Below are 57,671 nucleotides of genomic sequence, written 5' to 3'. Positions count from 1 at the left end.
CCCCCGCCCCCAAACCGTACCCATTTCTGCGCGCCCCGACCCTTGCGTGGTCAAGCATTGATCCGGCGTCGGGCATAGAATGTCGCGTCGGTCCGCCGGCATCCTCCATTCACTTCCCTCGCCGTTACGTCATGAAGCCCGCCCTGCTTGTCCTGATCCAGCTCGAACCCGCTCATCTTGAACTCGTCTCCGCCCAGTACGACGTCCGCTACGCGCCCACGGCCGAGGGCCGGGCGGCGGAGGTGGCGGCGCACGGCAAGACGTTCCGCGCCGTGTTGACCAATGGCACGGTCGGCCTGACTGCTGCCGAGATCGCGGCCATGCCGGCTGTGGAGGTGGTGTGCGCGCTGGGCGCCGGCTACGAGAACATCGACCTGGCCGCCTGCCGGGCGCGCGGGATTGCCGTAGGCAACGGCGCGGGCACCAACGACAGCTGCGTGGCCGACCACGCCATGGCGCTGCTGCTGGCCACCGTGCGCCGCGTGCCGGCGCTGGACCACGCCACGCGCGACGGCATCTGGCGCAACACGCTGCCGCTGCCGCCGAACTTCTCGGGCAAGCGGCTCGGCATCATCGGCCTCGGCACCATCGGGCGGCGCATTGCCCAGCGCGGCCAGGGCTTCGACCTCGAGATCGGCTATCACAACCGCCGGGCGCGCGAGGACGTGTCGTTCTCGTACTTTGCCGATGTGGGCGCGCTGGCCGAGTGGGCCGACTATCTGATCATCGCCACGCCGGGCGGCGCGGAGACGCGGCATCTGGTCGATACGCCGGTGCTGCGCGCGCTGGGGCCGCACGGCTACCTCGTCAATATCGCGCGGGGCAGCGTGGTGAACACGGCGGCGCTGGCCGATGCCTTGCGCGCCGGCGAGCTGGGCGGCGCCGGGCTCGATGTCTATGAGAGCGAGCCGCTGCCGCCCAAGGAATTGTTCGATTGCCCGAACGTCGTGCTGACCCCGCACATGGCCGGCTGGTCGCCGGAAGCGGTGCTGGCGTCGGTCAGCCAGTTCCTGGAGAACGCGCGCCGGCACTTCGCGGGCGAGCCGCTGTTCGCGCCGGTCGGCTAAGCACCGACAGGCTCAGGCCGCGACGGGGAAAGTCACGCGCACGCGCAGCCCCGGCGCGGCGTCTTCCAGCGCCACGCGGGCGCCGTGCGACTGGACGATCTCGGCCACGATGGCCAGCCCCAGCCCGCTGCCGCCCGTGGGCGCCTCCGGTACGCGGTAGAAACGGTCGAACACCCGCGCGCGTTCGTCGGCGGGAATGCCCGGGCCGTTGTCGCTGACCTGCAGTTCCACGCCGCCATCAGACAACCGCGCCACCCGCACATCGATCCGCCCGCCGGCCGGAATGTAGTGCAGGGCGTTGTCGATGAGATTGGTCAGCAGGATGCGCAGCGCGTCTGCATCGCCCCGCACCATGGCGCCTTCGGCATCATCGGCCTCCAGCCCCAGGTCGATATCCCGGTCGATGGCCGCCTGGGACATTTCCGCGATCACCCCCGCAGCCAGCGCGCGCAGGTCCACCGGCTCATGCGGCGGCGGTGCGGCGCCGGGCTCCTGCCGCGCCAGCGTCAGCAACTGCGCGACGAGGTGCGTCAGCCGCTCCAGCCCCTGCCGCAGCTGCGACACGGCTTCCTGCCGGGCCGGCGCGCTGTCGGCGCGCTCCACCAGTTGCGCCTGCAATTGCAGCGCCGCCAGCGGCGTGCGCAGCGCGTGGGCGGCGTCGGCCACAAAGGCGCGCTGGGTGTCGATGGCCTGCGCCAGCCGCGCCAGCAACTGGTTCAGCGCGTCGGAAAGCGGGGCGATTTCATCCGGCATCTGGCGCAAGGCCAGCGGCGCCAGCGTGTTGGCGTCGCGCGCGCGCACCTCGGTGGCAATCTCGCGCAGCGGGCGCAAACCCCGTCCCACCGCCATCCAGATCAGCCATGCCAGCAGCGGCAGCAGCAGCAACAGCGGGGCGACCGTGCGCAGCGCCATATGCGCGGCCAGCGTGCGGCGCGCGCTCATCGGCTGGGCGATCTGGACCACGGTCGGCCCCAGCTGCACGCTGTAGATGCGCCATTCGCCGGAATCCGTCAGCACGCTGGAGAAGCCGAGTTCCGCGCGTGGCGGGAGCACCGGGTGGGAGTGAGACAGGTAGAGACTGCGGCCCGTGCCGTCCCAGATGTGGATGACCACGTCCTCGTCCGCATGGAGCAGGTCCGCGCTGGCGCCGCTGCCATTGCCGCCGTCGAACGGCGGCGCCATCGGGCTCGGGAACTGGCTCGGCAACGCCGCCGCCACCTGCTTCATCTGGTAGTCGAACAGCGCGTTGGCCTCCTGCCGGGCCTGCGCATAGATCAGCCCGGTGGCCACGGCGATGCCCGCCGCCAGCCCGGCGGCCAGCCACCACAACAACGTACGTTGGATCGAGCGCATCAGGACGGATGCTCCTCGTCGGCGCCGTCTTGCTTCGGCACCATGTAGCCCACGCCACGAATATTGCGGATCAGGGCGGCGCCGAACTTGCGGCGCAGCGCGTGGATATAAACCTCGACCGTGTTGCTGCCCACCTCGTCGTCCCAGCCGTAGAGGCGCTCCTGCAGTTGCGCCACCGACCAGACCTGCCCGGGGCGCGCCATCAGCGCGGAGAGCAGCGCGAACTCGCGCGCGGACAGCCGCACCGCCGTGCCGGCCTGCGTGGCCTCGCGCGTGGCGGGGTTGAGCACGATGTCGCCGTAGCGCAGCAGCGGTTCGGCACGGCCCTCGGCCCGGCGCGCCAGCGCGTGCATGCGCGCGGCCAGTTCCTGGAGGTCGAAGGGCTTGACGAGGTAGTCGTCCGCGCCGGCGTTGAGGCCGGCCACGCGGTCCGCCACGGCGTCGCGGGCGGTCAGGATCAGCACCGGTGTGCGCACGTTGCGGGCGCGCAGCGTCTTGAGCACGTCCAGGCCCGAGCGGCGCGGCAGGCCGAGGTCGAGTAGCACGAGGTCGTAGCCGCCGTCGGCGCGGGGGCCGTGCTGGTCAGACGCGGCGTCGAGGCCGGCATCGCCATCGCGCACCCAATCGACGGTAAAGCCCTCCTGGCGCAGCGCCACCTTCACGCTCTCGCCAATCATGGCGTCATCTTCCACCAGCAGTACACGCATGTCGGGATCAATCAGTCAGGGGTGGGCGGCGCCGGCATGGCGCATGTCGCCCTCCAGGCGGTCTGCCAGCGCGCGCGCCAGCCCGGGCAGCGCCGGGTAGGCGGCCGTGATCACGTAGACCGGGATGTCGGCCAGATAGGCGCCCATGCGACCCTTGGCGGYGAAGCGCGCGGCGAACGGCGAGGCCCGGAAGGCATCGACGAAACGCGGCACGATACCGCCGCCGAGGTAGACCCCGCCGCGCGCACCGAGCACCAGCGCGACATCGCCCGCCACCGAGCCGAGCAGGCCGCAGAACGCCGCGAAGGCGCGCTGGCACAGCGGGTCGCCGGTCTTGATCGCACCATCCGTGACCTCGGCCGGCGTCAGTGGCTGGGCCAGGGGCGTACCCGTTTCTGCGACCAGCGCGGCATGGATCTGGGACAGGCCCATGCCCGACAGCATCCGCTCCGCCGAGACCCGGCCCAAATGCTGATGGGCGTAGCGCCAGGCGATCCACTCGTCGTCGGTGTCCGGCATGATTTCGATATGGCCGCCCTCGCCGGCCAGCGCCACCGCGCCGCCGCCGGGCGCGGGAACCAGTCCCGAGACGCCCAGCCCCGTGCCCGGCCCCAGCAGCGCGCGTGGCGCCGTGGGCACCGCCGTGCCGTCGCGCACCAGCGCGAGGTCCTCGGCGGGCAAGTAGGGTAGCCCCAGCGCCAGCGCGGTGAAATCGTTGATGGCGACCAGCGTGTCGAAGTTGAGTGCGCGGCGCGTGGCGTCGATCGAGAACGCCCAGTTGTGGTTGGTCAGCTTGACGTGGTCGCCGGTCACCGGATTGGCCAGACCGATGGCCGCATGGCGCGGGCGCGGCAGGTCGTGCAGGCCGCGCAGGTACTGCTGCATGGCGGCTTCGAGCGACGGAAAATCCGCCACCTTCAGCGCGGTGACCGCACCAATTCGCAGCGGCGCCGTCTCCAGCGCCATCCGCACGTTGGTGCCGCCCACGTCGGCCAGCAGGCGGGGAAACGAGTCGGCTTGCGAATCAGGAGGAGACATCGGGACCCTTTGTCGAAAACGAACGTTGGCGGGCGATCAGGTGCGGAACACATCCACGCCATGGCGGTGCCGCGCCAGCACCAGGCTCACCGGCAGCGCCGGCGTGGGCGCCTGGAGCGCGCGGGCCAGCACCTCGGCCTTCTTCTCGCCCGTGATGGCCAGGAAGGTGCGTTCGGCGGCCAGCAGCGCGGCGAGGTTCAGCGTCACGCGGGCGTGGTTCGCGCTGGTCGGATGGGTGACGAGGAAACCGGGCTTTGGCTCGGACAGCGCGGTCTGCAGCTCGGGCGCCTCCGGGAACAGCGACGCCGTGTGCCCATCCTCGCCCATGCCCAGCACCACCACGTCCGGCTGCTGGAAGCGTTCGTTGAGCCGCGCCACGGCGCGCTCCGGCTGAGACGCCTCGGCGGCATCCTCCACCAGCGGCACCCAGGCCGCCACGCCCGCGGCCTCGCGCAGCAGGTTGTGGCGCACCAGCGCGCCGTTGCTGTCGGGATGGTCGGGCGGCACCGCGCGCTCATCCACCAGCGTCACGGTCACGGCGTCCCAGCGGATGGGCCGATAGCGCAATCGCTCGAACATCGGCACCGGCGAGCGCCCGCCGGACACCGCCAGCACCGCCCAGCCTTTGGCCTGGATCACCAGATCCAGCGCATGGCCGATCGAGAGGGCCAGCGATTCGGCCTGATCCATCACGGAGGCATGTTCGTACTGGCGCATGATCGGTCCCTTTTATATATAGACAGGCGGTGGGTCAGACTTCCTCGTGCCAGAGCGCTTTGTCGCGCGACATCAGCGCCGACGACGCCGCAGGCCCCCAGGTGCCGGCGGTATACGACTTGGGCGGCACGGTGCTGTCGGCCCAGGTGTCGATGATCGGCTCCACCCAGCGCCACGCCTGCACCTGCTCGTCACGACGCACGAACAGGCCCAGCCGGCCGCGGATCACGTCCAGCAGCAGGCGTTCGTAGGCCCCGGCGCGGCGCACCTTGAAGGAGTTGGCGAAGTCCAGGTCGAGCGAGGTGGGGGTCAGTTCGAGGGTATCGCCCGGCTGCTTGACCAGGAAATACAGCTTGATGCTTTCCTCGGGCTGGAGCTGGATCACCAGCCGGTTCTGCGGCGACAGCGTCAGCGGCTTGGGGAAGATGGCGTGCGGCACATCGCGGAAGTGGATCACGATCTCGGCCACGCGTGACTGCATGCGCTTGCCGGTGCGCAGGTAGAACGGCACGCCCTCCCATCGCCAGTTGGCAATCTCGGCCTTGATGGCGACGAAGGTCTCGGTGCGGCTGTCCGGGGCGATGCCCGGCTCGTCGATATAGCCCGGCACCGGCTTGCCGCCGACCGCACCGGCGCGGTACTGGCCGCGCACGGTCTTCTCGGCCACGTCCTGCGGCTGGATCGGCCGCAGCGCCTTGAGGATCTTGATCTTCTCGTCGCGGATGGCGTCTTCCGACAGGCTCGCCGGCGGCTCCATCGCCACCATGCACAGCAGTTGCAGCAGGTGGTTCTGCACCATGTCGCGCAGTGCGCCGGTGCGGTCGTAGAAGTCGCCGCGCGACTCCACGCCCAGTTCCTCGGCGATGGTGATCTGCACGTCCTGCACCCATTCGCGGCGCCACAGCGGCTCGAACAGCGCGTTGCCGAAGCGGATCGCCATCAGGTTCTGGACCGWTTCCTTGCCCAGGTAATGGTCGATCCGATAGATCTGGTCTTCGGCGAAATACTTCGCCACGGAGGAATTGATGGCCTCGGACGAGTCCAGGTCGTGCCCCAGCGGCTTCTCCAGCACCACGCGCACGTTGGGCGTGTTCAGGCCGGTGCGGCCCAGCTGCTCGCAGATCGGCACGAAGATATGGGGGGCAGTGGCCAGGTAGCAGACCACCACCTCGGGCTTGCGGGCCAGCACCTTCTCGGCGAGGGCGTCGAAGTGGGCGGGCTCGCGCGCGTCGGCCTGGACGTAGCAGATGCGTTGCAGGAACGAGGCCCAGGCGTCGGGCGGCGCGTGCTCCAGCGCGGGCCGCACGGTGTCTTCCAGCGTGGCGATGTACTGCTCGGTGGTCTGGGCGTGGCTGCCCGTGGCGAGGATGCGCGCGGACGGATGCAGCACGCCGCAGCGGTGGGCGTCGAAGAGGGCCGGCAGCAGCTTGCGCCGCGCCAGGTCACCGGTGCCGCCGAACAGCACCATGTCGAAATCGGGCATGCTCACCCTGGGCTCCTTGCGGGGGGAAGTGGGCGCCCCGGCCTCTACTGAGTGCCGGCGAGGGGCGGATAAGTTCCGGCCATGTTACGTCACTCGCCCGGGATTGGGCAGTGGGCGGGGCGGATTCGGCCGGCGGGCGGACCCCGAGCGTACCCGTTTCTGCGTAGCGTCGCGGACGGCACACGGGGGTCGCACCGGGGTTCACACCGTTGTCACAGGCCGGCGCGGAACATCCGGGCGTGTGAGCGATCCGACCTGTATCCGCTCACTTCGCGCCCCAGCCGCCCCGGGGCGCATCCGGCCGATTTGGACTACGCTGATGGAGCGCCGCACGAAGCGCCCCACGCCTCACAGGAGAACACTCCATGCCACGCCACCCTGTCCTGGAGCGGGTTACGGCCCGCATCGTGACCCGCAGCCACGCCACGCGCCAGGCTTACCTCGACCGCACCCGCGCCATGGCCGGGCAGAAGGTCGAGCGCGCCAACCTGTCCTGCACCAACCTCGCCCACGGCGTGGCCGCCATGCCGGACGACGCCAAGATCCGCCTCAAGGCGCAGGAGCGCCCCAACCTGGCCATCGTCTCGGCCTATAACGACATGCTGTCCGCCCACCAGCCGCTGGAAGCGTTCCCGCGCTGGATCAAGGAGGCCGCGCTGGCCGCCGGCGGCACGGCGCAGTTCGCCGGGGGCACCCCGGCCATGTGCGATGGCGTGACGCAGGGCCAGGACGGCATGGACCTGTCGCTGTTCTCGCGCGACGTGATCGCCATGGCCACCGCCGTGGCGCTGTCCCACCAGATGTTCGACGGCGTGCTGTACCTGGGCGTCTGCGACAAGATCGTGCCCGGCCTGGTGATGGGCGCGCTGTCCTTCGGCCACCTGCCGGCCGTGTTCGTGCCGGGCGGGCCGATGACCACCGGCATCGGCAACGAGGAGAAGGCGCACATCCGCCAGCTCTACGCGGAAGGCAAGATCGGGCGCGTGGAGCTGCTGGAAGCCGAGACCCGGTCCTACCACGGCCCGGGCACCTGCACCTTCTACGGCACCGCCAACTCGAACCAGATGCTGATGGAGATCATGGGCCTGCACCTGCCGGGCACCGCCTTCATCAACCCCGGCACGCCGCTGCGCGAGGCGCTGACGCGCCATGCGGCCACCCACGCGCTGACGCTGGTGCATGGCGGCGAGCGCTACACCCCGGTGGCCGATGTGCTCGACGAACGCGCGTTCGTCAACGGCATCGTCGGGCTGGTGGCCACGGGCGGGTCCACCAATCACACGCTGCACCTGATCGCCATGGCGCGCGTGGCTGGCATCCAGCTGACCTGGGACGACTTCGATGAACTCTCCGCCGTGGTGCCGCTGCTGGCGCGCGTCTACCCGAACGGCAAGGCCGATGTGAACCAGTTCCAGGCGGCCGGCGGGCTGGCAGTGGTGATTCGCGGCCTGCTGACGCTGGGGCTGCTGCACGACGACGTGACCACCATCGCCGGCAAGGGGCTGGCCGACTACACGCGCGAGCCGGTGCTGCGCGACGGCAAGCTGACCTGGATCGACGGTCCCACGGCCTCGCTCGACGACACCATCGTGCGCCTGCCCGACCAGCCGTTCGCGCCCGATGGCGGGATCAAGCTGCTCGACGGCAATCTCGGGCGATGTGTTATCAAGACATCCGCCGTGAAACCCGAACATCAGGTGGTGGAGGCGCCGGCCATCGTCTTCGAACGGCAGGATGACCTGCTGGACGCCTTCAAGCGCGGCGAACTCGAGCGCGATTTCGTGGCGGTGCTGCCGTGGCAGGGGCCGGCGTCGTGCGGCATGCCCGAACTGCACAAGCTCACGCCTACGCTGACGCTGCTGCAGGACCGTGGCTTCCACGTGGCGCTGGTGACGGATGGGCGGATGTCGGGGGCGTCGGGCAAGGTGCCGGCGGCCATCCACGTCTGCCCGGAGGCGCTGCTGGGCGGGGCCCTCGGCAAGGTGCGCACCGGCGACATCGTGCGTGTGGACGCGCCAGCCGGCGTGCTGACCGTAAAGCTGGCCGATGCCGACCTGGCGGCGCGCGAGGCCGATCGGCCTGATCTCTCGCGCAACCGGCACGGCGTGGGGCGCGACCTGTTCGGCGGCTTCCGCGCCCATGTGAGCACGGCCGAGACCGGCGCGTGCTCGCTGTTCGCGGACGAAGGGGTGGAGCCGCGCTAGTTCGGCCGGCGCGGCGGGGTGCGGCGGGCGTCGTAGCGGTCCGCCTTGCCGTCGCCGTCGGCCCCGTCTGCCAGCGCCTCCTCATCCATCTCCGGCACGTGGACTTCCTGCACCGGCACGGCGATCCGGCAGCCGGCGGCTTCCAGCGTGGGCTTCAGCTTGCTGAAGAAGCCGAACTGCACGTTCCAGAAATCGTCATTCGAGGTCCAGTAGCGCGCGTTCAGCGCGATGCCCCGGTCGGTGTACTTCGTCACCATGACCTCGGGCCTGGGCTCGGCCAGCAGCCGCGGCTCCTTGGCCAGCATGGCCTTGAGGGCATCCAGCCCAGCCTGCACGGGGCTGTCGAAGGTCACGGCGATCTCGATATCCATGCGCCGCGTGACGTTCTCGCTGTAGTTCATGATCGAACTGCCCCAGAGCTTGCCGTTGGGCACGCGCAGGCAGACCCCGTCGAAAGTCGTCAGCTCGGTCATGAACAGCCCGGTCTCGCGCACGGTGCCGGCCACACCCTGGGCGTCGATGTACTGGCCGACGCGGAACGGGCGCAGCAGCACCAGCATGATCCCGGCGGCGATGTTCTGGAGCGTGCCCTGCAGCGCCAGGCCGATGGCCAGGCCGGCGGCGCCGAGCATGGCGATGATGCTCGCGGTCTGCACGCCGAACTGCGACAGCACAAGCACCACGGTCAGCACCCGCACCACCCACTGGGCCACGCTCGCCAGCATCGGCCGCAGTGTGTCGTCCACATGGGTGTGATGGAGGCCCTGCCTGACGGCCCGCGCGGCGCGGCCGGAGAGCCACCAGCCGGCAAGCAGGATGGCCAGCGCGGCGAGGCAGTTCAGCCCCTGACTGACCGCGAACTGGGTGAGATAGGCCCAGGTGGCCTGGACTTTGTCGGCGTCGATATACGGCAATTCCATGCGTTCGCTCCTCAGTGCAACCCGGGCCGACTTGCGAAGGACGTGCCAGCCAGCCCGCCGGGCAATCCCAAAGCGTACCCGTTTCTGCGTGGGCCGTTGCCACGCAATGGCTCACGGCGGCCCGCACGGCGCGCCGCTTACATCACAGTCGGGGGAGAAAAGGCAGAGGGAGTGCAGGGATTACAACTTTCGGCCGTGAGCCGTTGTAATCCCTGCATGGAGAGCGCGGGCAACAGGGCCCGGCGGGAAGGTGTGCGCAGAAACGGGTACGCTTTGCCCGGATCGGAAGCGGTCAGCGCGCCGGGGCCGGGCGGTCGTGGGGATGATCGTGCAGGCGGTCTCGATCGGCCAGCGCCGGGAACAGCCGCATCCACGCGAACACCACCAGCACCGTGCCGGCGCCGCCCAGCAGCACCGCGCCCACGGGCCCGAGCAGCGCCGCCGTGACGCCCGATTCGAACTCGCCAAGCTGGTTCGACGCCCCGATAAACACCGAGTTGACCGCCCCCACGCGACCCCGCATGTCGTCCGGGGTATCGAGCTGCACCAGCGTCTGGCGCACCACCACGCTGATCATGTCCGACGCGCCCAGCACCACCAGCGCCCCCATCGAGAGCGGCAGCCAGTTGGAAATGCCGAAGATCATCGTCGCCACGCCGAACAGCGCCACCGCGCCGAACATCACGCGGCCCACGCGCCGGTTCAGCGGGTTCCGCGCCAGCCAGAGCGCCGTGACCAGCGCGCCGATGGCTGGCGAGGAGCGCAGCAGCCCCAGCCCCCAGGGGCCGGTGTGGAGGATGTCCCGCGCATAGATCGGCAGCAGCGCGGTGGCGCCGCCGAGCAGCACCGCGAACAGGTCCAGTGACACCGCGCCCAGCAGCACCTGATGGCTGCGGATATAGGCAAATCCAGCAAACAGCGTCTTGATGCTGACCGGCGTGGTCAGCCGCTGCGCGGCCTGGCGCAGCTTGAGCGTGGCCACCAGCACGGCGGCGATGGCGAACAGCACGGCGCTGATGGAATAGACCACGCCCGGGCCCGCCACGTAGGCGAAGCCGCCCAGCGCCGGGCCGATGATGATGGCGGTCTGGCTGGCGGAACTGGCCAGCGCCACCGCGCGCGGCAGCTGGCGCGGCGTGACCACGCTGGGCAGCAGCGCCTGGAGCGTGGGCGTCTCGAACGCGCGACAGGCGCCGATGGCCGCCACGAACAGGAAGATGTACTCGCGCGTGATCCCGCCCGAGAAGCTCGCCACGGCCATCGACACGGCAATCACCGCTTCCAGCGCCTGGCAGGTACGCACGATCCGCCGGCGGTCGAAGCGGTCGGCCACGTGGCCGGACATCAGCAGCAGAACGATCGACGGCAGGAACTGCACCAGCCCGACCATGCCGAGCATGAAGGGATCGCGCGTGAGGTCGTACATCTGCCAGCCCACCGCCACCGTGAAGATCTGGTAGCCGATGGTCGTGCAGAGTCTGGCGAACCAGAAATGTCGGAAGGCGGGATCGCGGAAAACGGTGTCCGGCTCGGCGGCCGGCACAGGTGTGGCGGTGGACATGGGGGGCGGCAGGAAGGGATGCGATGTGCGCCGGATGACACACGTGATGGCAAACGGGCGCGCGGCTCGTCGGTCATCGTACAAAGCTGAGAATTCTAGCCGACCCGACCCGAGGGCGCTGAATTCTCCATGTATCAATGTTGATGCATTCCCGCCACACCGGGGACAAATTGCGCCGTCATCGGAATCATTCGTATTTATAAATCCGGGCAACTTTTGGCAAGTATTCCCTGGACTTCATCGTGCTACCCGCATTTCGCCTCAACGTCGCCGCCACTGGCGTCGCCCTGCTCTGCCTCTCTGTGTCGGTCTCGGCACAAACCGCTCCCAAATCCGCCGAAACCCCGAACGCCCCTGCCAACGGCAGCACGCTGAACGCCGTGACGGTGGTCGGCAACTGGCTCGAGGCGCCGAACGAGGAAAAGGTACTCGAGCACCCGGGCGCGCGGACCATCGTCGACCGCGAAGCGATCAAGGAGACCGGCGCGAACAATGTGCGCGATGTGCTGCGCCGCATTCCCGGCGTGCAGGTCCAGGACAGCAACGGTACGGGCGGCAGCGACATCTCGCTGAACGTGGGCGTGCGCGGCCTGACCTCGCGGCTTTCGCCGCGCTCCACGATCCTGATGGACGGGGTGCCGCTGGCTGTGGCGCCGTATGGCCAGCCGCAGTTGTCGATGGCGCCGCTGTCGCTCGGCAACCTGGAAGCGACAGCGCCGCCTGACCACGGCGCCGCGTAACTACCACGTGTTCGCCTTCGAGCCGCGCTACTCGCAGCTCTTCCGTACCGGCAGCGTCAGCAACGAAGTGAGCGTGGGCTACCGCTACCTGCGCGAAACAAGTGATGAACAAGCCACTCGCACGGCGTTCTATCGGCCCGGCTCGGTGAACGCGCCGGACCTCGCCGCGCCGGTCTACCAGTGGCGCACGGGCGGCACCACGGCCAATGCGGTCTATATCGATGACACGATCAATTTCGGCAACTGGACCATCACGCCCGGCCTGCGCTACGAATTCATCCGCTCGGACCTGACCGACCGCTTCACCAACGTGCGCACCGATGTGTCGTCGAACGAGCCGCTGCCGTCGCTGGCCGTGCTGTACCACATCAGCGACAACTGGACCGCGTTCGCCAACGCCGGCGTGTCGTTCGGGCCGCTGCAGTATTTCCAGATCGCCTCGACCACCAACGGCCTCGTGCCGGAGAAGGCCAAGACCTACGAGGTCGGCACGCACTTCAACAGCACCAACGGCTGGGGCGGCGAGCTGACGCTGTTCAACATCGACTTCGACGACGAACTGCAACTGCGCGGCGGCACGGGCGGCGCGCCGGACGCGTGGACCAACCTCGGCGCCACGACGCACCGGGGCGTGGAATCGTCGATCCGCTATGACTTCGGCACGCTGTCGAAGACGCTGGCCGGCCTGAGCGCGTACGCCACGTACACGTTCACCGACGCCACGTACAACCAGGGCAACTTCGCCGGCCGCGACCTGCCGTTCTACTCGCGCCACGTGGCCACGCTGGGTATGCGCTATGCGCGCAACCGCTGGGCGTTCAACCTGGATGGCTTCGCGCAGTCGAAGCAGCGTTCGCCGGGCGACCCCGCCACGGCCACCGCCTACCAGACGGCGGAGACGGCCGATGGCCGGCTGGGCGATATTCCGGGCTACGCGCTGATGAACATGCGCCTGGGCTACGACTTCGGCAAGTCGGCGCAGAACCTGAAGCTGGCAGTGGGGATCAAGAACGTGTTCGATCGCCGCTACTTCACGCGCTCGACCGACAACAACTTCGGCAAGTACGTGGGCATGCCGCGTACGTTCTACATCCAGGCATCGCTGGCGTATTGAGCGATTGTGCTGGCAGCTCAAACGCTGCCGGTTTGCTCCCTCTCCCGCATGCGGGAGAGGGGCCGGGGGAGAGGGATTGAGCCAGCGGCGCGATCCCCACTTCCCCAGGTCAGACGATCTCGCGCGTTTCCAGGAACTGGAGGTTCGGGAAGCGCTCCTGCGTCAGGCGCAGGTTGACCATGCTGGGTGCCAGGTAGACGTGGTCACCGGCGCCGTCCAGCGCCACGTTGTGGCCGGCCTTCTCGATCAGCTTCTCGATCTCGGCAGCATCGCCACGCAGCCAGCGCGCCGTGGCGCATTCATGCGATTCGAAGATCGCATCGACCCCGTACTCGTGCTCCAGCCGGTGCGCCACCACATCGAACTGCAGGATACCGACCGCGCCGAGCACCAGATCGTTCGACGCCAGCGGGCGGAACATCTGCGTCGCGCCCTCTTCGGCCAGCTGCTGCAACCCCTTCTGCAACTGCTTGACCTTGAGCGGGTTGTTCAGCCGCGCGCGGCGGAAGAACTCGGGCGCGAATGACGGAATCCCCGTGAACTTGAGTCCCTCGCCCTCGGTGAACACATCGCCGAGGCGGATCGTGCCGTGGTTCGGCACGCCGATGATGTCGCCCGCGTAGGCTTCCTCGGTGGTGTTGCGGTCCTGCGCCATGAAGGTGATGGCGTTGTTGATGGCCACCGTCTTGCCGGCCGAGACGTGCAGCAGCTTCATGCCCCGGTCGAACTTGCCCGAGCAGACGCGCACGAAGGCGATGCGGTCGCGGTGGCGCGGGTCCATGTTCGCCTGGATCTTGAACACGAAGCCGGTGAACTTGGCTTCCTCGGGCTCCACCACGCGGCTCTCGGTCTGGCGGGCCAGCGGCGGGGGCGACAGCTCGCACAGCGCGTCCAGCATCGACTGCACGCCGAAGTTGTTGATCGCCGAGCCGAAGTAGACCGGGGTCTGCTTGCCGGAGAGGAAGGCTTCCCTGTCGAAGGTATGCGATGCACCGCGTACCAGTTCGATTTCCACGCGCAACTCGTCCGCCTGGCTGCCCAGGATGCGGTCGAGTTCGGGGTTGTCCAGCCCGTCCAGGATCGCGGCGGTGCCCTTCTCGCCCTTGGGGTCGAACAGCTGCACCTTGTCCTCGATCATGTGATACACGCCGCGGAACGCCTTGCCCATGCCGATCGGCCAGGTCATCGGCGCGCACTGGATCTTGAGCACGTCCTCGATTTCATCGAGCAGTTCGATCGGCGAACGGCCTTCGCGGTCGAGCTTGTTGATGAAGGTCAGGATGGGCGTGTCGCGCAGGCGGCAGACGTTGAGCAGCTTGATGGTCTGCGCTTCCACGCCGTTCACCGAGTCGATCACCATCACGGCCGAGTCGACGGCGGTCAGCGTGCGGTAGGTGTCTTCCGAGAAGTCCTCGTGGCCCGGGGTATCCAGCAGGTTGACGATGTTCTCGGGGACGTCCGGCCGGCGGCGGTACGGGAACTGCATGACCGACGAGGTCACCGAGATCCCGCGCTGCTTTTCCAGTTCCATCCAGTCGGACGTGGCGTGGCGGTCGGCCTTGCGGGCACGCACTTCGCCGGCCACCTGGATGGCGCCGCCGAACCACAGCAGTTTTTCGGTCAGCGTGGTCTTACCCGCGTCAGGGTGGGAGATGATGGCAAAGGTGCGACGACGCGCAATTTCGGAAACGAGCGAGCTCACGGCAACGGAATCTGGTGACTGACAGGCAGGATCGGGGGGAGGGCCCCGGGCGGGGCACAGGGAATGGGGCGGTATTTTACCGGTTCGCGGCCCCCGGCGGGGTGGCACCGTGCGCGGCACCCGGCCCCGCGCGGTTTTCCATCGCCGGATCCCGCCCGCGCAGGCTGCCGAACTGCAACGCGTACTGGCGCGTCAGCTCGGCGCCGAAGAAGAATATTTGTGCCGAATAGTACACCCACAGCATCAGCGCCACGACCGAGCCGGCCGCGCCATAGGACGACGCCACCGCGCTGTTCCCCAGATAGATCCCGATCAGCCGCTTGCCTACGGCGAACAGCAGCGCGGTGATGATCGCGCCCATCGTCACATCCCGCCAGGCGATGCGTGCGTTCGGCAGCATCTTGAAGATCACCGCGAACAGGGCCGTAACCACCGAGAACGAGAACACCGTGGAAATGGCATCCGCCACCGGGGCGAACCAGGAGGCCGTCCAGAGCGCGCCCCAGAAGCGGTCGATGACGGCCAGGGCGGCGTTGACCACCAGCGAGACCAGCAGCATGAAGGCCAGCGCCAGCACGATACTGAACGACAACATCCGCGCGCGGAGCAGCTTCTTCCAGCCCGCGCCAGCCGGGGGCGGGGCGTGCCAGATGTCGTCCAGGCTGCTCTTGAGTTCGGCGAAGGCACTCGTCGCGCCGACGATCAGGATGCCGAACGCGATGGTCGCCGCCACGCCGCTACCCCCGGCGCGGTGCGTGGCGGCCAGAATCCCCTGGATGGCGGCGGCGCCCTGCTCGCCCACCAGACCGTTGAGCTGGGAGAAGATCTCGCCGCGCGCAGCCTCGGCGCCGAAGAACAGGCCGGCGATCGAGATCACAAGTACCAGGATCGGCGCGAGCGAGAACAACATATAGAAGGAGAGCGCCGCGCCCTTGCTGGCCGCGCGGTGCTCGAACCAGGACTGGATGGCGGCCGAGACCACGCGGAAGGTGCGCGCGGCCGTGTGGCGGTCGGGCAGGATGCGTCCACGCTGGGGCCGGGGCGGCGCGCCCTCGGGCGGCCGGGAAGCTTGTTCAGGAGGCATGCCGGATCTCGGATGGTGGAGGGTGATGACCTCGTCACGTTCAGAGCATGGACGACGCGGCCGGGGCTGTCTGTCCGCGCGCGTCCGACCTGCGTTCATGATAATGCGCATCCGGAGCGGCGCCGGTGCAACCTGCTACAGTAAGTTCAGGCACACCCGCCGGCGCGCGGACCCGCCGCGCCCGGCCAGGAACAGGAGACTTCCGTGATCCGCACCTCGATCAGGCGCCCCGTTGCCGCGCTCTGCCTTGGCCTGCTGGCGCTGGCCGGCTGCGAACAACAGCGTGGACAGCCGGGGCCGAAGCCCATTTCCGGCGCCACGTCCAATGTGACCCCGGGCGACCGTCCGGCACCGATGGCGCCGAGCGCATCGGTCCCGTCGGGCACCCCGCGCTAGCCGCCGGCGCCTCGCGCCCATCCTCCCCTGCCCTGCCACGCCGGCTCGACGCCCGGCGAGCGTACCCGTTTCTGCGTCGATCCTCCCCGCCACCCTCATGTTTCAGCCCTGCAACCGGGTGCACACGCGTGCCGCGCCTCCGTGCGGGCGCGTCCGGGCTGCGCATCAGGACGCGCCATCGGCCCTGCCGCCCCACCGGCACGCGCAACGGCGTGCCGCCGCGCGGTCATTCGGGGGCGACATGTGCTGCCGCCTCCCACTTTGGCAGCGTTGGCAAGGGCCAGGGCAACGCGCGATGACGCGCCGATCGCCCCAGCCGCCCTGCCACATGTCACACGACCACGCGCGCCTCCGTCCGCTTGCGTTACAGCGGCGAAACCGATCGACGCCGCCTGGCGTCGCGTTCCGGGGCTGGCACAGGTGCCGACGTCGCGCAGCCCCTATAAAACAAGCGTTCGGCGCGCATTGGCACACTTGTCGCTCTGTACCGGGCAGGGAGAAGCACGCGCCTTAGACAACTATTCGACTGACACGCAGGAGGAACCTCCGCCATGCGTCATCCGCCCGCGCGAATGACGGCACGCAGGCGCGCCCATCGGTTGGCGGGCCCCGCACCGTCCGTGATTGACCTGCTGTCGCCGCCCCTGCTTCCGTCGCCCCGCCAGCCACTGCGCCCGATCGCCTCGTATTGCGCCGCGGCCAGCCGCACGCTGGCGGTGTCCGCCAGCCGGCGCCGCAACGGGTTGCCGGCAGGCTGAGGGCACGCCGCAGGGACAACATGAGATGACAGCCGACATCGGCATTGCTTGCAGTATTTGAAAGCTTTACGTGCTCCGTCCCCCGGCGGGCACCTTTTTCCAGCAAGGGAGTGAGCCACCCATGAACGCCAGAGTCCCCGCCATCATCGCGCTGGCGCTGCTCTCGACCGCGACGACTGCCGCGTTCGCCGGCAACTACGCGTACTTCGACCGGCCCGACTGCGCCAACCTCAACAGTCACGCCGCCCTCAGCAACGACAGCTATGTGCGCAGCTTCGCCTGGGCCTGGGGCGATCTGACCTTCGCGCCCGACCAGAGCGCGAACCACCCCGACGAGCGCCAGGCGCGCGACAGCGCCGAGCCGCGCGACCCGCTGCCCACGCGCGGGCCAGTCGACGCCACGCCGCCAAGGCACCGGCGCGACAAGATCAGCATGAGTTGAATGGACTAAGGAACGAAGGGAGGGAGGCAGGAACGATTCTTGTGTGCGATCGAGATTGAGGACGATCTCCGCGCGGGCCAGGCCGCGCTAGCCTGCCGCTGCTGTCCGGGCGGTGGGACGAAGGGGGTCCGGCGAGCGGACGTCGCCGGGTTCCCCCTGGCACTTCGGCACGGGCGTGCCCGGGGCGAATTACTCCGCCACGGCGCCCGGTTGCGAATCGACGCGGATGTTGTGCTTGTGCATGAGCCGGTACAGCGTCACGCGTGACACATTGAGTTCGCGCGCCGCCGGCACCACGTGAAAGCCGTGGCTGGCCATCACCGTGCGGATCGCCTCGCGCTCCGCCTCCTCGCGGATGGCATCGAGCGTCTTGCGCGGCAACTCCACGCCCCCATGCAATTGCAGGTCTTCCGCAGTGATCTTGCGGTTGTCCGTCATGACGATGGCGCGCCGGACCCGGTTGATCAGCTCCCGCACGTTGCCCGGCCAGGCGTACTGCATCATCGCCTGCGTGGCGCACGCGGAGAAGCCGCGAATACGCCGGTGGGCCTCGTGCCCGTGCTCGGTCAGCACCGCGTTGGCCAGCAGCAGGATGTCTTCGCCCCGATCGCGCAGCGGCGGAATCGTCAGCGTCAGCACGCAGAGCCGGTGGAACAGGTCGGAGCGGAAGCGGCCGTCCGTCTGCGCCAGCACCAGGTCCACGTGCGTGGCCGAGATGATGCGCAGGTCGAGCGGAATCGACTGATGCCCGCCCAGCCGCGTGATGCAGCCCTGCTGCAGGAAGCGCAGCAGCGCCACCTGGCTCTCGAGCGGCAGGTCGCCGATTTCATCGAGGAACAGCGTGCCGCCCTGCGCCTGCTCGATCCAGCCGATCTTGCGCGCGTTGGCGCCGGTGAAGGCGCCTTTCTCGTAGCCGAACAGTTCCGACTGCACCAGGTGCGAGGGAATGGCGCCGCAGTTGATCGCCACGAACGGGCCCTTGCGGCGGCTCGATGCCTCGTGGACGGCCTGTGCGGCCAGTTCCTTGCCGGTGCCCGACTCGCCCGAGATGAAGACCGGCGCGTCGTTGTGCGCCACCTTGGCCAGCGAGCGGAACATCACGCGCATGACATTGCAGTCGCCGATCATCGGGCCGTGCGGCACATGCTCGGGCGCGCGCACGCCATGCAGGCTGGCCATGCCGTGGGCGTGCTTGAGCGTGTACGCCAGTTCATCGAACGAGAACGGGGTGCGCACGTAGTCCACGCAATAGTCGCGGATCATGCGGCGGATGCGTTCGTCCTCGATCATCTCGTTGGAGGTGATCGCCACCCAGGTCACGTGCAGATGCTGGAGGCCCTGCTCCAGTTGGGTCAGCTCCGCATCGGAATAGGTCGATTGCAGGTCGAGGATGCCCGCCATGGGGGCACTGCCCCGCACCACGCGCTCCAGGTCGCGCACCTGCTGCACGCGCCGGATCTCCCAGCCCTGGCCGAATTGCTCGGCACTGAATCCAAAATCTTCGAAACGCGACACCAGCACGATCTGTGCGGAGCGTGTCGACGCTTTGCACAGTCGGTCCATGCCGTTCTCCCTGACGTTTGTCTTTTTGTTCGCGGCGGCCACCCCGGCAATCGGGCCGGAAGCGGGCCACATGGCCCGGCTGGTTTCCGCCGGCTGCGGGGGCTCCCCCGCGCGCAACGTCGGCATCACGGTCTGGACAGACTGCGAGACTGTTCTTCGAGCACGCTGTCGTAGTCACGGCCGGCGTGCAGTTCGTCGCGGATGCGGCGGCGCACCATGTCTTTCTCGCGCATCAGGTCCACGCTGGGCGCTTCGGGCGACTGGCCGGAGTACTGGAAGTAAAGCGCCTTGTAGGTGAGCTGGCTCAGGATCCATTCCTGGAGCAGCGTGCGCTGGCGCGCGAGTTCCTCGGCCAGCATGCGATGGCGTTGCATCAGGGCCTCGACGGCCTGGCGCGTGCGCGGCGAAATCTCCGTGTCCTCGGCGAGCAGCACGGCGACTTCGGTGTCCGGGCCGCCTAGGTCGGCGTCCCGTAGTGAAATATCGGACGCGTCACTGGCCAATGGCGCGCGGTGATTCGATCGACTGGCGGATGCACTGATGGGCCCGAATTCGGGACGCCGGATCTCTCCTGCGGTCATGATTTGTTCCCCGTTGAACAACACCCCCGGCACTGCGTACGATTACCACTGTCTATGTTTGGTTTTGAGCTGTCTGTTGTCTGCCACACGTGTCGGCCGTGTGGTCTGTTATGACTTCTGTGACTTCCTGGTGGCCCCGCCGCCGCTGCGAGACGGTCTCGTTGGACGCTCTCGGCCGATGGCGGCCGCCGCGCGCGGGCCGCGGCCCTCCATATAGGCCGGAGTCAAGAAAGGGCGCTCTCACGCGCCCTTCTTCTACTTCGCCTCTAGTTCAGTGCATTTGAGACGGTTTGTCCAGCCCGAAGTGATCGGTTTCAGCCATGTCTCATACTTAAGTGTGAGATCAGAATCTCACACTGCAGGCGACCCGTCAGGTTAATGAGCGCTCACATTTAACGCAGAATCGGGTACGGCGTCGGACGTTTTCGGTCGGTTTCAGTGCCCCGGCAGGTAATAGAACTTGAACAGAAACACGGCGGCGATGATCCACGCCATGACCGGTACTTCGCGCGCGCGGCCGGTCAGCAGCTTCAGCACCGCGTAGGCAATAAAGCCGAACGCGACGCCATTGGCCACCGAGTACGTAAACGGCATGCCGAGGACGGTGAGCACGGCGGGGACGACCTCGGTGACATCGGTCCAGTCGATGTCGACCAGCTCGCGCAGCATCAGGCAGGAGACATAGAGCAACGCCGGCGCGGTGGCATACGCCGGCACCGTGCCGGCCAGCGGCGCGATAAACAGGCAGGCCAGGAACAGCACGGCCACGGTCACGGCGGTCAGGCCGGTGCGGCCGCCGGCCTGCACGCCAGACGCGCTCTCGATATAGGCGGTGGTCGACGACGTGCCGAGCAGCGAGCCGGCCATGATGGCAGTGCTATCGGCCATCAGCGCCTTGTTGAGCCGGTGCATCTTGCCAGCCTTGAGCAGCCCGGCGCGGTTGGCCACACCCATCAGTGTGCCGGTGGCATCGAACAGCTCGACCAGGAAAAAGACCAGCACCACGTTGATGATGCCGATGGACAGCGCGCCGGCGATATCGAGCTTGAACAGCGTGGGCGCGATCGACGGCGGGGCCGAGAACACGCCGTGGAAGGTGTTGCCGCCGAACAGGAAACTGAGCACGGTGGTGAGCAGGATGCCGATCAGGATCGCACCCTTCACCTTCAGGCGGTCCAGCGCGACGATCACGAAGAACCCGATAGTCGCCATGATCGCGGGAGGCTGGTGCAGATCGCCGATGGTCACCAGGGTGGCCGGGCTGGCCGCGATGATGCCGGCGTTCTTCAGCGCGATGATCGCCAGGAACAGCCCGATGCCCGCCGTGATCGCACCCCGAATCGCATGCGGGATGCCATTGACGATCATCTCCCGGATGCGGAACAGCGTGACCAGCAGGAACAGGCAGCCCGAGATAAACACCGCGCCGAGCGCCGCTTCCCACGGCAGGCCCATGCCTTTGACGACTGTATAGGCAAAGTAGGCGTTGAGGCCCATGCCCGGCGCCATCGCGATCGGATAATTCGCAAAGAACCCCATGATCAGCGTGCCGATGGCCGCGGCCAAGCAGGTGGCGACGAACACCGCGTCCTTGGGCACACCGGCATCGCCGAGGATGCTCGGATTGACGAAGATGATGTACGCCATCGTCAGGAACGTGGTCACGCCGGCCAGCACTTCAGTGCGCACGTTCGTGTTGTGCTCGGCCAGGCGGAACAGGCGCTCGGCCAGGCTGGCGCTGGCCTGGCTGGACTGGAAGGCGGGCGCGGAATCGCTTCCCGGCCGCTCGGCGGGGTTCGGTAGGGACATGTAGGGTCTCCTGGAATGTGTTGCGCCTGCTTTCGTCTGGCTCGCCCGGCCCGGGCGGCAGCCATGGGCTGCATGACAGACAATAGGCAAAAGGCGGGATGATCCCATAGGCCAACGTGACGGTGCCAGCCCCTGGCGGGGAATCCCCACCTTGACGAAGCCGCGAATCCCCCGTATAAACCACAGCTAGATTCAAGCGACGAGGCAACAGTTCATTCGTTAGCCACCGTTGGTACTTCGGTTGTCCATGGTGTCCTTTCCTTGAGTTGGCAGTGCGATGGTGTGTGCACCATCGGTTTCTTTTTTATCTTTTTTTGGAAAGCAATACCATGCAAACCGGTATCGTCAAGTGGTTCAATGACGCCAAGGGCTTCGGCTTTATCAAGCCGGACGCAGGCGGTGATGATCTGTTCGCCCACTTCTCCGAAGTGCGCGCCGACGGCTTCAAGTCGCTGCAGGAAAACCAACGCGTGTCGTTCGAAGTCAAGAACGGCCCGAAGGGTCTGCAAGCTGCGAACATCACGCCGCTGTAAGCCAAGGTAGCTCCGGCACGCCGCAAGGTGTGCCAGCAACCGAAAGAGCCCCGCCATCACTGGCGGGGTTTTTTTTCGCCTGTTTTCCGCCAGATCGGGCTTCCAGGTCGACCGGCTTCAATTTGTCGTGCGTCTTTTTTCGTGCCCCGCGCAGTCGCGCCGCAGAAACGGGTACGCCTTCCTGATTGATCTCCGCAGAAATGGGTACGGCTGGCGGCTAGCCGTCGCCTCGGCAGGCCGCTATCGCACGCAGAAACGGGTACGCATTGGCTTGTGGCGTCCCATCGCTCGAGGCCGGTTTCCTTCGATTTTTGCCTGGCTAGGGTGGGAATCCCCCGCGAGTTGTCCCCGCAGAATCGGGTACGCCGCGAAAGCCCGCCGTATACGGTCCGCAGCCTCGTATGGGGTCGCAGAAATGGGTACGGTTTCAGCAGCAGGTGACGTCGGAGGTGTGGATGCACGCGCAGAAACGGGTACGGTCGCTCAGGGCGCGGGAGATGTATACGTTCCGAGCGGCACTGCGGGGCGTCAACGTAGCGCAGAAACGGGTACGCAGCGGATTCCTCGGTTTGATTCGGTATACGTTGAGAGTGAGTACTGGCTTTTAAGCAAAGCCAATGCTATAGTCGGACTGGTTTTGCAGGCTGACGCATTGCGCCCGCAGTTTGCGCAGAATTGGGTACGCACTTGGCATTTGCTGGCGCTGGAATCGCCGCAGAAATGGGTACGGTTCCCGGCAGCGCAGCAAAATGCTGCCAACTCGCAGAATTGGGTACGCCGCAGAAACTGGTACGCAACGAGGCTGGGAGGCTTCGAACCGGCCCAGCGCAGAAATAGGTACGCTTTGAGCCGCTTGGCCCGCAGAATCGGGTACGCATCGACTGGCTGGAAACCTCACGGCGCACCCATTTCTGCGGGGATAACGCGGTTGTTCACAGCCCCTCCACGCAGGGAAACGGCCGTCGGGTACGGTTCGCGCAGAAACAGGTACGCTTTTTGCCCCTCCCGCTGTGGAAAAGCCTGTGGGATCAGTGAGTTATCCCCGCAGAATCCGGTTCGCTGTTTCCGCTGAAACGGGTTCGCCCAGCCGCAGATTCGGGTTCGGGGCTTCGCAGAATCGAGTACGCTTCCACGCAGAATCGGGTTCGCGGGGCGTACTTTTCCCTTTTGAAATCAACGGCGGTTTCCCTCCGTATACGGTTTACAAGTAGTTAACCCGTAACGGTATCGTTTACTTGTAGCTGATGCGCCGCCAACCGTGGACAACCCTGGCGGGTTGCCCACCGCATGCCGGCCATCCTGCCAGTCGTGAGAAACCCGACACCCGAAACAGATCGCTTGCAGACAAGCCGTCAGCGCTGACAGGGAACCGCAAGCTCGGGGGCAACGCGACCGGACAGCCAAAACACACAAAGAACGTATACGTACCTGTTTCTGCGTGACAACGTTTACGGGTTCGCGTAAAAAGGCGGGTAATCCGAAGCCCGTCAATATGCCCATCAAACGCTCCCTGGCCACCGAGGGGGATCGCTCCGTCCTGCAAGGGGATCACGAGCCTTCCCGCATCATCGTTCCCGGTAACGAGAACGTCCTGGTTCCGTCCGAGAAATTCCAGCGCCTCTTCGACGAGGCCCAGGCGATGGAGCGCGAGGACGCCTGGCACAGTGGCGAAGTGGGCTTCCTCAGCCGCGCCAGCGTGCAGGTAACCCTGCCGTATCGCGCCCCGAAGGGCGCGCCGCCCGTGTGGACGCGCACCAGCGGCAACATCTCGCTGATGATCCAGCCGGGCTACTTCACGCAGCAGCGCTCCGAACGGGCGGCCAATGGTCGTCAGAAGCTCGTCTCCGAAACCGTGTCGCTCGGGTATCCGTACGGCTCCTATCCGCGTTTGATGCTTGCCTGGATCGGCAAGGAAATCATGGCGAAGAAGAAGCGCGGCGAGTTTACGGGCACGGTCGAGGACCGCCGCATCTCGCTCGGCAATTCGCTGTCGGAATTCATGTACAACCTCGGCATTCCGATGGCCACCGGCGGCAAGCGCGGAACCATGACGCTGGTGCGCCAGCAAATGATCCGGCTGTTCTCGGCGACCATTGCGATCGTGCAGAACAAGTCGACGCCGACGCCCAATCAGACGCCGAATCACGAACCCCTGTCGATCGACCGTGTGGGCTACCTGCTGGCCGACCAGCTGTCGACGTGGTGGGACCCGATGCAGCCCGGTCAGGGCTCGATGTTCGAGAGCTTCGTGGTGCTCTCCGAGCCGTTCTTCAACGAGCTGGTGAACCGTCCCGTACCGGTCGATATGCGCGCGCTCAAGGCGCTCAAGCAGTCGCCGTTCGCACTGGACGTGTATTCGTGGCTGACCTACCGGTTCTTCACGATCCAACGACGCACCGAGATCCCTTGGGAAGCGCTCCAGATGCAGTTCGGTACCGAGACCGAGAGCGAGCGCAAGTTCCGCGCGCTGTTCCGCAAGGCGCTCAAGGATGTGCTGGTGGTGTATCCGGGCGCCAAGGTCGACGCCGATTCGTCGAAAGCCCTGGTCCTGCAGCCGTCCCGCACGAGCGTTCGCAAGCTGGCCTGAAGGCGAACTGACCGCTGGAACGAAAAAGGCAAGCGACGAGCGCTTGCCTTTTTCTTTTACCCGTCACGCGCTTGCGCGCATGGCAGGACGTTCAGTGAGACAGGGTCAGGCGGGCTTGATCGCCGATGCCTGCAGACCCTTGGGGCCCTGCTTCACTTCAAACGTCACACGCTGACCATCCTTCAGGGTCTTGAAACCCGAGCCCTGGATTTCCGAGAAGTGCGCGAACAGATCTGCACCACCGTCGTCCGGGGTAATGAAGCCGAAGCCCTTGGTCTCGTTAAACCACTTGACCGTACCGGTTGCCATAGGAATTTCCTTTCGAAGCAAGTTCTTGTACACAACGCAAACAACCGTTCAAGCACGTTGAGGTCTCGTAGATACCGAACGGAAGCCAACGAGGTTGACACGACTTGACTCGACTGTAGCGCGCATCATAACCAGTTTGTTCTGCTGTGTCATGTGCGGGGTAATGCGCACTATCTTTACTTTAGGCGGATTCTCTGCCTCTTTTCAAGAGGAAATCTCCGCAAATTTAAGGTAGGCGGTGTTTACCCTTTCACCGTGGCGTGGAGGTATCACGCTACGAGACATAAAATTTGAATAATGAAAAATGGGTTGTAGCGCACTGCCGATTTGGCTACAGTTCCGCCTGTAGAGAACTCGTCATGTGCGCTTTCAGCGCTGAAAGTGAGGCCAGTGTGGCAGCAAAAATCATTACCGTGTTCAACCAGAAAGGCGGCTGTGGCAAGACCACGGTAAGCATGCACCTGGCTGGCACGCTGGGCCTGCGCGGCGCCCGTTCCATGCTTGTCGATATGGATGAGCAGGGCACCGCCACGCGATGGGCCGCACAGGCGACCGACGAACGCCCATTTCCCGCTTCCGTGATCGGCCTGGCGCCGTCCGGCGGCGCGATGCACCGCGAAGTCCGCAAATTCATCCACGACTACGACTACATCCTTGTCGACTGCCCGCCCGCCGTGCATTCGGCCGCGCCGTCGAGCGCGCTCCTGATTTCCGACCTCGCGATCATTCCGGTTGTCCCGTCGCCGCCTGACCTGTGGGCGGCCGTCGCAGCGAAGACGCTTGCGCAGCATGCACAGGTCCAGAATGAGACCCTGCAGATACGCGTGATGGCCAATATGGTCCAGCGACGTGTCTCGATTGCCCGCCAGGCCATCGAGATCCTGGGGGATGACGGTGATGTGCCGCTGCTGAACGCCCTGATCGGCTCCCGTTCGGCGTTCCGGGAATGCCAGGCCATCGGCTGCACCGTGCACGGTGTGCCGGGCGCCCGCGAGGCCGTGCAGGAGGTCGACATGATGGTCGACGAAATCCTGTCCCTGATCGAGTAATTCCCATGGCAACGAAACTGAAAAGCCTGAAGGCCGGCATGCTGGCCGGCATGGCGGCGGAGAAAACCCGCAACGACACGATGGATCGCTTCGCCAGGGCGGAAGCGGCGATCTCCCAGCACCCGAATGGCCTGCTCCAGACCCAGCGTCCCGAGCGTCCGGTAGTTGCCGAAATCCAAACTTTCAGCGCTGAAAGTGCGGAACCGACTGAAACGGGTCGAACGCTGATCAAGATCCCCATTGCGCAACTGCACGACAATCCTTTCAATGCGCGTCGAATTTATGATCCCGCAGTGGTCCAGGAACGTGCTGCGTCGATCGCTACGCATGGGCAGAAAACGCCCGGTCTGGCGGCGCCGGACCCGGTGCGCCCCGGGCACTACATCCTCATCGATGGTCACTATCGCAAGCGCGCCCTGGCCTCGGCCGGCAAGCTCGAGATGGAATGCTTTATCGAGAGCGACCTCAGCGATCTCGATTTCTACCGACTCTCGTTCCTGCTCAACGAGCAGCGCTCGGACCAGTCCGCACTCGACAACGCGATTGCCTGGCGGCAGTTGCTGGACGAAGGCAAGGTCCAGAAGGAGGAGGAGATCTGCGAGCTGACCGGGATGTCGGCGGGCACGGTTAACAAGACCCTGGCGCTGCTGAAGCTGCCGGACTCGGTGCTCGGCGTGATGCGTGAGCGACCGAGCGCCATCGGGATTGCCGCCGGTTACGAGCTGACGCTGTTCTGCAAGATCGCCGGCGAAGACCGCACGCGTGATCTGGCGACGCGCATCATGAACGACGGCCTGTCCAGCCGCGAGGTCGAGGCGATCCGTAAACATGCGCAGGAAGGGAAGTCGCGCAAGGTCAAGGAGATCAGCCGGCAGTACAAGATCCGGACCGAGTCGGGGCAGCTTCTGGGCACGATCAAGGAGTGGGATTCGGGCCGGGTAATGCTCGATGTTCAGCTGTCCGACCGCAATGCCCGGGAGGACCTGCTCGAGGTCCTTAAGGCACGCTTCGGATTGGATAAAACGCTACTCTGAGTTTTTTGCAGTCGCGTTCGCTAACTCATTGTTTCATCGAACATTTGGATCGCAGCAAAAGGTACGCTCGGGGTCATTTTGGGCCGTCCGGCAACGGACGCCCGGCGAGCGCCAGGAGGCGCGGCGTGAACCCAATTTCGGCCAGTTCTCGGCCCGCCGCGAAGCGCTTCCAGGTACCCCGTAGCAACTGGTCCAAACCACTCGCGGCGTAGCCCGCACCGACCTGCGCCTGCTTGGCGCGACCCCGCGCCGTGGCCGGAAATTCGCTTGGTGCGAGCAGGGCGGCGTCGGCGTTCCAGCCGGCCTCCACCTGAATCCCGCGATCGGCCCAGTGCGCGCGCAGCGCCATCCAGACGTCTTCATCGAGCCGCAAACCTGAATCTTCGGATTCATTTCGGGCCCCGGGCAGCAGCCGCGCGCTGCGTCCGGCGAGCCGGACATCCCCCAGCCGCATCGCCGGCAGTGCCGAAATCCGCACCCCGTGCCGATGCACCAGCAGCGCCGTCGCCCGTGCGGCCCGGTGTCTGGGGGAGGCCTCCACCGCCCCGAGCCATGCCAGGAAGTCATCGACAACACCGGGCGGAAGCAAATTCGAGCGATTCGTTTCGATAGATTCCGACGCAGCAACGGGTACGCCCCCGGCCGGTACAGCCGCACCGCCTTGCCGCACCCCCGCCCGCACCATCGCCCGGAGCAGGGCGCGAACCACACGCAGGGAAGCCTCGATCGAGCTCGCGCCGAGTGGTCCCTCGAACGGCCGCCAGTGCGCCCGGTCTCGGGCGCCCGCCGGGCCGCACCAGAAGGCCGCCGGCTGGGGATCCGCCAGAAAGCTGCGGTAGCGCACGAGATCATCCGTCTCCAGCCCCCGGACCGAACCACGCTGCTGGGCGACCCAGAGCAGCAGCCGCTCCGCCTCCCGTCGATAGCTCCCGGCCGTATGCGGGGAGCCGCTGTGGCGGGCTACCCAGTCCCGAATGAACCGCAGGTCATCCCCGAGCACCGCCGCGCCGGGGTCGCCAGACGATGGCGCCAGCATGTGTTCGAGCGGAACGGGTTCGCGCATCGCCGGCCCCAGCCGCTCCGGGACCAGTGCGGGTCTGCTCCGGTGTTGTGACGGAGAAAGCACATATGGCCGCACCGCCGTCGCGATCACCGACTGCTGCTGACCCAACCATCGTGTGATGACTTCGGCGGATTGCTGGCCGATGCGTGGCACGGCACGCCACCAACTACTGCCCCGCTGGTTCGCCAGATCAGTCAAATCGGCGATGGTGCGCACGCCCCCCGTCGCCAGCCGGCGGGCGAGGCTGGGGCGGAACCACAGCGATACCTGATGCCCCGGCAGCGGCCGGCCCTGGCCGAGCCGCTCGATGGACGACAACGCGTCCACCCGGCGCGTCATCCCGGCGTCAGACCGCCCGCGCAGCGCCTCGAACATGGCCGCGATATCGGGCCGGTCGTGCTGGAGCGCGAACTGCACCAGCCGGTCGCGCAGTGTCAGGATGCGCTGCACTGCCTGATGCTCGGTCAGCACATCGTCATCGTCCGGATCGAGCAGGTAGCGATTGGCGATGTCCACCGGCCGCATGCCCTGGGCATACGCCCGCACCACTGCAAATTCGGTTCGAGTGAGCTTGGTAGCGGCGAGCGTGTCGGGATCCGTGCTCATGAAGAAGGGGTGGTAAGTGATTGAGTTATAACAACTTTAGGGGAGTGCCAATCCGTACCAGGCACTTTTGAATATCAAAGTGCAATGTAAATTATTTTCGATGGGAAGCCAAGGGATTTGCCCGGGATGGCCCCCTGGGCTCACCGTCTGCCGGTTTCGCTGAAACGCTTAAAACAGACCGCCAAACATTTGACTTCCGTTCTTCAGCCCAGTCTCCAGAATGAGGAAACCTCGCTGGTCAGTGTTAAGACCAAGCGGGCGAAGGGAGGCGACCCATGGTCAGCAGGCGGAGAAAGGCCGGCGTCGGCGTGGGCGCCGTGGGCGGCGTCGTTCTGGCGAGTCTGTCTCCCGCCGCGCACGGGCAGGCGGCCTGCCCGACCATCGGCACGGGGCAGGTATCCGCCACCACAGCCTGCACGATCAGCGCTTCGGCCATCGGCACCACGGTAGCGGCGCCGGTGGCGATCACCGGCACCGGCGCCGGTGCGGATGTGACGGCGTCCGGCGTCACGCTGAGCCTCGGCGTGGCCAATGCGAACGGCGTCAACGCCTTGAGCGGGGCCCGGGTCTCGCTGACGGGCGGCGCCATCAATACCACCTCCAACGGTGCGGCGGCGGCCAGCCAGGTTGGGCTCAAGGCCGTTGGCGCGGGCTCCCGCGTGGTGGCCGATAACGTCCGGCTCAACCTGGCGCCGGCCAACTCGGTGTCGATGCAGGGCGTACGGGCCGAAGGCGGCGGGTCCGTGACGCTGACCCAATCGAACCTGACCGTGGGCGCCGCCGGCAGCGGGCGCAATTTCAACAATGGGCTTGTGGCCACCGGCGCGGGCAGCCTGATCACCGGTTCCGGCAACACCGTCGCGGTGGCGTCCAACTTCTCGAATGCCGCGCGCGCCGAACTGGGCGGCGCCATCGAGCTGTCCATCAGCACGCTCACGGCCACCGGCACTGGCAATGCCGCGAGCGGCCCCGTGGCCGCCGCCGCCGCGGTCTCGGGCGGTCGCATTGCCATTGGCGGCAGCGGCAACCTGCTCACCGGCGGGCCGGCGACGATGGCGCACGGCGTGTTCGTGTCGGGCACCGGCTCCTCGGCCACCATCGACCAGGCTACGATCCGTGCCAGCGGCAACAATTCCGCCGGGGTCGCGGTCGACCTGGGCGGCATTGCGACCCTGACGAACAGCACGGTCAGCGCGCCGACCTATCGCGGCGTGTCGGTCACTGGCAACAGCGACGCCATGCTGACCGACGTCTCGGTCGATAGCGCGGGCAGTGCCGCCATCGCGCTGGGGTCCGGCTCGCGCATGTCGATCACGCGCGGCACCCTCAGCAGTGGCGGGCAGGTGCCCACGGTGAATGTCGGCGGCGTGGGCTCGACCCTGACCACCGAGGGCGTGGCGATCGTCTCCACGGGCAGCGCCAACGCACCCGGCATCGCTATCACCCAGGACGGCCTGGCGACGATCAACGGCGGCACGGTCGATACCTTCGGCACCACGGCCCGCGCCCAGCGCGTGAAGGGCGTCACGGCCGCCTTGCCCAATGCGCGGCTCGTGACCAATGGCCTCGCCATCCACAACCGGGGCGACGAGGCGATTGGCGTGGCCGCCGACGATGGCGGCACGATCGAGATCAACCAGACCTCAGTACTCACCGACGGCCGCAACGGCATCGGTGTCTACGCGGGGGTGGACCCGCTCAAGCCCAACGTGGCAACGGTGGTAGCCACGGCGTCCCACATCGAGACGATGGGCGAGATCGCCCACGGCGCGCTGGCGCAGGCGCGTACCGTGCTCGACGTGCCCGCGCGGGTCTCCCTGACCAATGGCACCACCGTCATCACGCACGGCACGGGCGCGATGGGGCTGCGCGCCGTGTCGAAAGGCCGGGTCGAGGCGCTGTCCGGGTCCAGCGTGACGACCGAAGGGGCCGCCGCGCATGGCGCCTTTGCGCGCAACGCGCTGAGCCTCGTCCTGATCGACAACGCCACCGTGAGCACCAGTGGCGTGGGCGCGCACGGCGCCGTGGCGCTGGACGCCGGCCAGGTCAGCGGCAACCGGGCGACCGTGACCGCCAGCAACGCGGACGCCGCCGCGCTCTACGTGGCCGGCTACAACGACACGTTCACCGCGCAGGTGCCCACCGGCGCGGATTTCACCGCCTCCGTGCTGACCAGCCGGAGCGGCCCCGCCATCGCCGTGGCCGGGCCGGGCACCGTGACGTTGGCCGGCTCGACGGTTTCGGGCGTCGAGTGGCTCCGCGTCGGCTCGATCGGGGACTTTCCGACGCTGCCGCCGCCCGAGGCCCCCATCGGCCGGCCGGAGCCGCTGCCGTCCGTCGACGATCCCTCAACCCCGCCGTCCGATTCGGTCGCGCCGCTCGCGGCCCCCCTGCCAGCGATCAAAAAGCCCCTGGCCGTGGGCGATGTCGCCACCGTCGATGTCTCGGCCTCAACGCTGACCGGGGCGGCGACCACGCTACCGGGCACCACGTCCATCGTCACCCTGCGCGACCAGACCACGTGGCACCTCACCGGCAACTCGACGCTGACCACGCTCACCAACGCCGCGAGCCAGATCCTGTTCACGCCGCCGTCGGCGGGCACGTTCAAGACGCTGACGGTGAACACCTACACGGGCGCCGCGGGCGGCATCGGCCTGAACACGGTGCTGGCCGGCGACAACGCACCGTCGGACAGGCTCGTCATCGACACCGGCACCGCGTCCGGCACCACCGGGCTTACGATCACCAACGCCGGCGGCACCGGCGCGATCACGCAGCGCGATGGCATCCTGGTCGTCGATGCCGTCAACGGCGGCACCACCGCTCCCGGCAGCTTCGCGCTGGCCCGCCGCGCCGTGGCCGGCCCCTATGAGTACCGCCTGTACCGGGGCAGCCTGGACGGCAGTCAGGCCGATGCCTGGTACCTGCGCTCCGAGCGCGATCCGTCACCCGATCCGCCCCCGCCGGGGCCGCCCACGCCAGGGCAGGCGCTGTTCCGCCCCGAGGTGGCCGCCTATCTCGCCAACCAGCGCCTGGCCGGGCAGATGTTCGTGCACAGCCTGCACGACCGCCTGGGCGAGCCGCAGTACGTGGAAGGCCAGCCGTTCGACAAGGCCGAGGACAAGCCGCGCTCGGGATGGCTGCGCGTGGTCGGCAAATGGGAGGGCAGCCGCAGCCAGGACGGCAATTTCAAGGTCGATACCGACAGCTTCCTGCTGCACGGGGGCGCGGAACTCGCCAAATGGAAGGTGGCGAGTGAGGAAGACCGCCTGCATCTGGGGCTGATGGGCAGCTACGGCTATGCCAGCAGCGACGCGAAGGCGGCCGGCAACCCGGCGTCCGCCAGCGGCAAGGTGGAGGGCTTCAGCGTGGGCGCGTACGGCACCTGGTACCAGAACGACGAACGCAAGCTCGGTACCTATATAGATACGTGGTTCCAGTACGGCTGGTTCGACAACAAGGTCGAAGGCGACACCCTGCCCACCGTGAAGTACCACGCGCAGGGCTGGGCGGTCTCGGGCGAACTGGGCTACGCCGTGCCGCTGCGCCACGACTGGGTGATCGAGCCGCAGGGGCAGCTGATCTACGTCGACTACCGCGAACACGACATTACCGAGCCCAACGGCACGCGTATCGCGGGTGCCGACTCCACCGGCCTCATCACGCGGCTCGGCGTGCGGCTGCATCGCACCTATGTCCGTGCGGACGCGCGCAAGTGGCAGCCGTACGTGACTGTGAACTGGTGGCATACCAGCACGGACAGCAGCGTCCGCTTCAACGAGGTGCCGCTCGGCACGCTGTATCCGTCGAATCGCTATGAATTGAAGCTGGGGCTCAACCTGTCGATCTCGACGCGCTGGACCGGCTGGGCCAACGTGTCGGGCGCCTGGGGGGCGCAAAGTTTCCACCAGTATGCGGCCCGGATCGGGGCGAAATATACGTGGTGAGCGCGGGTGTCATACATGTGATGTATGGCAAACACCCGCTGTAAAAGTGCTGGATGAGGCATTTTGTGCCGCAAGCAGCCTAGGCAAAAACCCAACACGGGAAAACCCCCGCAATGCAGCATTCGCTTGCAATCACTCCGCGTGCTTCCTATGCTGAACACCAGAATTCAATTTAATTTGAATCTGAGTTGCGAAGCATCTAACGCGTGTCATACGCGAAACGGGGCGGTAGGCATCCTCCGAGGGAGGGCCGGGCAGGACAGCAGCGAGCCAGGACGGGAAACGCTGCGAGGCTCAGGAGGCGATACCTATCGTATGGGCGTGCAGCCGTGCCAAAAGCGGAGCATGTCCAATCAGCGCGCAGTGGATTGTACGCGGCATCCGCGCGCGCCAATAAGAAGTGAGCGGCCATGGCCACCATCCTGTTGCTCGAGCCACATCCTTTGCTCCGCCTTGGGCTGCGCCACCTGTTGGCACAGGCGCATGTTCCCGGCGATCTCGTCGATATCGACCCCCAGTCCCTGCATGAACCGGATCCCTGGACGCACCACGCCGATCTGCTGATCTATGGCCTGCCCGCCGATGCGGAAGCCGGCTGGCTTGGCCTCGCCGGCCTGTGCCAGCGGCTGGAGCCGCAACGCGTGCTGGTGCTGGCCGAACACGTGCCGGCGCCGCTGCCCGAATTCGGCCTGCCCGAGACCGTGCGCGGCCTGCTGGCGAAAGCCTGCTCCGCCGAGGCGCTCGAAGCCGCCATCCGCCTGGTGCTGGCCGGGGGCGAATGCTTCCCGTCGCAGCTCCCGGTCATGCGTGGCGCCGAGCCGGCTGCCCATCCGTACGCCCAACTGGGCGGCGAGCATGCCCACGCCGCGCCGGTGCCGGTGCCGGTGCCCGCAGCCTACGCCGACGGCCGCGACAGCCGCCATGCCGCCGCGCCGATCGTCGTGCCGCTGCACGGTGTGCCGAGCCACGGCCCGCAGTCGCACGCCACGCCGCTGGAAACCCCGACGGCAGGCGCCCATCTGCTCAATATCACCGAGCGACAGTACGAAGTGCTGGCCCTGCTCGCGCGCGGCTATCCGATCAAGACCGTCAGCCGGCTGCTCAATATCTCGGTGGCCACGGCGAAGACCCATGCATGCACGCTTTATCAGCGGCTGCACGTGCGCAACAAGGGCGAGGCGGTCTACGTCGCGCTCCAGCGCGGCGCCACGCTGAACTGGCAAGGGCCGACGGTCACCGCGCCGGCCTCGATCCGCCCGTCCGCCGTCCTGCAGTCCCGGGAGGCCTGTGAGGCCGCCTGAGCGCGGTCGCGCAGCCATCCGCTCGCGTCCCCCTTCTGCCGGCCCGCCCTCATCCGAAAGCATGAGGCGGTGACCGGCTGCGGTTGCTAGCTTTATTGCAGGCCGATTTGCAGACCCATTGCGGACGGCGTCACCCGACGCACGCCGCCACCGTCATCCATCCCCAGCCTGCCATCTGTGCCTTCCCGGCTGCGCCTGCCGCGCGGGTAGGTCGTGCGTGTGCCCAATCGGCACGCGTTCAGTGAACCGACGTCCGATAACCGTCGCGCCAGCGGTGACCCATGCCGCGCCGCGCAGACGTCCAACATGCCCGATCTCTGTCGATGACGACCTACCTGATCGCCAGCAACGAAATGATGTGCCGCATCCTCGCCAGACGCATGGAGGGGCAGGACATCTCCATGCCCGTGCGATGGCACGCGCCTGACTGGCTGCTCGATACCCCGGACCCGGAGGCGCGCGCCGCCTCCATCGACAATCCGGACGCCTCCGAGACCGTGCCGGACGCCCCGGTGGACATGGCCATCGTCGACTGCAGCGGCGTGGAGGGCGACCCCCGCGCGCTGCTGGACCGCGTGCGCGAGCGGCTGGCCCCGCATCGCTGGCTCGTGTTGTCCGATTCGCTCGATGCCGCGCTGATGGTCTACGCCGCGCAGATCGGCGCCAGCGGCTGCCTGGCCGTGCCCGCCCCGATCGAACTGGTCTGTGCCGCCGCCGCGCTGGTCTGGGCCGGCGGCCAGTGCTTCCCGCGCGCGGCCCTGGCGCTGCTGCGCGCCCAGCCGCGCCATGCCGGCACCGCGCCCGTCTCCCACCTCTACCCCCACCCCCACTCCGCTGACGGCACTACGGCAACCGGATGAAGGCGCGGCTGCGTCGCGCGACCTATGCTTGCGAGAAGTCCACGGTCTGAAGCCGGTGCCTTTGAGAGGCCGGCCGCCGTGGCGACGCAGGGGGTCGTATGGAACACGGAGTCAATATCCTGGTCGTGCATGGCTTTGCCGTGCGCGAGGGCCGGGGCAAGTGGGCATGTTGTTTCGAGATTCGGCTCGCCATCGCAGGAGGCGGGCCGTTGTTGTTTCGGGGCGAGCTGCACGGCCGGTGCTTCGCCACCGAGGCGGCCGCCGTCCTCGCCGCGTGCGAGTTCGGCGAGCGGGAGGCCACCCGGCACATGGCCACCGCGCGCGCGATGATCGCGGCGGACGACGACGAGGCGTCGCGCCAAAAAAGAAGCCCGCCGACCGGGGGACCATGCGGGCTTTGAAATGGCGCCGTCCTGGACGTGCGCCATTCATGTGACGATAGCCAAACGCCGGCAACGGGCGTATTGGCCAGAAGCATCACGCGCCGCATGGGGCGCACGCCCCGGTCACCGGGCCTCCACCTTCCCGCGCAAACGCATGCCCCGCGCCGGGCGCGCGCCCGCCGGCGGCACGCCGCGCGGCACCGTCTCCACCTTCTGGCTGGTTGAGGCGGCTGAACATTGCGTCGCACACTGCGGGCGCGACGGTGCGAACCTCCGTCAGCCGGCCTAACCCCGTCATCCTTTTCTGTGAGCTGCCGCACCATGTCTGTCTGGCCCCTTGTCTCCCGCGTTGGCGAAAGCGCACTGCTCATGCCCTGCGCGCTCGTCGTGTTCGCGTGGCTGCAGTCGGGCCGCGCCCCGCACGACCGCGACAACGCCATGCGCTGGGCACTCACGTTCGGCGGCGCCGTGGCGCTGGTCGTGGCCAGCAAGCTGGCCTTCATGGGCTGGGGCATCGGCAGCCGCGCCTTCGACTTCACCGGCATCTCCGGGCACAGCACGATGGCCGCCGCCGTGCTGCCGGTGCTGGCGCGGCTGCTGGTGCCGGAGCGCCATCGCGTGATGGCGGTGGTGGCCGTGGCAGTGAGCGTGGCGGTTGCCATCGTGGTGGGCGTGTCGCGGCTGGCGCTGGAGGTACATTCGCCGGCCGAGATCGTGGCCGGGCTGGCGCTGGGCTTCGGCGCGAGCGCCAGCTTCCTGGTCTGGTCCGCCCGGCCGCTGCGCGCCGCGCCGCGCGTGGTGGCGGGCGTCGTGCTGCTGCTGGCGCTGGCGGCGCCGCATCCGTCGGTGAGCCTGCCGACGCATGGCATGCTCGAGCGCATCGCCAGCCATCTCGCCGGGCGGGAGGAGCCCTACCGGCGCGGCGAATGGCACGATGGGCTGGGTGGGCACGGCAGGCATGAAGCGCGACAGGGACACGCTGCCGCGCTGACCGGCGACGCCGCGCGCTGTGTGCGCCACCAAACAGACCCGCCCGCCCGGCAGCACGACGATACCTGACAGGGTGGCCCGCTCCGCCCCGGCAGGAGAACCAACATGTCAGCAGTGCGCGCCTTCGTCGCTGGGCGACAGGGAACCTTCCAGTACCTGTACCGCGCGACCGACGCCCTCGTCATCGGCGCCACCGGCTTTGCCATCGGCGAACTGGTCTTCCCCGAAGGCCTGCGCGGCGCCGCGCCGGTCCATGGCTTCCTGACCGCCTTCTGCGCGCTGGGCGCGCTGCTGATCTTTCCCGCCTGCGGCCTGTACGGGTCCTGGCGCGGACGCAGCAAGGCCGGGCTGGCCGTGCGCGTGCTGGCGGCCTGGAGCGTGGTCTGCCTGCTGGCGCTGGTGTCCGCCTTCCTGCTGCACCAGGTGGCTGGCGTGTCGCGGCTGTGGTCGGTGCTCTGGGTGGCGTGGTCGGCGGTCGGGCTGGTGAGTTCGCGCGTGGTGCTCTACGGCACCCTGAGCAGCGTGCGCCAGCAGGGCATCAACGCCAAGCGCGTGGTGATCCTCGGCTACGGGCCGCTCGGGCACGACATGTTCCGCCGCGTGGCGCAGATTCCGGGCGCCGGCTACGAGGTGGTGGGCATCTACGACGAAGCCGGCACCGACGACCTCCCCGAAGGCGTGGCCCCGCTGCGCTCGCTCGATCAGGTCTGCACCTTCGTACACGCCCACCGCGTGCGCGAGATCTGGCTGACGCTGCCGATGGCGGCCTGCCGCGACCTCTACGACGTGGTCTTCCACTTCCGCAACGACCTCGTCGATATCCGCTGGGTGCCGGACATCATGTCCGTCGAGCTGCTCGGCCATCGCTTCTCCGAGTTCATGGGCCTGCCCGTGATCGACCTCAACAGCCCGCCCGACTCGGGCGTGACCGGCCTGGTCAAGGCCAGCTTCGACCGCGTGTTCGCGCTGGCGGTGCTGCTCGGGTTGTCGCCGCTGCTGCTCGCCATCGCCCTCGCCGTGCGGCTGTCCTCGCCGGGTCCGGTCCTGTTCCGGCAGGCGCGGCTCGGCATGGACGGCCAGCCGTTCCACGTCTTCAAGTTCCGGTCGATGGTGGCGCACACCGATGCCGGCGTGACGCAGGCCGCGCCCGGCGACCCCCGCGTGACGCGCGTGGGCGCCTTCCTGCGCCGCACCAGCCTGGACGAGCTGCCGCAGTTCCTGAACGTGCTGCGCGGCGAGATGTCCGTGGTCGGCCCACGCCCGCACGCCATCGAGCACAACGAGCTCTACAAGGAGATCGTGGACCGCTACATGCTGCGCCACCGCGTGAAGCCCGGCATCACGGGCTGGGCGCAGATCAACGGTTGCCGGGGTCGCACCGACACGGTGGAGAAAATGCGCCGGCGTACCGAGTTCGACATCTTCTACATCCGCAATTGGTCCTTCGTCCTGGACCTCCGCATCATCGGCCACACCGCCGTCTACGGCTGGACCGGCCGGGACGCCTACTGACGGCTGACCCGGCGCGGCAATGTGACCTGTCGCGCGTGCCCCGGGGAGTTTGTTGGACACCGCACCGAAGCCGTGCCCCCGCTGCGGCCCAATGGCACCGTGAGCAGGAACCGATCCTAAACAGGCGCCCGCCACGGCCGCCGCCACACCTGCCTTCTGACCAGGAGATACGCCATGAAGGAAACCATCCGACAGATCCTTGCCGAAGTGGCCCGCCTCGACGTCCCCATCGAGACGCTGGACGATCAGGCCGACCTCTACCAGGCGGGCCTGTCGTCGCTGGCCACGGTGCACGTGATGCTGGCCATCGAGAACGCGTTCAACATCGAGATTCCGGATCACATGCTGACCCGCCAGCTCTTCAAGAGCGTGAACTCGCTCGCGGCGGCGGCCTCGCAACTGCAGGAGGCTGCGTGATGAACCCCGTTCTCGCCGCGGTGGACCAGGCGTCGCCGCATCCCGCACCGGCGGACCCCGCCGCCCTGATCGCCGCCGCCCAGGCTGCCGCCGCCGTCGCCGCCACGCATGCCGATGCGGTGGACCGCGACGCGCGCTTCCCGGATGAAGCCTTCGTCACGCTGCGCGAGCACGGCCTGCTCGGCGCGATGATCCCGACGCACCTCGGCGGTGCCGGCGCCACGCTCGATACCGTGGCCGCCATCTGCCGCGTGCTGGGCGGCGCCTGTGCCGCCACCGGCATGGTCTACGCGATGCACCAGATCCAGGTGGCGTGCGTGCTCGAGCACGGCATGGGCAGCCCGTGGCACGAGGGCCTGCTGTCCCGCGTGGCGGGCGAGCAGCTGCTGCTGGCCTCGGCCACCTCGGAGGAAGCCATTGGCGGCGCGCTGCGCAACAGCGGCTGCGCGGTCAACGCCGAGGGCGAGCGCTTCCACCTGCTCAAGATGGCGCCGACGATCTCGTACGGCGCGCACGCGGACGGCATCCTGATCACCGCACGCCGCAGCGCCGACGCCGCGCCGTCCGACCAGGTGCTGGTCTGCGCGCTGAAGGCTGACTACACGCTGCAGAGCCTGAACACCTGGGACACGCTCGGCATGCGCGGCACCTGCAGCAACGGCTTCCGCCTCGAAGCGGCGGGCGACGTGGCGCAGATCCTGCCGGTGCCGTTCGGCCAGATTGCCGACGAGACCATGACGCCGGTGTCGCACATCGTCTGGAGCGCACTCTGGCTCGGCATTGCCGGCGATGCCGTGCAGCGCGCCAAGACCTTCTTCCAGGGCCAGGCGCGCGCGCGTCCGGGCTCGATGCCGCCGTCCGCGCCGCGCGTGGCGGAGGCCGTGAGCCTGCTCCAGATGATCGAGGCCCGGCTGGACCTCGCGCTCGCCCACCAGCGCGCGCGGCATGTGGCCCAGGGGGTGTCGTCCTTCACCCTGGCCGCCGAGATGAACGGGCTGAAGACGGCCGTCTCCACCATGGCGCTCGAAGTCGTGCAGCAGGCCATGCTGGTCTGCGGCATGGCCGGCTACAAGCACGGCACGCCGTTCAGCCTGGGGCGCCATCTGCGCGACCTGTGGTCGGCGCCGCTGATGATCAACAACGATCGCATCCTGTCCAACACGGCCAACCTGCTGCTGGCCGACCGGACCTGAGAGAAGTCGAAACAAGGAGCTTCCATGGACGCCCAAACCGTAACGGCAGACGCGCAGGCCATCGGCGGAGCCGGTGGCAGCGCGGCTGCGCCCACCTTCCTCGAGCAGCTGACCGAGGCCGGGCTGCTGGTTCCCAGCGGCGTGCTGGGGCTGTATGGCCGTAGCGAGACCTTCGAGGCCATCGCCGAAAGCCTCAACCGCATGGTGATGCGGCTGGGCGCGGATCACCATGCCGAGACGCTGCGCTTCCCGCCGGCCATCGGCCAGCACGACTTCGAGACCAGCGAGTACCTGAAGAGCTTTCCGCAGCTCGCCGGCACCATCCACAGCTTCTGCGGCGACGACCGCGGCCATCGCCGCCTGCTGGCCCGGCTCGAGGACAAGGAAGACTGGACCGACCAGCAGCAGCCCACCGGCGTGGTGCTGACGCCGGCCGCCTGCTATCCGGTGTATCCGGTCGTCGCGCGGCGCGGGCCGCTGCCGCCCGAGGGCAAGATCATCAACGTGATGTCCTACTGCTACCGGCACGAGCCGTCGCTGGAGCCCACCCGCATGCAGCTGTTCCGCCAGCACGAATACGTGTGCATCGGCTCGCCCGAGCAGATCATCGCGTTCCGCCAGTTGTGGATGGAGCGCGGCCAGGCCGCCGTGCAGGCGCTGGGCCTGCCGATGGAGGTGGAGGTGGCCAACGACCCGTTCTTCGGGCGCGGCGGCAAGATCGTGGCGGACAGCCAGCGCGAGCTGAAGCTCAAGTTCGAGTTGCTGATTCCGGTGAACGACGGGCTGGGGCCCACCGCCTGCATGAGCTTCAACTATCACATGGACCACTTCGGCGCGCTGTGGGGCATCCGCACCGCCGATGGCGGCACGGCGCACACCGGCTGCGTGGGTTTTGGCATCGAGCGTCTCACCTTGGCGCTGCTCAAGCATCACGGGCTGGATCCGGCCCGTTGGCCGCAGTCGGTACGGGAAACGCTCGGAGGCCAGTAAATGTACGGTGACGGCAGGCTTCGGCCGCGGGGCGGCCCGGCATTGCATGGTGGCAATCCGGTGTGGGCACACGCCAATCGCCATATCGATCTCTGGGTCGAGCTGCTGCATGGATGGGAGCTGGAGCCCGTGGCGGCCCTGCCGTTCGCCGTGACACAGGATTTCGAGGGCGACCAGTTCACGCTGTCGAGCTTTCCGCCTGGGGATCTTGAGCGCCTGTACGGCATCCACACCAATGAGTTGTCCACCTACGACAAGCTCGAGACCCACGTGGCCGCGCAGACCTGCCGGGGCAACGTGGTGCTACTGGAAGTGGACGGCTTCTACCTGCCGCAGCCGCCCAATGCCTACCGCCGCCAGCACACGCGCTCGGCCATCGGCATCGACGTGCTGGTACCGGAGGCCAATGCCGTGGGCTTCTATCATGGCGATGGCTACCACACGGCCAGCGGGGACGACTACACGGCCATCTTCCGTCAGGCGACCATCGCCCCCGAGTGGGAGGCGCCCGCGTTCCCCCATGCCGAGGTCGTGCGCCGGCGCTTTCCGGCGCAGGCGGGGGAGGCGCTGGTCACGGCCTCGCTGGAACTGCTGCGCCATCATCTGGCGTGCCGGCCCCGCCAGAACCCGATCACCGCGTTCCGCAGCGCGTTTCCCGCGCACCTGGAGCAACTGATGGCGCGCGGCGAGCCGAACTTCCAGGTCTACGCGGCCAGCGTGCTGCGGCAGCTTGGCGCCAACTTCGAGCTGCTGGGGCGCTATCTGCGCTGGCTCTCGGAGCACGGCCAGCCGCAGCCCGACGCCATCTGCGAAGCCTGCTACACGATGGCGTCCGAGGCGATGGTGATGCAGTTCCGCCTGATGCGCGCCGTCATCAGCCACAAGCCGGACCCGTGCCAGGACTGCCTCGACCAGCTCGAACTGTCGTACGAAGGCACCGTGCCGGCGCTGGCCGCTTATTTCGGGGAGACCGTCTCATGACTGCGCGTGATCCGGAACCGGCGCTGCAACCTGTCCTGTGGTCCGGCGTGGCCGTGGGCGATGCGCGGCTGGAGGGCGACTGGACCTTCCTGGAGACGCTGGCCGGCGCGGCCACGCATCCCCGTGAACTGGGCGAGGACGGGCACTGGCTGCCCGCGCCGGTGCCGGGCACGGTGGCCAGCGCGCTGCGCGCCGCCGGCCGGTGGGACGAGTCCGCCCCGCCCCCGCTGCACCAGCACGACTACTGGTACCGGCTCCACTTCGCCGGCAGTGGCCGCCGCGTGCTCCGCTGCAACGGGCTGGCGACGCTGGCCGAAGTCTGGCTCAACGGCGTGCAGGTGCTCACCACGCGCCATATGTTCGTGGCGCACCAGGTGGCGGTGCAACTCCAGGGTGCGGACAACGTGCTCCATATCTGCTTCCGCGCGCTGCATCCGTGGCTGCGCACGCAGCGCGGCGCGGTGCGCTGGAAGCCGCGCATGATCCAGCCGCCCACGCTGCGCGCGGTGCGCACCACGCTGCTCGGCCATATGCCCGGCTGGTGCCCGCCCGTGCACGCGGTGGGCCCGTGGCGCGACATCGAACTGCTGCACCCCGAAGGCGCGGACGTCGTGCATGGCGCGCGCGCCGTGCTGGCCGGTCATCTCGATGGCCGCGACGGCGTGGTGGCACTGCAACTCCACTTTCCCGGCCCGGCGCCGATGCAGGGCAGCTTCCGGGCCGAAGGGTCCGATGGCGGGGTCTGGCAGGGCGAACTGCGCCGTGTGGGCGCGCATTCGCTGGCCGGCACCCTGCGCGTGCCCGATGCCCGGCGCTGGTGGCCCCATACCCACGGCGAGCCGGCGCTGTATCGCGTGCAGGCCGAAGTGGGTGGCCATGCCATCCCCTGCGGCCAGACCGGCTTCCGCACCATCACCGAAGATCGCGACGGCGAGCCCGGCGCGTTTGCGCTGCGCGTGAACGGCGAGCGCGTGTTCTGCCGGGGCGCCTGCGTCTCCAGCCACGACCTGCCGGGCCTGGCCGACACCGACGACGCCGTGGCCAACTGGCTGCGGCTGGCGCGCGATGCCGGCGCCAACATGGTCCGCGTCAGCGGCGTGACCTGCTATCCCGGCGAAGCGTTCTACCGCCAATGCGATGCCCTCGGCCTGATGGTCTGGCAGGACTTCATGTTCGCCAATTTCGACTATGGCAGCGAGACCAGCGCGTCGCCGGCCCTGATGGACGACGCCGCGCGCGAGGTCGCCCAGTGGCTGGCCGGCACGCGCGCCCATGCCAGCCTCGCCGTGCTCTGCGGCGGCAGCGAGGCCGAGCAGCAGGCGGCCATGCTCGGCACGCCGCGCGGCGCGTGGCGCCAGCCGCTGTTCGACACCCTGATTCCCGCGCTCGTGGCCGAGCATCGTCCCGATGTGGTCTATGTGCGCAATTCGCCCAGCGAAGGCGCCTGGCCGTTCCAGCCCGATACCGGCATCACGCACTACTACGGCGTGGGCGCCTACCAGCGCCCGCTGGCCGATGCCCGGCTGGCCAACGTGCGCTTCACGTCCGAGTGCCTGGCCTTCGCCAACGTGCCGTGCGCGCGCACGCTGACCGAGGCGGGGCTCTCGCAGCCGCTGCACGACCCGCGCTGGAAGGCGCGCGTGCCGCGCGACGCCGGTTCCGCCTGGGATTTCGAGGACATCCGCGATTTCTACCTGCGGGCGCTGTACGAGGTCGATCCGCCCCGCCTGCGCTACGAGCAGCCGGCGCGCTACCTCGCGCTCTCGCGCGCCGTGGTGGCCGAGATCATGACCGACGTCTTCAGCGAATGGCGCCGCGCCGGCTCCACCTGCATGGGCGGGCTGGTCTGGCAACTGCAGGACCTGTTGCCGGGCGCCGGCTGGGGCATCGTCGATGCCCGGGGCCGGCCGAAATCGGCCTGGCATGCGCTGCGGCAGGTCTGGCAGCCGCTCCAGGTGCTGATCACCGACGAGGGCCTGAACGGGCTGCACGTGCACGTGGTCAACGAATCGGCCACGCCACGCACCGTGCAACTGACCTTCCGCTGCCTGCGCGATGGCGAAATCGCCACCGTCCACGCCACGCAAACGCTCACGCTGGCCCCGCGCGAGACGCGCCGGCTCGTCGCGGCGGAACTCATCGATCACTTTTTCGATTTCACCTACGCCTACCGCTTCGGCCCGCCCGCGCACGACGTCGTCCTGGCCACCCTGCACGACCCCGCGGACAGCAACGCGTTGCTCAGCCAAGCGGCGTATTTGCCGGACCGCCGCGCCGCCGCGCTGCGCGCGCCAGGGTTGAGTGCGCAGGTGGAACAGTTGGAGGGCGTGTGGTGGCTGACCGTCAGCGCGCAGCGCTTTGCACGCTGGGTGCACATCGAGGACCATGCGTACCGCCCGGAGCAGGACTGGTTCCACCTTGGACCGGGGGAATCGCGGCGTATCCGCCTGATGAATGAGGCAGGGGGAGGGGGCGGGTCGGACGCCATTCCTTCAGGCGAGATCTCCGCCCTGAACGCCGAGCGCCCGCTCTCCTACGACGCCTGATCTCATCCTCTCAACCCCTGCCCGCTGCGCCATATGCGGCGCGGCAGGGCGGCACATCCGCCGGCTCCGGCCCGTCGCGCGTCATCCCCGCGTCATCCCCGCCTCTCCGCCGTTTGTATCCTCCTTCCCTCCCAAAGCATGACCGCCGCACCAACCGTCTGCCTACTGTCGATTCTGATCTGCATGGCCCTTAATAGAGTCAACAACGAGATAGCAAAACCGGGGCCCGCGAGGTGCCGGGGGTAAAGAGGGTGGCAGCTACGGGGCTGCCAGAGATCGCCAGAAAACGCAAACGGGTGGAGCGGCGAGATCGGGTCACAGCCTGCATGGAGATTGCCATGCGGGGTGGAGGACCGATGCTGCTCCCGGGTCAGAGGGAGGAGAATCACCATGATTACGCATCGGTCAGACTTGCATGTCAATCACCTGCTCAACGCGTTGCCGCGTCACGAATGGGAAACGCTTTCGCGGCATTTCGAACTGGTCCGGCTCCGCGCCGGTGAGCTGCTGACCGACTCGGGCCAGCGCATCGTCCACGTGTACTTCCCGACCACGTCGGTGGTTTCGCTGCTGTCGCTGCTCGAAGACGGCGCCACGGTGGAATTCGCGGCCGTCGGCAACGAAGGACTCGTCGGCATTCCCGTGGTCACCGGCGGCGACACCATGCCGAGCCGCGTGGAAGTGCGCAGCCCCGGCTTCGCCTACCGTATCCCCGCCCGCGCCCTGCGTGCCGAACTGGCCCACATGCCCGCCCTGCAACGCGTGACCCTGCTCTACGTGCAGGCCGTGCTGACGCAGATCGCGCAGACCGCCGCCTGCAACCGCCACCATTCGCTCAACAAGCAACTGTGCCGCTGGCTGCTGCTGGCCATCGACCGCATGAGCTCCAACGAACTGGTGATCACGCAGCAGGTCATCGCCAACATGCTCGGCGTGCGCCGCGAGGGCGTGACCGAAGCGGCGGGCAAGCTCGAGGACCTGGGCCTGATCCACCATAGCCGTGGCCACATCACGGTGCTGGATCGCTGCGGGCTGGAGAAGCATTCCTGCGAATGCTACAAGCTCGTCAAGCGCGAGTACGACCGCCTGCTGCCGGCGCTGGTGCAAGCCTGATTTCCGCAGGGCGATGCGGCGCGGCATCACGCCGCGCCGCATCGCATTCCTGCCGAAGGATCCTTGCGCCAACCGGAGAGCCCGCTATGACGGTCACCTCGCTTGACTTGCCCGACCTCGATGCCAAGCCGGGCGGCGACGCCCAGGCGGCAGTCGTCCCGCTACGCATCGGCCTGCTGCTGGACAGCCCGCAGGCGTTGCATCACCTCTACCAGCTCGTGCTCTGGGCCCGCAAGCAGCCGGGCCTGGCCATCACCCATCTGATCGTGCACGGGCCCGTGCAGGGCGGCGTCTCGCCGTGGGACCGCCTGCTCGCGGCCACGCTGCGCGGCCTGATGCGGGCCGAAGGCACGGTGCTGCGCGGTACCTATCGCGGCCACCTGACCCGCCACGACCTCGCGCGCTCGATCCCCGAGCGCCTGGACATTGCCGCGCCGATGCCCGGCGCCAACGGTCACATACAGTTCGACGTCGCCGCGGTGGAACAGGTACGCGCCCTCGGGCTGGACCTGCTGCTCGGCTTCGGCCCCGCCACGGTCGATGCGCGGATTGCGGCTGCCGCGCGCATCGGCACGCTGTGGATGCGTTATGGCCGGGGCGGCGTGGCGCCAGCCGCCGGCTTCGACGAATGCCGGCACGCCGAGCCGGCCACCGGCTTCGCCATCGAACGCATCGACGGCACGCGCCGCGTGCTGCGCGCGGGCCGGGTGGGCACGCGCGTGAGCTACCTCGAAAACCAGGCCCACCTGTACCGCAAGGCCGATGTGCACCTGCGCGCGCTGCTGACGGGCATCGCCACGACGGGCACGCTGCCCTCGCCGGCCGGCGCGCCGGTTCCCGGGCTGGCCCGGCCCCGTGCGCGCGACCTCGTCGGCTACGCGGGCCGCCTGTTCAAGCGCGCGGCGATCAAGGGCACCCAGCGCGCGCTGCACATGCGGCGCAAGTTCGGCATCTCGATCCTGCAAGGCTCCTGGCGCAACGCCGATCTGCGGCAGGCCGTGGAGGTGACCGCGCCGCGCGGCCGCTTCTGGGCCGATCCCTTCCTGTGGACCGGGCCCGATGGGCGCGTGGTCTGCTTCGTGGAGGACTACCGCTACGCCACCGGCCGCGCCCATATCTCGGCGCTGGAAATCGTCGGCCATCGCGCGGTGGACCTTGGCGCGGTGATCGTCGAGCCGTACCACATGTCGTTCCCGTACCTGTTCTCGTACGAAGGGGCGCTATATATGTGCCCCGAATGCTCGGGGTCCGGACAGATCCGCGTCTATCGGTGCGCCGAATTCCCGCTCAAGTGGGAGCTGGCCGCCGTGCTGATGGACAACGTCTCCGCCGCGGACACCGTGCTGTTCCCGCGCGACGGCAAATGGTGGATGCTGACCAGCATGGACCCCGCCGACGTGAAGGACCATTGCAGCGAGCTGTACCTGTTCTCGGGGCCGTCCCCGCTCGGCACGGACTGGACGCCCTGCGCGGCCAACCCGGTGCGGATTGACCCGGCCGGCGGGCGCAATGCCGGCCTGATCATGGACGGCGGGCGCATCTACCGGCTGGCGCAGCGCCAGGGCTTCGACCGCTACGGCGAAGGGCTGATCGTCAACGAGGTGCTGGCGGTCTCCGACGAGGCGTACCGCGAGCGCGAGGTGCGCCGCATCGACCCCGACTTCGGCCGGCGGCTGATCGGCTCGCACCATATGACCAGCACCGGCACGGTCACCGTGGTGGACCACGTGCGGCGGGAGTTCGTGTTCTGAGTGCCTTGGGCGCCCGGCTACGGGCGCCCGATCGACCGCTGTACCGCCTTGGTTCAGCGCAGCGCCGGCTCCGGATCGATGCCGGCCACGAGGGCCGCGATGGTGTCCGCGTCCTCGCAGAAATGGGTACGCAGGTACTGGTCGAGCATGGCGTAGACCGCCTCGCGTGCCGCGTAGGACCGCAGCGCGTGGTCCACTTCATCCGAAATCACGCACTTCACATGACGATAGCGCCGCAGTTGCCGCCCGCGCGCGCCGAAGTGCGTGGCGAGTTCCCCCAGGCCCGGATCGTAGCCGCCGAAGACCAGCCACACCGGCACGCTGCGTTCATCGAGCCGACGAATGAGGCCGTGCACCTGACGCACTGGCGTATCAGCGCGAGTAATCCACGCGGCCAGTGTCTGCGCCCGCGTGCGCACGCGGGCCACGATGCGGCGGCTCAACTCCATGGCAATCGAGCCGATTTCCGCGTCGCCCTTGAACACGCGTACCCATTTCTGCGTGTCCAGCGCGGCGGTCAGATACACGCGCGTGGCCGCCTGGCGCGGGCTGGGGCGCTGCTGCACCACGTCCTGGATGCCGAGCCCTTCGGGCCACTGGAACTTCTGCACATTGACCAGCACCGCGCCCGCCACGTGCTCGCTGCCGGTGGCCGCGTGCAGCCCCACGAAGGCGCCCGAGCAGATGCCGAACAGCACCACCCGGCCGAAGCCCTGCGCGGCCAGCCACGCGGCGGCGGCGGTCACGTCGCGGCGCAGGTGGCTGCCGTAGGGCTGGAAGGCGTACTGGGGCAGCGCCAGCGAGACGCTGTCGCCAATCCCGCCCAGATCCATCCGCATCGACGCAATGCCGCGCCGCGCAAGGTAGCGCGCGCAGAGCACGCCCATGCGCGCATCGCCCACATGATGGCCAGCGCCGGTGTTGATGATGAGCACCACCGGCGCGCCGTCGCCGCGCGCGGCGGCAGGCGGCTCGCACAGGATGCCGAACAGGCCGTCGGCGCCGTAGTGCGCGCGGCGCTCCACGAAGCGGTCGCCGTGCAGTACCGGCGCGTCGTCGGCGGACAGGCGGCGCACGCGCGCGTTGTCGGGCTCGCGCACATCGGTCTCGGGTACGCCGGCCAGCCACGCCGTGGTGTGCCGGAACGCCTGCCAGGGCAGGTCGTTCAGCTCGGGATAGCTGACATAGGTCTCGTATTCGTCGAACGGCGCCTGCGTCACGTCGCAGCCGAGCGCGGCGGCGCTCTCGGCCAGCCGCCCGGCGCCGTCGAGCGTGCTGGCCGACAGGATCAGCATGCGTGCGGCGGGCCGCTGGTGCAGCTGCCCGGGTTTGCCGAGGTCGCACGCCTGGATGGCGTCGATGGTGTCGCGGTAGAAGCGGTTGCCGACCACGGTCATGAAGTCTTCGGTCTCGGCCGGATCGAGCTGGTCGGCCGGGGACGATCGCGCGGTGCTCTGCAACGCGCGCAGTTCGCGCAGATGGTCACGCCCACGCACCACCGGCGCCAGCAGCACCAGCGCGTCGATCGCCTCCGCCTCCATCTCCTGCGTGGCGAGTACCGCCAGCAGCGCGCCGAGGCGGATGCCGCACAAGGCCACGCGCGTCACGCCGGTACGTTCGCGCAGGACGCGCACGGCGGCCACGATGCTGGCCGTCCACGCCTGCAGGCGGGCAGGATCGCTCTCGTCGCCATCGGAATCGCCGGTGCCGTGGTAATCGAAGCGCAGCGCCGGCATGCCGTTGGCGGACAGCGCCGTGGCGAGGTAGCGCCAGCCACGGTGGGTCATGATCGCTTCCTGCCCGAACGGGTTGCACAGCACCACGCCGCAGGGATCGGCAGAAAGGGGGGCAAGGGGGGCAAGGGGGACGATGGGCCGGTGCAGCCAGCCGTAGCACCCGTCGAACAGCAGCGGTTCCATCACGGCGTGCACCATCCCCGGGCCATGCGGCCCGTGGCCGCCGTGCCCGTGTCCGTCCCCGTGTCCGTCCTCGTTCGGGCCGTCGCCCGCGCCGCCCATGGCGCCGCCGCCCTCAGGCACCCGCATGGACGTGCACCGGCCCCGCCGCGCCGAACGTGGCCACCAGGCCAGACAGCGTGCGGTCGTAGGCGGACTCCAGCACATCCAGGCAGTCCGAGCAGGCATCGGTCCGGCCGCGCGCCACCGCGCGGGCCAGCCGGAACTGCAGCACCTTGGCTTCCGTGGCGATGCTGTGCGCCGCGTCCACCACAGGCTCGGGCACCTTGTGCCCCTGCCGCGTGAGCCACGTCAGGTAGTGATGCAGCATCTCGAAGTTGGCGCCGAGCTGGCGCGGCACGTTGAAGGTGTACTGGTGGAAGTAGGCATCGCCGCGCGCCAGCATCCGCTCCATATGCGACGGAAACACCGCGCGCAGCCGGCTCACCGGGTTGGCGGCGGGGCGCCGCGCCAGATGCTCGCGCAGCAGCCGCACCGAGGCATCGGCCAGCATGCCCGGCGCCACCGGCGCGCGCACGCGCTTGGCGCACTCGGCGTAGGGAAACAGCAGGTCCGGATTGCCGGAGAGTTCGGGCGTCAGGCGCAGCAGGCCCTCGTAGTCGTCGCCATTGACCGTGTGGTAGCCCAGGCCGTGGTAGTAGCCCAGCCGGCGCGCCTGCGCATCGATCATGTCCACGCCGATCGACGTCTTGACGTGTTTCTGCCGATAGGAAGTGGCCTTGGTGTCCGGCAGGTAGTAGCTGTCCACCTCCACCAGCACCGTGTGGCCGCGCCCGACCTGTTCGACGAGATGCGCCTCCAGCGCATCGTAGAGCGCCATCTCCTGCACCACGGTGCCGTAGAGCCGCTCGATGTCGTTGGTCGGGTATTTGAAGAAGGTGAAGTGATCGCCCTCGAAGTCCTGCGTCACGGTGAACGGCAGCGCGGCGCGCGGTTCGAGCCCCCAGCCGTTGAGCAGTTCGATCCACAGGTCGATGTAGCAGTTGGTCTCCTGCCAGATCACGTCCTCGCCATGCAGCGCATGCGGCGCGGGCTGCGGCGTGCTGCGTGCCAGGGTCGCCGTGACATTCATATGGATTCTCCTCCGCTGTGTAGGCATGCCGCGCAGCCGGGCGCGGCCAGACGGTCTCCATTACAGCCCCAACCGCGCCAAAGATTGGTGCGCGAGGCAACACAGGCGCCGCAGCAAGGTGCACGTTTGCGCGCATGCTGGCGGGGCACCGGCAAGGGGCAGGCCGCGTGCAGGCAGTGGCACTTTTCCCGGCCTTTTCGCGCTCTGATGGGCACGCCACCGCACGCCGGGCAAGGTGTGCGGAAGCGTACAGAGACGGCGAGGGGCCGTTCCTACACTGCAACTCATGGATTGGGACGCGTGCCGCCAGCGTTGCGTCGCGCGCATTGAGAGACAGCGGTGAGCATGGGGAGCGTGAGCGCAGTGCGCAGCGCCGTCCATGCCTTTGGACAGACCAGGAAGGCGGGCATGAACTGGGTGGACAAGGAATTCAGCGAGCTGACCACGCGGGAGCTGTATCAGATCCTGCGCGTGCGCAGCGAGGTCTTCATCGTGGAGCAGGGCAGTCTGCTGCTCGACGTCGACGGCAAGGACATCGTCGGCACGCACGTGCTCGGCGTGGAGCCGGCCGAGGACACACAGCAGGTGGTGGCCTACGCCCGCCTGCTCAAGGGGGAAGGCAGCGAGATCCGGATCGACAAGTTCCTCACGCGCATGTCGCGTCGCGGCGACGGCACGGCCGAGGCATTGATGCGCAGCGCGCAGGAGGCCATCCAGACGCGCTGGCCCGGTGCGCCGGTGGGCATCCAGGTGCCGTTCTACCTGCGCGAATTTTGCGAGGGGTTCGGCTTCAGCAAGCGCGAGGGCCCGTACCTGGAACACGGTACGCATTTCATCGGCATGGTCTGGCAGCCGCCCCGCGCGCGCGCCCGGCTGTTCCGTCTGACACGCTGAGCCGCATGCGGCCCGGCCGGGAGAGCATTCCATGAACCAACCGATTCCGGTGGGCCTGCCGCCCGTTACGCTCGGCGCAGCCCTCGCGCCGCCCGTGACCGCGGCACTGCCCGTCATCCAGTTTCCGATCCAGCCCGTGATCATGGCCGGTGGCGCCGGCACGCGGCTGTGGCCGCTCTCGCGCGAACAGTTTCCCAAGCAGCTCCTCAACCTCGTGGCGGAAGACAYGCTGCTGGAGGCCACCGCGCACCGCTTCGACGGCGTGGCGGTGCTGGCAGGCCGCCCGGCCGGCATCGAGCCGCCGCAGTTGGTGGTCTGCGGCGAGGAACATCGCTTCATGATCGCGGACATGATGAAGCGCGCCGGCAAGCCCGCGCGCCTGCTGACCGAGCCCTGCGGCCGCAACACCGCCCCGGCGCTGACCGTGGCGGCGCTGCACGCGATGGCGGCTACGGATGGGGGCGATGTGGTGCTGGTGGTGACGCCGGCCGACCACAGCGTGACGGACGTGCCGGCGTTCCGCCAGGCGCTCGCCACGGCGGTGCGCCATGCCGACGCCGGTGCCATCGTCACGCTCGGCGTGGTGCCGGTCTCGCCGGAAACCGGCTACGGCTATATCCGCGCCGGCGGCACGGCGGTCGATGGCGCCTACACGCTCGAAAAATTCGTCGAGAAGCCGCACCTGGAACTGGCCCGCCACTACGTGGACTCGGGCGGCTACTGGTGGAACAGCGGCATCTTCGTGGTGCGCGCGGCAGTGTGGCTGCGCGCGGTGAGCCAGCTCCAGCCCGAGATGTATATGCAGTGCCGCGCCGCCTACGAGGCTGGCGAGGCGGGTGGCGACACGTACAAGCTGAACCGCGAAGCCTTCGGCGCGTGCCAGTCGGACTCCATCGACTACGCCGTGATGGAAAAGCTCGAAAGCCTGCCCGACGTGCCCGGGCGCGTGGTGCCGCTCGATGCGGGCTGGTCCGATGTCGGCTCCTGGGCGGCGATCTGGGACATCGCGCCCAAGGATGCGCTTGGCAACGCCGCGCGGGGCCGCGTGGTGTTCGATGGCGCGACGGCCTGCCTCGCCCACTCGGAAGGCCGGCTGATTGCCTGCGTGGGCGTGCATGACGTGGTGGTGGTGGAAACCGCCGACGCCGTGCTGGTGGTCGACAAGGCCCACGTGCAGGACGTGAAGAACGTGGTGCAGCGCCTGCGCGCCGAGCATGGCAGCGAGGTGGTCAACCATCGCAAGGTGCACCGCCCGTGGGGCTGCTACGACGCCATCGACCATGGCGACCGTTTCCAGGTGAAGCGGATCGTGGTCGAGCCGGGCGCCAGCCTCTCGCTGCAGATGCACTACCACCGCGCCGAGCACTGGGTGGTGGTGCGCGGCACCGCGCGCGTCACCTGCGGCGAGACCGTCAGCATCCTCAGCGAGAACCAGTCCACCTACATCCCCATCGGCACGCTGCACCGGCTCGAAAACCCGGGCAAGACGCCGCTGGAGATCATCGAGGTGCAGTCTGGCGCCTATCTGGGGGAAGACGACATCGTGCGCTTCGAGGACAACTATGGCCGCAAGTAAGGAGATGCCGCGATGACCGGGCTGATTGCCTGCGCGCTGGACCTGCTGCTGGTGGCGGGCAGCGCGCTGCTGGTGCACCAGCTCATGGTGCCCGCCGCGCTGCCGGGCCATGGCCTGCCGCTGGCCTGGTCGGACACGCAGACCATGCTGGTGTTGTTCAACGCCCTGCTGGCGGTGGTGCTGTTCGCCGCGTTCGGGGTCTACGGCCAGTGGCGCGACCGCTCGCTCAGCCAGCTCACCCACCGGGTGCTGGCGGCCTGCGGCGTGGTGGCGCTGGCCGGCATGGCGCTGCTGTGCACGCCGCGCCTGGAGAACGTGCCGACCTCGTGGTTCATCGCCGTGACCGCCGCCTCCGCGGGCATGCTGGTGCTGGCGCGGCTGGTGCCGGGCTGGGTGGCGCGACGGCTGGGCCGGGCGGCCACGCGCACGCGCACGGTGGCCGTGGTCAGCACGCGCGCCCATGCCCGCAACATGCTGGCGCAGCTGGCCCACGCGCCGGGCGCGCAGTATCGGGCGGTGTGCGTCTATGACGAGAGCGACGATGCCCCCGAGTGGCTGCACAACGTGCCGGTCTGCGCCAACTTCCGCGACTTTGCCGGCATGGTCCGCGCGCGCGCCATCGACGAGATCTGGCTGGCGCTGCCGCTGGCGGACCAGCATCTGGTGCGCCGCTTCGTGCGCGAGTTCCGCAACGACTTTGTCGACATCCGTTACATGCCGGACCTGCGCGGCCTGCCGCATCTGCAGTGCTCGGTGGACAAGGTGCTCGGCTATCCCACGCTGAACCTGGCCGTCTCGCCGGCCGATGAATACCAGCTCTGGCCGAAGGAGATCTTCGACCGCGTGGCGGCTGCGCTGGCGCTGGTGGCGCTGGTGCCGCTGTTCGTGGTGGTGGCGGCGCTGGTCAAGCAGTCCTCGCACGGGCCGGTGTTCTTCCGGCAGCGCCGCAAGGGCTACGACGGCCGCGAGTTCGAGATCCTCAAGTTCCGCACCATGTGCCTGCACGACGAGGCGCCCGGCACGGTCACGCAGGCGCGGCGCGGCGATCCGCGCGTGACGCGCGTGGGCGCGGTGCTGCGGGCGCTGTCGATCGACGAACTGCCGCAGCTGCTCAACGTGCTGCGCGGACAGATGTCGCTGGTGGGGCCGCGACCGCATGCGCTGGCGCACGACGATCTCTACAAGAACCTGGTGGAGGGCTACATGCACCGCTACCGCATCCGCCCTGGCCTGACCGGCTGGGCGCAGGTGAACGGGTATCGCGGCGAGACGTCCACGGTGGAAAAGATGGAAACGCGGGTCAAGTTCGACCTGTTCTATATCCGGAACTGGTCGTTCTGGTTCGACATGCAGATCATCCTGCGCACGCCGGCGTGCATTTTGCTCCGGCGCAATGCCTACTGAGAGCAGCGCGGGCGTACTGAGACACGGTATGTGATGTGGCGGCAAGGCAGCGCGGCAATGGAGCCCGCCCGCTGATCCGCCGGGGGACGCCAAGATGGACCTATCGGTAATCATTCCCAGCTACAGGCGCTGCGACGACCTGGACCGCTGCCTCCGCGCGCTGGCGCGCCAGCAGCGCCCCGCCGACGAGGTGGTGGTGGTGGCGCGCGCCGACGACGCGCCCACGCTGGCGCTGCTCTCGCGCTGGCTCTCCACGGCCAGCGCCGACACCCTGCCGGGCCTGCGCCTGGTGACGGTGGACGAGCCGGGCCAGGTGGCCGCCAACAACCGCGGCTTCGCGGCTGCGCGCGGCGACATCCTGTGCCTGACCGACGACGACGCCGCGCCGCATCCAGACTGGCTGGCGCGTATCGGCGGCCATTTCGCGCGCGATGCCAGCCTCGGCGGCGTGGGCGGGCGTGACCGCGTGCACGAAGCCGGCCGCGTCCTGCAAGGCGCGGCGAACTGCGTGGGCCAGGTGCGCTGGTACGGCCGCGTGATCGGCAATCATCACATCGGCGCCGGCGCGCCGCGCGACGTGGACGTGCTCAAGGGCGTGAACATGGCGTGGCGGCGCAACGCGGTGGCCGGGCTGCGCTTCGACACGCGGCTGCGCGGCGCGGGCGCCCAGGTCCACAACGACCTCGCCTTCAGCCTGGCCGTGCGCCGTGCGGGCTGGCGGCTGCTGTACGACCCGGCGCTGTGTGTCGATCACTTTCCGGCGCCGCGTGCCGATGCCGACCAGCGCGCGGTCTTCAACGCCGAGTCCTATTACAACGCCAGCTACAACCTCCACCTGGTACTCGACGAGCACCTGCGCGCCACCGGCGTGCCGGCCAGCCGCCGGGCGATGGCGGGCGCGTGGCAGGTGCTGGCGGGCTCGCGCAACTACCCGGGCTGGCTGCGCGCACTGGCGCTGTGCCTGGGCGGCGAGGGTGGCCGCGCCTGGCGGCGCATGGCGCTCGCGCAGCGCGCCCGGGCCGATGCCCTGATGGCGCTGCATGCCCCCGACGCCATGCGGCGCATGCCCCACGTGGTGCCGCCCACGTCCGGTGTGCCCGAACGTGCGGAAACAGACGTCCGCCCCGATGCCGGCGGCGCTTCAATGACTCCCATCGGTATGCAGCAACAAGGGCGCGCAGGCGCCGACAAGGAGAAGCTGCCATGGTAAATCGATTCCTCCCCCGCCTCGTTACGCTGGCCATGCTGGCCGCGCTTGGCGGCTGCACCTGGGCACCGGGGCCCGCACTGGACAGCAGCCGCATCCAGGACGACCTGTCCGCCAAGACCGGCACGGATGTCTATCCGGTCAAGCTGATCACCGCCGACGTGGTGCGCGCCCAACCGGACTCCATCGCGCTGGCCGCCGCCGTGCCCGATTCGCCGGCCCGCACGGGCAAGCTGGGCGACGACCTCGACGGCTACGAATACCTGATCGGACCGCAAGACCTCGTCGGCGTGACCGTGCTCGACCACCCCGAGATGAGTTCCGGCCTGCTGACCGCCCCGGTCACCGGCGCCACCGCGCCCGTGCCCGGCGTGCCACAGGTCACCCCGACCGGGCTGCCATCGGACCAGAGCGGCTACCGCGTGGACCGTACCGGCGAGATGTACTACCCGCCGGTGGGCAAGCTGCGCGTGGGCGGCAAGACCGTCGACCAGGTGCGCGCCATGATCACCGGGGCGATCAAGAACACCGTGCGCGACCCGCGCGTGGATGTGCGCGTCATCGCCTACCGCAGCAAGCGCGTGGACGTGACCGGGCAGGTCCGCACGCCGGGCATGCTGCCGGTGACGGACGTCCCGGTGACGCTGGTCAACGCCATCACGCGGGCCGGCGGCTTCGCGCCGGAGGCGGACGTGCAGAAGGTGCGCCTGACCCGCGACGGCAAGCTGTTCGAGTTCGACCTCGAGGCGCTGATCGAACGCCGCAACGGCGCGCATGACTTTCTGCTGCGCGGCGGCGACGTGGTCTACGTGCCGGACCGCCTGTCCAGCCGCATCTTCGTGCTCGGCGAGGTGGCGCGCCCGCAGTCGCTGCTGATGAACAAGGGACGGCTGTCGCTGGCCGACGCGCTGGCAGGCGTGAACAGCATCGACGTGAAGGCGGCCGACCCGCGCCAGATCTTCGTGATCCGTGGCATGCGCGACAAGCCGCAGACGCCCGACGTGTACCGGCTGGACATGACCCAGGTGGACGCGATGCTGCTGTCCACGCAGTTCCGGCTCGAGCCACTTGATGTGGTCTACGTCGGCACCTCGGACGCCGTGCGCTTCAACCGCGTGCTCGACCAGATCACCCCTACCATCCAGACCCTGTTCTTCACAGTGGAACTGGCTCGCTAGCATCGTCAGGACGGAGCCGACATGAATACCCCTTTCCAGCGTCCCTACGGTACGCCACTGCCCCTGGAGGACGACGAGTTCATCCTGCGCGATCTGGTGCGCATGGTGCGCCAGCAGCTTGGCTGGGTGATCGGCATCACGGCCGTGGTGGCCGCGGTGGCCACGCTCTACGCCTACTCGCTGCCGGCGATCTACGCGGCGGATGCGCTGCTCCAGGTGCAGGCGAAGAACTCGGACAGCCCGCTGTCGCGTGCCTCGCAGGTGATGGGCGGCACCTCGCAGCTGGGGACCGAGACCGAGATCGAGATCATCCGCAGCCGCTCGGTGCTTGAGCCGGTGGTGAACGCGTTCCGACTCAACGTCTCGGTGTCGCCGGTGGTGATGCCCTATCTCGGCAACCTGGCGCGGCGCTTCGCCAAGTCGGGCGAGCCGGCGCCGGCCTGGTTCGGCCTGTCGCGCTACGCCTGGGGCGGCGAGCAGATCGACCTGGAACTGCTCGGCGTGCCGGCGGCGCTGGAAGGGGTGCCGCTGACGCTGCGCGCGCTCGGCAACGACAGCTTCGCGCTGTACGACCCCGAAGGGGTGAAGCTGCTGACCGGGCAGGTGGGCGAGATTGCCGACGACGGTCCGCTGCAGATCCGCATCGGCAAGCTCGTGGCGCGGCCCGGCACCGAGTTCACGGTCACGCGCTCGAACCAGCTTGCCGCCATCGGCGGGCTGGCCAAGTCGCTGCTGGTGCTGGAGCAGGGCAAGCAGACCGGCATCGTGCAGATTTCGATGGAGAGCAGCGACCGCGTGCGCGCCATGCAGATCGCCAACGCGGTGGTGCAGTCCTACGTGCGGCAGAACCTGGAGCGGCATCAGGAGGAAACCGCCCGCACGCTCGACTTCCTGAACGCCGAGGTGCCGCGCGTGCGCGCCGACCTGGAGAAGGCCGAAGACGCGCTGGCCGCGCTGCAACAGCGCCAGGGCGCGGTGAAGCCGACGTCGGAAGCCCAGTCCTACCTCGCGGGCGGGCTGGAGCTGGATCGCCAGATCGCCCAGCTGAACCTGCAGCGCACGCAGCTGCTGCAACGCTTCATGCCGGGCCATCCGCAGGTGCAGACCATCGACACGCAGCTCGGGCAGCTGCGCGCGCTGCAACAGAAGCTGGAATCGCGCTTCCACGACATGCCCGCGTCCGAGAAGGCCGGCGTGCGCATGGAGCGCGACGTGAAGATCGCCCAGGAGATCTACATCTCGCTGCAGAACAAGACGCAGGAGCTGATGATCAACCGCGCCGGCATGGTCGGCAATGTGCATGTGCTAGACGAGGCGCTGGTGCCGTCGTCGCCGGTCAAGCCCAAGCGGGCGCTGATCATCGCGGCCGGGCTGATCCTCGGACTGGTGCTGGCCGTGCTGACGGTGTTCATGCGCCGCGCGGTGTTTGGCCGCATGCACGAGATGGAGGAGATCGAACGCCGCCTGGCGCTGCCGATGTTCGGCGAGATTCCGTTCAGCCCGGCGCAGAGCTGGCTGGAGGACTACTCGCGGCTCGAGGCCACGGCCCCGCCCGAGCTGCCGCTGCCGGTGGAACTGGCCGGCGCCGAGCACGTGCCGGTGACGCCCGAGCGCGCCGAGGAATGGCTGCCCGCCGCCACCCGTCCGGTCCTGGCGGAGAGCCGGCCGCACGACGAGGCCATCGAGGCGCTGTGCGGCATCTGCACCCAGTTCCAGTTCACGCTGGAGCAGATGGGCCACCGCGTGGTGGCGATGGTCGGGGCCACCTCCGGGGTCGGCAAGAGCTTCGTCACGTCGAACCTCGGCACGCTGCTGGCCAAGTCGAACCGCCGCGTGCTGCTGATCGATGGCGACCTGCGCCGCCAGCGCCTGTCAGGCTACTTCAACCGGGCCGCCGGCATGGGCCTCTCGGAAATGCTGGGCGGCCGCATCGACGCCAACCAGGCCGTGGTGCCCA

The 57,671-nt window shown here is 68.3% G+C and carries 42 protein-coding genes and 1 pseudogene (1 of these 43 running past the window's edge); 27 read left to right on the top strand and 16 right to left on the bottom strand.

Annotated features, from left to right (window positions below; translation table 11 throughout):
- Positions 1 to 131: 131 nt before the first annotated feature.
- A complete protein-coding gene (locus AC1DEL_RS00460) occupies positions 132 to 1,067 on the top strand; it encodes a 2-hydroxyacid dehydrogenase (protein WP_092294162.1) in 936 nt (311 codons plus the stop codon).
- 12 nt (positions 1,068 to 1,079) lie between these two features.
- Here the strand turns inward: AC1DEL_RS00460 and AC1DEL_RS00455 are convergent, their stop codons facing one another.
- Genes AC1DEL_RS00455 through zwf form a run of 5 tightly spaced genes read right to left on the bottom strand, consistent with a single transcriptional unit; the run spans position 1,080 to position 6,365 of the window.
- Positions 1,080 to 2,420 carry a sensor histidine kinase gene (locus AC1DEL_RS00455; protein WP_092294164.1) on the bottom strand — a complete coding sequence of 447 codons (1,341 nt, stop codon included), beginning with the start codon at positions 2,418 to 2,420 and terminating at the stop codon, positions 1,080 to 1,082.
- Positions 2,420 to 3,127 carry a response regulator gene (locus tag AC1DEL_RS00450; RefSeq protein WP_441591195.1) on the bottom strand — a complete coding sequence of 236 codons (708 nt, stop codon included), beginning with the start codon at positions 3,125 to 3,127 and terminating at the stop codon, positions 2,420 to 2,422. The genes AC1DEL_RS00455 and AC1DEL_RS00450 overlap by 1 nt, the downstream gene beginning before the upstream one ends.
- A 15-nt stretch (positions 3,128 to 3,142) precedes the next feature.
- A complete protein-coding gene (locus tag AC1DEL_RS00445) occupies positions 3,143 to 4,165 on the bottom strand; it encodes a glucokinase (protein ID WP_477159050.1) in 1,023 nt (340 codons plus the stop codon).
- A gap of 36 nt (positions 4,166 to 4,201) precedes the next feature.
- Positions 4,202 to 4,882, bottom strand: coding sequence for a 6-phosphogluconolactonase (gene pgl / locus AC1DEL_RS00440; protein WP_092294169.1), 681 nt, complete (start codon positions 4,880 to 4,882; stop codon positions 4,202 to 4,204).
- 34 nt (positions 4,883 to 4,916) lie between these two features.
- Complete coding sequence (gene zwf / locus AC1DEL_RS00435; protein ID WP_477159049.1) at positions 4,917 to 6,365, bottom strand: glucose-6-phosphate dehydrogenase; 1,449 nt, start codon at positions 6,363 to 6,365, stop codon at positions 4,917 to 4,919.
- Positions 6,366 to 6,730: 365 nt separating this feature from the next.
- On the opposite strand from zwf, the gene edd reads away from it, so the two are divergent.
- Positions 6,731 to 8,569: a phosphogluconate dehydratase gene (gene edd / locus AC1DEL_RS00430; protein WP_441591193.1), complete on the top strand. Its 1,839-nt coding sequence runs from the start codon at positions 6,731 to 6,733 to the stop codon at positions 8,567 to 8,569.
- On the opposite strand, the gene AC1DEL_RS00425 is transcribed toward edd, so the two are convergent.
- Positions 8,566 to 9,489, bottom strand: coding sequence for a mechanosensitive ion channel family protein (locus tag AC1DEL_RS00425; protein WP_092294175.1), 924 nt, complete (start codon positions 9,487 to 9,489; stop codon positions 8,566 to 8,568). The two genes, edd and AC1DEL_RS00425, sit on opposite strands and share 4 nt — an antisense overlap.
- A gap of 292 nt (positions 9,490 to 9,781) precedes the next feature.
- Positions 9,782 to 11,050: an MFS transporter gene (locus tag AC1DEL_RS00420; RefSeq protein WP_477125123.1), complete on the bottom strand. Its 1,269-nt coding sequence runs from the start codon at positions 11,048 to 11,050 to the stop codon at positions 9,782 to 9,784.
- A 242-nt stretch (positions 11,051 to 11,292) separates the two neighbouring features.
- Here AC1DEL_RS00420 and AC1DEL_RS00415 point away from each other — a divergent pair.
- Positions 11,293 to 12,904: pseudogene (locus AC1DEL_RS00415) on the top strand (TonB-dependent receptor family protein).
- Positions 12,905 to 13,013: 109 nt separating this feature from the next.
- Here AC1DEL_RS00415 and AC1DEL_RS00410 read toward each other — a convergent pair.
- Positions 13,014 to 14,606, bottom strand: a complete 1,593-nt coding sequence (locus tag AC1DEL_RS00410) for a peptide chain release factor 3 (RefSeq protein ID WP_092294181.1) — start codon at positions 14,604 to 14,606, stop codon at positions 13,014 to 13,016.
- A 76-nt stretch (positions 14,607 to 14,682) separates the two neighbouring features.
- Complete coding sequence (locus AC1DEL_RS00405) at positions 14,683 to 15,690, bottom strand: YihY/virulence factor BrkB family protein (protein ID WP_092294183.1); 1,008 nt, start codon at positions 15,688 to 15,690, stop codon at positions 14,683 to 14,685.
- A gap of 1,275 nt (positions 15,691 to 16,965) precedes the next feature.
- On the opposite strand from AC1DEL_RS00405, the gene AC1DEL_RS00400 reads away from it, so the two are divergent.
- Positions 16,966 to 17,286: a hypothetical protein gene (locus tag AC1DEL_RS00400; RefSeq protein ID WP_092294187.1), complete on the top strand. Its 321-nt coding sequence runs from the start codon at positions 16,966 to 16,968 to the stop codon at positions 17,284 to 17,286.
- 189 nt (positions 17,287 to 17,475) lie between these two features.
- On the opposite strand, the gene AC1DEL_RS00395 is transcribed toward AC1DEL_RS00400, so the two are convergent.
- The 3 genes from AC1DEL_RS00395 to AC1DEL_RS00385 all read right to left on the bottom strand — a co-directional run bounded on the left by AC1DEL_RS00395 (position 17,476) and on the right by AC1DEL_RS00385 (position 21,239).
- Positions 17,476 to 18,849, bottom strand: coding sequence for a sigma-54-dependent transcriptional regulator (locus tag AC1DEL_RS00395; RefSeq protein ID WP_092294389.1), 1,374 nt, complete (start codon positions 18,847 to 18,849; stop codon positions 17,476 to 17,478).
- 125 nt (positions 18,850 to 18,974) lie between these two features.
- Positions 18,975 to 19,430: a hypothetical protein gene (locus tag AC1DEL_RS00390; protein WP_477125124.1), complete on the bottom strand. Its 456-nt coding sequence runs from the start codon at positions 19,428 to 19,430 to the stop codon at positions 18,975 to 18,977.
- A 435-nt stretch (positions 19,431 to 19,865) separates the two neighbouring features.
- Complete coding sequence (locus tag AC1DEL_RS00385; protein WP_477125125.1) at positions 19,866 to 21,239, bottom strand: NCS2 family permease; 1,374 nt, start codon at positions 21,237 to 21,239, stop codon at positions 19,866 to 19,868.
- Positions 21,240 to 21,568: 329 nt separating this feature from the next.
- Here AC1DEL_RS00385 and AC1DEL_RS00380 point away from each other — a divergent pair, with 329 nt between their 5' ends.
- Together AC1DEL_RS00380 and AC1DEL_RS00375 are read left to right on the top strand one after the other, a co-directional pair.
- Positions 21,569 to 21,772 (top strand): cold-shock protein, encoded by a 204-nt coding sequence (locus AC1DEL_RS00380; RefSeq protein ID WP_008646365.1) that lies wholly within the window; start codon positions 21,569 to 21,571, stop codon positions 21,770 to 21,772.
- Between the two features lie 1,492 nt (positions 21,773 to 23,264).
- On the top strand, positions 23,265 to 24,359 hold the full coding sequence (locus tag AC1DEL_RS00375) for a replication protein RepA (protein WP_092294194.1): 1,095 nt from the start codon (positions 23,265 to 23,267) through the stop codon (positions 24,357 to 24,359).
- Positions 24,360 to 24,464: 105 nt separating this feature from the next.
- On the opposite strand, the gene AC1DEL_RS00370 is transcribed toward AC1DEL_RS00375, so the two are convergent.
- Positions 24,465 to 24,668, bottom strand: a complete 204-nt coding sequence (locus tag AC1DEL_RS00370) for a cold-shock protein (RefSeq protein WP_006159056.1) — start codon at positions 24,666 to 24,668, stop codon at positions 24,465 to 24,467.
- A 392-nt stretch (positions 24,669 to 25,060) separates the two neighbouring features.
- Here AC1DEL_RS00370 and AC1DEL_RS00365 point away from each other — a divergent pair, with 392 nt between their 5' ends.
- Both AC1DEL_RS00365 and AC1DEL_RS00360 read left to right on the top strand, forming a co-directional pair.
- Positions 25,061 to 25,717 (top strand): AAA family ATPase, encoded by a 657-nt coding sequence (locus tag AC1DEL_RS00365; RefSeq protein WP_092294390.1) that lies wholly within the window; start codon positions 25,061 to 25,063, stop codon positions 25,715 to 25,717.
- A gap of 5 nt (positions 25,718 to 25,722) precedes the next feature.
- The gene (locus AC1DEL_RS00360) at positions 25,723 to 26,751 is read left to right on the top strand and encodes a ParB/RepB/Spo0J family partition protein (RefSeq protein ID WP_092294196.1); all 1,029 of its coding nucleotides are present in this window, start codon (positions 25,723 to 25,725) and stop codon (positions 26,749 to 26,751) included.
- A 73-nt stretch (positions 26,752 to 26,824) separates the two neighbouring features.
- On the opposite strand, the gene AC1DEL_RS00355 is transcribed toward AC1DEL_RS00360, so the two are convergent.
- Complete coding sequence (locus AC1DEL_RS00355; protein ID WP_477125126.1) at positions 26,825 to 28,420, bottom strand: phage integrase family protein; 1,596 nt, start codon at positions 28,418 to 28,420, stop codon at positions 26,825 to 26,827.
- A gap of 275 nt (positions 28,421 to 28,695) precedes the next feature.
- Between AC1DEL_RS00355 and AC1DEL_RS00350 the strand changes: the two genes are divergently transcribed.
- The 13 genes from AC1DEL_RS00350 to AC1DEL_RS00290 all read left to right on the top strand — a co-directional run bounded on the left by AC1DEL_RS00350 (position 28,696) and on the right by AC1DEL_RS00290 (position 46,407).
- The gene (locus AC1DEL_RS00350) at positions 28,696 to 32,370 is read left to right on the top strand and encodes an autotransporter outer membrane beta-barrel domain-containing protein (protein WP_477125127.1); all 3,675 of its coding nucleotides are present in this window, start codon (positions 28,696 to 28,698) and stop codon (positions 32,368 to 32,370) included.
- 410 nt (positions 32,371 to 32,780) lie between these two features.
- Positions 32,781 to 33,671 (top strand): helix-turn-helix transcriptional regulator, encoded by an 891-nt coding sequence (locus AC1DEL_RS00345; RefSeq protein WP_092294202.1) that lies wholly within the window; start codon positions 32,781 to 32,783, stop codon positions 33,669 to 33,671.
- A gap of 323 nt (positions 33,672 to 33,994) precedes the next feature.
- Positions 33,995 to 34,531, top strand: a complete 537-nt coding sequence (locus tag AC1DEL_RS00340) for a DNA-binding response regulator (RefSeq protein WP_255370793.1) — start codon at positions 33,995 to 33,997, stop codon at positions 34,529 to 34,531.
- 98 nt (positions 34,532 to 34,629) lie between these two features.
- The gene (locus tag AC1DEL_RS00335; RefSeq protein ID WP_255370794.1) at positions 34,630 to 34,932 is read left to right on the top strand and encodes a hypothetical protein; all 303 of its coding nucleotides are present in this window, start codon (positions 34,630 to 34,632) and stop codon (positions 34,930 to 34,932) included.
- Between the two features lie 351 nt (positions 34,933 to 35,283).
- On the top strand, positions 35,284 to 35,973 hold the full coding sequence (locus AC1DEL_RS00330) for a phosphatase PAP2 family protein (RefSeq protein ID WP_218158028.1): 690 nt from the start codon (positions 35,284 to 35,286) through the stop codon (positions 35,971 to 35,973).
- Positions 35,974 to 36,009: 36 nt separating this feature from the next.
- Positions 36,010 to 37,416, top strand: a complete 1,407-nt coding sequence (locus AC1DEL_RS00325; RefSeq protein ID WP_092294206.1) for an undecaprenyl-phosphate glucose phosphotransferase — start codon at positions 36,010 to 36,012, stop codon at positions 37,414 to 37,416.
- A gap of 174 nt (positions 37,417 to 37,590) precedes the next feature.
- Complete coding sequence (locus tag AC1DEL_RS00320) at positions 37,591 to 37,833, top strand: acyl carrier protein (protein WP_092294208.1); 243 nt, start codon at positions 37,591 to 37,593, stop codon at positions 37,831 to 37,833.
- Positions 37,833 to 39,026: an acyl-CoA dehydrogenase family protein gene (locus tag AC1DEL_RS00315; protein WP_441591187.1), complete on the top strand. Its 1,194-nt coding sequence runs from the start codon at positions 37,833 to 37,835 to the stop codon at positions 39,024 to 39,026. The genes AC1DEL_RS00320 and AC1DEL_RS00315 overlap by 1 nt, the downstream gene beginning before the upstream one ends.
- Positions 39,027 to 39,050: 24 nt before the next feature.
- Positions 39,051 to 40,016, top strand: coding sequence for an amino acid--[acyl-carrier-protein] ligase (locus AC1DEL_RS00310; RefSeq protein WP_477105210.1), 966 nt, complete (start codon positions 39,051 to 39,053; stop codon positions 40,014 to 40,016).
- Entirely contained in the window at positions 40,017 to 40,997 is a 981-nt protein-coding gene (locus AC1DEL_RS00305; RefSeq protein WP_477125128.1) for a DUF1839 family protein, read from the top strand. It begins immediately after the preceding gene.
- Positions 40,994 to 43,543, top strand: coding sequence for a glycoside hydrolase family 2 protein (locus AC1DEL_RS00300; RefSeq protein ID WP_477125129.1), 2,550 nt, complete (start codon positions 40,994 to 40,996; stop codon positions 43,541 to 43,543). Before AC1DEL_RS00305 ends, AC1DEL_RS00300 begins: the two co-directional genes overlap by 4 nt.
- Before the next feature lie 390 nt (positions 43,544 to 43,933).
- The gene (locus AC1DEL_RS00295) at positions 43,934 to 44,656 is read left to right on the top strand and encodes a Crp/Fnr family transcriptional regulator (RefSeq protein WP_092294220.1); all 723 of its coding nucleotides are present in this window, start codon (positions 43,934 to 43,936) and stop codon (positions 44,654 to 44,656) included.
- A gap of 86 nt (positions 44,657 to 44,742) precedes the next feature.
- Positions 44,743 to 46,407 carry a glucosamine inositolphosphorylceramide transferase family protein gene (locus AC1DEL_RS00290; protein ID WP_441591185.1) on the top strand — a complete coding sequence of 555 codons (1,665 nt, stop codon included), beginning with the start codon at positions 44,743 to 44,745 and terminating at the stop codon, positions 46,405 to 46,407.
- 53 nt (positions 46,408 to 46,460) lie between these two features.
- Here the strand turns inward: AC1DEL_RS00290 and AC1DEL_RS00285 are convergent, their stop codons facing one another.
- Together AC1DEL_RS00285 and AC1DEL_RS00280 are read right to left on the bottom strand one after the other, a co-directional pair.
- Positions 46,461 to 48,452, bottom strand: a complete 1,992-nt coding sequence (locus AC1DEL_RS00285) for a serine aminopeptidase domain-containing protein (protein WP_477125130.1) — start codon at positions 48,450 to 48,452, stop codon at positions 46,461 to 46,463.
- Positions 48,439 to 49,455 (bottom strand): DUF1839 family protein, encoded by a 1,017-nt coding sequence (locus AC1DEL_RS00280; RefSeq protein WP_255370795.1) that lies wholly within the window; start codon positions 49,453 to 49,455, stop codon positions 48,439 to 48,441. The genes AC1DEL_RS00285 and AC1DEL_RS00280 overlap by 14 nt, the downstream gene beginning before the upstream one ends.
- Positions 49,456 to 49,863: 408 nt before the next feature.
- On the opposite strand from AC1DEL_RS00280, the gene AC1DEL_RS00275 reads away from it, so the two are divergent.
- The 6 genes from AC1DEL_RS00275 to AC1DEL_RS00250 all read left to right on the top strand — a co-directional run.
- Positions 49,864 to 50,349 (top strand): GNAT family N-acetyltransferase, encoded by a 486-nt coding sequence (locus AC1DEL_RS00275; RefSeq protein ID WP_092294228.1) that lies wholly within the window; start codon positions 49,864 to 49,866, stop codon positions 50,347 to 50,349.
- A gap of 31 nt (positions 50,350 to 50,380) precedes the next feature.
- Entirely contained in the window at positions 50,381 to 51,925 is a 1,545-nt protein-coding gene (locus tag AC1DEL_RS00270; protein ID WP_477159048.1) for a mannose-1-phosphate guanylyltransferase/mannose-6-phosphate isomerase, read from the top strand.
- Between the two features lie 12 nt (positions 51,926 to 51,937).
- Entirely contained in the window at positions 51,938 to 53,329 is a 1,392-nt protein-coding gene (locus AC1DEL_RS00265; protein ID WP_092294230.1) for an undecaprenyl-phosphate glucose phosphotransferase, read from the top strand.
- A gap of 94 nt (positions 53,330 to 53,423) precedes the next feature.
- On the top strand, positions 53,424 to 54,539 hold the full coding sequence (locus AC1DEL_RS00260) for a glycosyltransferase (protein WP_441591182.1): 1,116 nt from the start codon (positions 53,424 to 53,426) through the stop codon (positions 54,537 to 54,539).
- Positions 54,533 to 55,714 carry a polysaccharide biosynthesis/export family protein gene (locus AC1DEL_RS00255; protein ID WP_092294234.1) on the top strand — a complete coding sequence of 394 codons (1,182 nt, stop codon included), beginning with the start codon at positions 54,533 to 54,535 and terminating at the stop codon, positions 55,712 to 55,714. Before AC1DEL_RS00260 ends, AC1DEL_RS00255 begins: the two co-directional genes overlap by 7 nt.
- A 21-nt stretch (positions 55,715 to 55,735) precedes the next feature.
- Positions 55,736 to 57,671, top strand: the 5' portion of a protein-coding gene (locus AC1DEL_RS00250; RefSeq protein ID WP_092294236.1) for a polysaccharide biosynthesis tyrosine autokinase. 371 nt of this gene lie beyond the right edge of the window; the window shows 1,936 of its 2,307 coding nt (coding positions 1-1,936); it begins with the start codon at positions 55,736 to 55,738; the stop codon falls past the right edge of the window.

This window comes from Cupriavidus sp. 10L43_2, from assembly GCF_056395265.1.
Note: the sequence above shows the minus strand (reverse complement) of the source record. Positions and strands in the feature narration are given on the sequence as shown.

What these genes read in the sequence shown, in the direction of transcription:
- AC1DEL_RS00315 (WP_441591187.1), top strand. Translation starts at nt 37,833, where the DNA reads ATGAACCCCGTTCTCGCCGCGGTGGACCAGGCGTCGCCGCATCCCGCA.
- AC1DEL_RS00285 (WP_477125130.1), bottom strand. Translation starts at nt 48,452, where the DNA reads ATGCGGGTGCCTGAGGGCGGCGGCGCCATGGGCGGCGCGGGCGACGGC.
- AC1DEL_RS00340 (WP_255370793.1), top strand. Translation starts at nt 33,995, where the DNA reads ATGACGACCTACCTGATCGCCAGCAACGAAATGATGTGCCGCATCCTC.
- AC1DEL_RS00255 (WP_092294234.1), top strand. Translation starts at nt 54,533, where the DNA reads ATGGTAAATCGATTCCTCCCCCGCCTCGTTACGCTGGCCATGCTGGCC.
- AC1DEL_RS00450 (WP_441591195.1), bottom strand. Translation starts at nt 3,127, where the DNA reads ATGCGTGTACTGCTGGTGGAAGATGACGCCATGATTGGCGAGAGCGTG.
- AC1DEL_RS00300 (WP_477125129.1), top strand. Translation starts at nt 40,994, where the DNA reads ATGACTGCGCGTGATCCGGAACCGGCGCTGCAACCTGTCCTGTGGTCC.
- AC1DEL_RS00355 (WP_477125126.1), bottom strand. Translation starts at nt 28,420, where the DNA reads ATGAGCACGGATCCCGACACGCTCGCCGCTACCAAGCTCACTCGAACC.
- AC1DEL_RS00335 (WP_255370794.1), top strand. Translation starts at nt 34,630, where the DNA reads ATGGAACACGGAGTCAATATCCTGGTCGTGCATGGCTTTGCCGTGCGC.
- AC1DEL_RS00370 (WP_006159056.1), bottom strand. Translation starts at nt 24,668, where the DNA reads ATGGCAACCGGTACGGTCAAGTGGTTTAACGAGACCAAGGGCTTCGGC.
- AC1DEL_RS00305 (WP_477125128.1), top strand. Translation starts at nt 40,017, where the DNA reads ATGTACGGTGACGGCAGGCTTCGGCCGCGGGGCGGCCCGGCATTGCAT.
- AC1DEL_RS00425 (WP_092294175.1), bottom strand. Translation starts at nt 9,489, where the DNA reads ATGGAATTGCCGTATATCGACGCCGACAAAGTCCAGGCCACCTGGGCC.
- AC1DEL_RS00320 (WP_092294208.1), top strand. Translation starts at nt 37,591, where the DNA reads ATGAAGGAAACCATCCGACAGATCCTTGCCGAAGTGGCCCGCCTCGAC.
- AC1DEL_RS00265 (WP_092294230.1), top strand. Translation starts at nt 51,938, where the DNA reads ATGACCGGGCTGATTGCCTGCGCGCTGGACCTGCTGCTGGTGGCGGGC.
- AC1DEL_RS00390 (WP_477125124.1), bottom strand. Translation starts at nt 19,430, where the DNA reads ATGACCGCAGGAGAGATCCGGCGTCCCGAATTCGGGCCCATCAGTGCA.
- AC1DEL_RS00460 (WP_092294162.1), top strand. Translation starts at nt 132, where the DNA reads ATGAAGCCCGCCCTGCTTGTCCTGATCCAGCTCGAACCCGCTCATCTT.
- AC1DEL_RS00325 (WP_092294206.1), top strand. Translation starts at nt 36,010, where the DNA reads ATGTCAGCAGTGCGCGCCTTCGTCGCTGGGCGACAGGGAACCTTCCAG.
- AC1DEL_RS00260 (WP_441591182.1), top strand. Translation starts at nt 53,424, where the DNA reads ATGGACCTATCGGTAATCATTCCCAGCTACAGGCGCTGCGACGACCTG.
- AC1DEL_RS00360 (WP_092294196.1), top strand. Translation starts at nt 25,723, where the DNA reads ATGGCAACGAAACTGAAAAGCCTGAAGGCCGGCATGCTGGCCGGCATG.
- AC1DEL_RS00395 (WP_092294389.1), bottom strand. Translation starts at nt 18,849, where the DNA reads ATGGACCGACTGTGCAAAGCGTCGACACGCTCCGCACAGATCGTGCTG.
- AC1DEL_RS00345 (WP_092294202.1), top strand. Translation starts at nt 32,781, where the DNA reads ATGGCCACCATCCTGTTGCTCGAGCCACATCCTTTGCTCCGCCTTGGG.
- AC1DEL_RS00275 (WP_092294228.1), top strand. Translation starts at nt 49,864, where the DNA reads ATGAACTGGGTGGACAAGGAATTCAGCGAGCTGACCACGCGGGAGCTG.
- AC1DEL_RS00280 (WP_255370795.1), bottom strand. Translation starts at nt 49,455, where the DNA reads ATGAATGTCACGGCGACCCTGGCACGCAGCACGCCGCAGCCCGCGCCG.
- AC1DEL_RS00350 (WP_477125127.1), top strand. Translation starts at nt 28,696, where the DNA reads ATGGTCAGCAGGCGGAGAAAGGCCGGCGTCGGCGTGGGCGCCGTGGGC.
- AC1DEL_RS00385 (WP_477125125.1), bottom strand. Translation starts at nt 21,239, where the DNA reads ATGTCCCTACCGAACCCCGCCGAGCGGCCGGGAAGCGATTCCGCGCCC.
- edd (WP_441591193.1), top strand. Translation starts at nt 6,731, where the DNA reads ATGCCACGCCACCCTGTCCTGGAGCGGGTTACGGCCCGCATCGTGACC.
- pgl (WP_092294169.1), bottom strand. Translation starts at nt 4,882, where the DNA reads ATGCGCCAGTACGAACATGCCTCCGTGATGGATCAGGCCGAATCGCTG.
- AC1DEL_RS00455 (WP_092294164.1), bottom strand. Translation starts at nt 2,420, where the DNA reads ATGCGCTCGATCCAACGTACGTTGTTGTGGTGGCTGGCCGCCGGGCTG.
- AC1DEL_RS00405 (WP_092294183.1), bottom strand. Translation starts at nt 15,690, where the DNA reads ATGCCTCCTGAACAAGCTTCCCGGCCGCCCGAGGGCGCGCCGCCCCGG.
- AC1DEL_RS00420 (WP_477125123.1), bottom strand. Translation starts at nt 11,050, where the DNA reads ATGTCCACCGCCACACCTGTGCCGGCCGCCGAGCCGGACACCGTTTTC.
- AC1DEL_RS00295 (WP_092294220.1), top strand. Translation starts at nt 43,934, where the DNA reads ATGATTACGCATCGGTCAGACTTGCATGTCAATCACCTGCTCAACGCG.
- AC1DEL_RS00330 (WP_218158028.1), top strand. Translation starts at nt 35,284, where the DNA reads ATGCCCTGCGCGCTCGTCGTGTTCGCGTGGCTGCAGTCGGGCCGCGCC.
- AC1DEL_RS00400 (WP_092294187.1), top strand. Translation starts at nt 16,966, where the DNA reads ATGAACGCCAGAGTCCCCGCCATCATCGCGCTGGCGCTGCTCTCGACC.
- AC1DEL_RS00375 (WP_092294194.1), top strand. Translation starts at nt 23,265, where the DNA reads ATGCCCATCAAACGCTCCCTGGCCACCGAGGGGGATCGCTCCGTCCTG.
- AC1DEL_RS00290 (WP_441591185.1), top strand. Translation starts at nt 44,743, where the DNA reads ATGACGGTCACCTCGCTTGACTTGCCCGACCTCGATGCCAAGCCGGGC.
- AC1DEL_RS00310 (WP_477105210.1), top strand. Translation starts at nt 39,051, where the DNA reads ATGGACGCCCAAACCGTAACGGCAGACGCGCAGGCCATCGGCGGAGCC.
- AC1DEL_RS00380 (WP_008646365.1), top strand. Translation starts at nt 21,569, where the DNA reads ATGCAAACCGGTATCGTCAAGTGGTTCAATGACGCCAAGGGCTTCGGC.